Source organism: Sporosarcina sp. So3-204, from assembly GCF_058068165.1.
This window is the reverse complement of sequence record NZ_CM176485.1, coordinates 1,845,486-1,903,156: the sequence shown is the minus strand read 5'-3', so window position 1 is coordinate 1,903,156 and position 57,671 is coordinate 1,845,486. Positions and strand designations below refer to the sequence as shown.

The 57,671-nt window shown below is 35.3% G+C and carries 56 protein-coding genes and 4 pseudogenes (1 of these 60 only partly in view); 14 read left to right on the top strand and 46 right to left on the bottom strand.

Annotated elements, in window-relative coordinates; all coding sequences use genetic code 11:
* The 3 genes from AC3RV6_RS09240 to AC3RV6_RS09230 form a co-directional block, all read right to left on the bottom strand.
* Positions 1–258: the 5' portion of an ABC1 kinase family protein gene (locus AC3RV6_RS09240; RefSeq protein ID WP_489745752.1), read on the bottom strand. 1,662 nt of this gene lie to the left of the window's left edge; the window shows 258 of its 1,920 coding nt (coding positions 1–258); it begins with the start codon at positions 256–258; its stop codon lies beyond the left edge, outside the window.
* A 66-nt stretch (positions 259–324) separates the two neighbouring features.
* Positions 325–2,430, bottom strand: coding sequence for an MMPL family transporter (locus AC3RV6_RS09235; RefSeq protein ID WP_489745751.1), 2,106 nt, complete (start codon positions 2,428–2,430; stop codon positions 325–327).
* A 2-nt stretch (positions 2,431–2,432) separates the two neighbouring features.
* Positions 2,433–2,828 carry a hypothetical protein gene (locus tag AC3RV6_RS09230; protein WP_489745750.1) on the bottom strand — a complete coding sequence of 132 codons (396 nt, stop codon included), beginning with the start codon at positions 2,826–2,828 and terminating at the stop codon, positions 2,433–2,435.
* 542 nt (positions 2,829–3,370) lie between these two features.
* Between AC3RV6_RS09230 and AC3RV6_RS09225 the strand changes: the two genes are divergently transcribed.
* From AC3RV6_RS09225 to AC3RV6_RS09215, 3 genes are all read left to right on the top strand, one after another.
* Positions 3,371–4,405: an ABC transporter permease gene (locus AC3RV6_RS09225; RefSeq protein WP_489745749.1), complete on the top strand. Its 1,035-nt coding sequence runs from the start codon at positions 3,371–3,373 to the stop codon at positions 4,403–4,405.
* 1 nt (position 4,406) lies between these two features.
* A complete protein-coding gene (locus tag AC3RV6_RS09220; protein WP_489745748.1) occupies positions 4,407–5,081 on the top strand; it encodes an ABC transporter ATP-binding protein in 675 nt (224 codons plus the stop codon).
* 93 nt (positions 5,082–5,174) lie between these two features.
* A protein-coding gene (locus AC3RV6_RS09215) for an IS3 family transposase (RefSeq protein ID WP_489745747.1) occupies positions 5,175–6,748 on the top strand; the annotation gives its coding sequence in 2 pieces (ribosomal slippage) (positions 5,175–5,817 and positions 5,817–6,748; 1,575 coding nt in all).
* A gap of 183 nt (positions 6,749–6,931) precedes the next feature.
* Here the strand turns inward: AC3RV6_RS09215 and AC3RV6_RS09210 are convergent.
* The 3 genes from AC3RV6_RS09210 to AC3RV6_RS09200 all read right to left on the bottom strand — a co-directional run bounded on the left by AC3RV6_RS09210 (position 6,932) and on the right by AC3RV6_RS09200 (position 9,567).
* Positions 6,932–7,366 carry a hypothetical protein gene (locus AC3RV6_RS09210; protein ID WP_489745746.1) on the bottom strand — a complete coding sequence of 145 codons (435 nt, stop codon included), beginning with the start codon at positions 7,364–7,366 and terminating at the stop codon, positions 6,932–6,934.
* A 145-nt stretch (positions 7,367–7,511) separates the two neighbouring features.
* Positions 7,512–7,913, bottom strand: a complete 402-nt coding sequence (locus AC3RV6_RS09205) for a DUF4362 domain-containing protein (protein WP_489745745.1) — start codon at positions 7,911–7,913, stop codon at positions 7,512–7,514.
* 451 nt (positions 7,914–8,364) lie between these two features.
* The gene (locus AC3RV6_RS09200; RefSeq protein ID WP_489749136.1) at positions 8,365–9,567 is read right to left on the bottom strand and encodes a Bcr/CflA family multidrug efflux MFS transporter; all 1,203 of its coding nucleotides are present in this window, start codon (positions 9,565–9,567) and stop codon (positions 8,365–8,367) included.
* Between the two features lie 256 nt (positions 9,568–9,823).
* Here AC3RV6_RS09200 and AC3RV6_RS09195 point away from each other — a divergent pair, with 256 nt between their 5' ends.
* A complete protein-coding gene (locus AC3RV6_RS09195) occupies positions 9,824–9,979 on the top strand; it encodes a YfhE family protein (protein ID WP_489749135.1) in 156 nt (51 codons plus the stop codon).
* Between the two features lie 131 nt (positions 9,980–10,110).
* Here AC3RV6_RS09195 and AC3RV6_RS09190 read toward each other — a convergent pair whose 3' ends face one another.
* The gene (locus AC3RV6_RS09190) at positions 10,111–10,914 is read right to left on the bottom strand and encodes an alpha/beta hydrolase family protein (protein WP_489749134.1); all 804 of its coding nucleotides are present in this window, start codon (positions 10,912–10,914) and stop codon (positions 10,111–10,113) included.
* A gap of 315 nt (positions 10,915–11,229) precedes the next feature.
* On the opposite strand from AC3RV6_RS09190, the gene AC3RV6_RS09185 reads away from it, so the two are divergent.
* The 9 genes from AC3RV6_RS09185 (at position 11,230) to AC3RV6_RS09145 (ending at position 19,827) form a co-directional block, all read left to right on the top strand.
* On the top strand, positions 11,230–11,835 hold the full coding sequence (locus AC3RV6_RS09185) for a C40 family peptidase (protein ID WP_489749133.1): 606 nt from the start codon (positions 11,230–11,232) through the stop codon (positions 11,833–11,835).
* A 202-nt stretch (positions 11,836–12,037) separates the two neighbouring features.
* Positions 12,038–12,919, top strand: a complete 882-nt coding sequence (locus AC3RV6_RS09180) for a hypothetical protein (RefSeq protein WP_489749132.1) — start codon at positions 12,038–12,040, stop codon at positions 12,917–12,919.
* Between the two features lie 260 nt (positions 12,920–13,179).
* The gene (locus AC3RV6_RS09175) at positions 13,180–13,902 is read left to right on the top strand and encodes a cytochrome c biogenesis CcdA family protein (protein ID WP_489749131.1); all 723 of its coding nucleotides are present in this window, start codon (positions 13,180–13,182) and stop codon (positions 13,900–13,902) included.
* A 15-nt stretch (positions 13,903–13,917) separates the two neighbouring features.
* Complete coding sequence (locus AC3RV6_RS09170) at positions 13,918–14,421, top strand: redoxin family protein (RefSeq protein WP_489749130.1); 504 nt, start codon at positions 13,918–13,920, stop codon at positions 14,419–14,421.
* A gap of 28 nt (positions 14,422–14,449) precedes the next feature.
* A complete protein-coding gene (msrB, locus tag AC3RV6_RS09165; protein WP_489749129.1) occupies positions 14,450–15,574 on the top strand; it encodes a peptide-methionine (R)-S-oxide reductase MsrB in 1,125 nt (374 codons plus the stop codon).
* Between the two features lie 108 nt (positions 15,575–15,682).
* Entirely contained in the window at positions 15,683–16,450 is a 768-nt protein-coding gene (locus AC3RV6_RS09160) for a response regulator transcription factor (RefSeq protein WP_489749128.1), read from the top strand.
* Positions 16,447–18,162, top strand: coding sequence for a sensor histidine kinase (locus tag AC3RV6_RS09155; protein WP_489749127.1), 1,716 nt, complete (start codon positions 16,447–16,449; stop codon positions 18,160–18,162). The genes AC3RV6_RS09160 and AC3RV6_RS09155 overlap by 4 nt, the downstream gene beginning before the upstream one ends.
* Before the next feature lie 212 nt (positions 18,163–18,374).
* Complete coding sequence (locus AC3RV6_RS09150; RefSeq protein ID WP_489749126.1) at positions 18,375–19,199, top strand: squalene/phytoene synthase family protein; 825 nt, start codon at positions 18,375–18,377, stop codon at positions 19,197–19,199.
* Between the two features lie 238 nt (positions 19,200–19,437).
* Entirely contained in the window at positions 19,438–19,827 is a 390-nt protein-coding gene (locus AC3RV6_RS09145; protein WP_489749125.1) for an SLAP domain-containing protein, read from the top strand.
* Here the strand turns inward: AC3RV6_RS09145 and AC3RV6_RS09140 are convergent.
* The 26 genes and pseudogenes from AC3RV6_RS09140 to AC3RV6_RS09015 all read right to left on the bottom strand — a co-directional run bounded on the left by AC3RV6_RS09140 (position 19,824) and on the right by AC3RV6_RS09015 (position 37,718).
* A complete protein-coding gene (locus AC3RV6_RS09140; protein WP_489749124.1) occupies positions 19,824–20,810 on the bottom strand; it encodes a YecA family protein in 987 nt (328 codons plus the stop codon). The genes AC3RV6_RS09145 and AC3RV6_RS09140 overlap by 4 nt on opposite strands.
* Positions 20,811–20,918: 108 nt before the next feature.
* Positions 20,919–21,371: an SMI1/KNR4 family protein gene (locus AC3RV6_RS09135; RefSeq protein WP_489749123.1), complete on the bottom strand. Its 453-nt coding sequence runs from the start codon at positions 21,369–21,371 to the stop codon at positions 20,919–20,921.
* Between the two features lie 180 nt (positions 21,372–21,551).
* The gene (locus tag AC3RV6_RS09130) at positions 21,552–21,779 is read right to left on the bottom strand and encodes a hypothetical protein (protein WP_489749122.1); all 228 of its coding nucleotides are present in this window, start codon (positions 21,777–21,779) and stop codon (positions 21,552–21,554) included.
* 87 nt (positions 21,780–21,866) lie between these two features.
* Positions 21,867–22,406, bottom strand: a complete 540-nt coding sequence (locus tag AC3RV6_RS09125) for an ankyrin repeat domain-containing protein (RefSeq protein ID WP_489749121.1) — start codon at positions 22,404–22,406, stop codon at positions 21,867–21,869.
* 143 nt (positions 22,407–22,549) lie between these two features.
* The gene (locus tag AC3RV6_RS09120; RefSeq protein WP_489749120.1) at positions 22,550–23,176 is read right to left on the bottom strand and encodes a T6SS immunity protein Tdi1 domain-containing protein; all 627 of its coding nucleotides are present in this window, start codon (positions 23,174–23,176) and stop codon (positions 22,550–22,552) included.
* A gap of 19 nt (positions 23,177–23,195) precedes the next feature.
* Positions 23,196–23,513, bottom strand: a complete 318-nt coding sequence (locus AC3RV6_RS09115; RefSeq protein ID WP_489749119.1) for a DUF6572 domain-containing protein — start codon at positions 23,511–23,513, stop codon at positions 23,196–23,198.
* 141 nt (positions 23,514–23,654) lie between these two features.
* Positions 23,655–24,287 (bottom strand): annotated as a pseudogene (locus AC3RV6_RS09110) (SMI1/KNR4 family protein); the annotation flags it as partial.
* A gap of 54 nt (positions 24,288–24,341) precedes the next feature.
* Positions 24,342–24,854: a CbrC family protein gene (locus tag AC3RV6_RS09105; RefSeq protein WP_489749118.1), complete on the bottom strand. Its 513-nt coding sequence runs from the start codon at positions 24,852–24,854 to the stop codon at positions 24,342–24,344.
* 172 nt (positions 24,855–25,026) lie between these two features.
* A complete protein-coding gene (locus AC3RV6_RS09100; protein ID WP_489749117.1) occupies positions 25,027–25,209 on the bottom strand; it encodes a hypothetical protein in 183 nt (60 codons plus the stop codon).
* A gap of 311 nt (positions 25,210–25,520) precedes the next feature.
* Complete coding sequence (locus AC3RV6_RS09095; RefSeq protein ID WP_489749116.1) at positions 25,521–26,234, bottom strand: PoNi-like cognate immunity protein; 714 nt, start codon at positions 26,232–26,234, stop codon at positions 25,521–25,523.
* A gap of 52 nt (positions 26,235–26,286) precedes the next feature.
* Positions 26,287–27,210 (bottom strand): hypothetical protein, encoded by a 924-nt coding sequence (locus AC3RV6_RS09090; protein WP_489749115.1) that lies wholly within the window; start codon positions 27,208–27,210, stop codon positions 26,287–26,289.
* Positions 27,211–27,222: 12 nt separating this feature from the next.
* A pseudogene (locus AC3RV6_RS09085) lies at positions 27,223–27,462 on the bottom strand (hypothetical protein); the annotation flags it as partial.
* Between the two features lie 282 nt (positions 27,463–27,744).
* Positions 27,745–28,191: pseudogene (locus AC3RV6_RS09080) on the bottom strand (DUF6630 family protein); the annotation flags it as partial.
* A 153-nt stretch (positions 28,192–28,344) separates the two neighbouring features.
* Positions 28,345–28,722 carry a hypothetical protein gene (locus tag AC3RV6_RS09075; RefSeq protein ID WP_489749114.1) on the bottom strand — a complete coding sequence of 126 codons (378 nt, stop codon included), beginning with the start codon at positions 28,720–28,722 and terminating at the stop codon, positions 28,345–28,347.
* A 499-nt stretch (positions 28,723–29,221) separates the two neighbouring features.
* Positions 29,222–29,674: a hypothetical protein gene (locus tag AC3RV6_RS09070; protein WP_489749113.1), complete on the bottom strand. Its 453-nt coding sequence runs from the start codon at positions 29,672–29,674 to the stop codon at positions 29,222–29,224.
* Between the two features lie 25 nt (positions 29,675–29,699).
* Entirely contained in the window at positions 29,700–30,365 is a 666-nt protein-coding gene (locus tag AC3RV6_RS09065; protein ID WP_489749112.1) for a polymorphic toxin type 24 domain-containing protein, read from the bottom strand.
* 9 nt (positions 30,366–30,374) lie between these two features.
* Complete coding sequence (locus AC3RV6_RS09060) at positions 30,375–31,199, bottom strand: ribonuclease YeeF family protein (RefSeq protein WP_489749111.1); 825 nt, start codon at positions 31,197–31,199, stop codon at positions 30,375–30,377.
* A gap of 170 nt (positions 31,200–31,369) precedes the next feature.
* Positions 31,370–31,945 (bottom strand): hypothetical protein, encoded by a 576-nt coding sequence (locus AC3RV6_RS09055; RefSeq protein ID WP_489749110.1) that lies wholly within the window; start codon positions 31,943–31,945, stop codon positions 31,370–31,372.
* A 34-nt stretch (positions 31,946–31,979) separates the two neighbouring features.
* Positions 31,980–32,729 carry an ABC transporter ATPase gene (locus AC3RV6_RS09050; RefSeq protein WP_489749109.1) on the bottom strand — a complete coding sequence of 250 codons (750 nt, stop codon included), beginning with the start codon at positions 32,727–32,729 and terminating at the stop codon, positions 31,980–31,982.
* The gene (locus tag AC3RV6_RS09045) at positions 32,726–33,172 is read right to left on the bottom strand and encodes a DUF5085 family protein (RefSeq protein WP_489749108.1); all 447 of its coding nucleotides are present in this window, start codon (positions 33,170–33,172) and stop codon (positions 32,726–32,728) included. The genes AC3RV6_RS09050 and AC3RV6_RS09045 overlap by 4 nt, the downstream gene beginning before the upstream one ends.
* A 2-nt stretch (positions 33,173–33,174) precedes the next feature.
* Positions 33,175–33,510 (bottom strand): hypothetical protein, encoded by a 336-nt coding sequence (locus AC3RV6_RS09040; RefSeq protein WP_489749107.1) that lies wholly within the window; start codon positions 33,508–33,510, stop codon positions 33,175–33,177.
* Positions 33,511–33,608: 98 nt separating this feature from the next.
* The gene (locus tag AC3RV6_RS09035; protein ID WP_489749106.1) at positions 33,609–35,069 is read right to left on the bottom strand and encodes an IS1182 family transposase; all 1,461 of its coding nucleotides are present in this window, start codon (positions 35,067–35,069) and stop codon (positions 33,609–33,611) included.
* 255 nt (positions 35,070–35,324) lie between these two features.
* A complete protein-coding gene (locus AC3RV6_RS09030) occupies positions 35,325–35,498 on the bottom strand; it encodes a hypothetical protein (RefSeq protein WP_489749105.1) in 174 nt (57 codons plus the stop codon).
* A 21-nt stretch (positions 35,499–35,519) separates the two neighbouring features.
* Positions 35,520–36,260, bottom strand: coding sequence for an ABC transporter ATPase (locus tag AC3RV6_RS09025; RefSeq protein ID WP_489749104.1), 741 nt, complete (start codon positions 36,258–36,260; stop codon positions 35,520–35,522).
* 99 nt (positions 36,261–36,359) lie between these two features.
* Positions 36,360–37,046: a hypothetical protein gene (locus AC3RV6_RS09020; RefSeq protein WP_489749103.1), complete on the bottom strand. Its 687-nt coding sequence runs from the start codon at positions 37,044–37,046 to the stop codon at positions 36,360–36,362.
* 42 nt (positions 37,047–37,088) lie between these two features.
* Positions 37,089–37,718 (bottom strand): T7SS effector LXG polymorphic toxin, encoded by a 630-nt coding sequence (locus tag AC3RV6_RS09015; protein ID WP_489749226.1) that lies wholly within the window; start codon positions 37,716–37,718, stop codon positions 37,089–37,091.
* A 115-nt stretch (positions 37,719–37,833) separates the two neighbouring features.
* On the opposite strand from AC3RV6_RS09015, the gene AC3RV6_RS09010 reads away from it, so the two are divergent.
* A complete protein-coding gene (locus tag AC3RV6_RS09010; RefSeq protein WP_489749102.1) occupies positions 37,834–39,018 on the top strand; it encodes an IS256 family transposase in 1,185 nt (394 codons plus the stop codon).
* A gap of 117 nt (positions 39,019–39,135) precedes the next feature.
* Here AC3RV6_RS09010 and AC3RV6_RS09005 read toward each other — a convergent pair whose 3' ends face one another.
* From AC3RV6_RS09005 to AC3RV6_RS08945, 13 genes and pseudogenes are all read right to left on the bottom strand, one after another.
* Positions 39,136–39,312 (bottom strand): T7SS effector LXG polymorphic toxin, encoded by a 177-nt coding sequence (locus tag AC3RV6_RS09005; protein WP_489749101.1) that lies wholly within the window; start codon positions 39,310–39,312, stop codon positions 39,136–39,138.
* Positions 39,309–39,611, bottom strand: a complete 303-nt coding sequence (locus AC3RV6_RS09000; RefSeq protein ID WP_489749100.1) for a YwqI/YxiC family protein — start codon at positions 39,609–39,611, stop codon at positions 39,309–39,311. The genes AC3RV6_RS09005 and AC3RV6_RS09000 overlap by 4 nt, the downstream gene beginning before the upstream one ends.
* Before the next feature lie 19 nt (positions 39,612–39,630).
* Positions 39,631–39,990, bottom strand: a complete 360-nt coding sequence (locus AC3RV6_RS08995) for a YwqH-like family protein (protein WP_489749099.1) — start codon at positions 39,988–39,990, stop codon at positions 39,631–39,633.
* A 13-nt stretch (positions 39,991–40,003) separates the two neighbouring features.
* Positions 40,004–40,519, bottom strand: a complete 516-nt coding sequence (locus AC3RV6_RS08990) for a type VII secretion EssA family protein (RefSeq protein ID WP_489749098.1) — start codon at positions 40,517–40,519, stop codon at positions 40,004–40,006.
* Entirely contained in the window at positions 40,509–43,355 is a 2,847-nt protein-coding gene (gene esaA / locus AC3RV6_RS08985) for a type VII secretion protein EsaA (RefSeq protein WP_489749097.1), read from the bottom strand. The genes AC3RV6_RS08990 and esaA overlap by 11 nt, the downstream gene beginning before the upstream one ends.
* A complete protein-coding gene (gene essC / locus AC3RV6_RS08980) occupies positions 43,352–47,833 on the bottom strand; it encodes a type VII secretion protein EssC (RefSeq protein WP_489749225.1) in 4,482 nt (1,493 codons plus the stop codon). Before essC ends, esaA begins: the two co-directional genes overlap by 4 nt.
* Before the next feature lie 42 nt (positions 47,834–47,875).
* Positions 47,876–49,210, bottom strand: coding sequence for a type VII secretion protein EssB (gene essB, locus AC3RV6_RS08975; protein WP_489749096.1), 1,335 nt, complete (start codon positions 49,208–49,210; stop codon positions 47,876–47,878).
* A 13-nt stretch (positions 49,211–49,223) separates the two neighbouring features.
* On the bottom strand, positions 49,224–49,463 hold the full coding sequence (yukD, locus tag AC3RV6_RS08970) for an ESX secretion system protein YukD (RefSeq protein WP_489749095.1): 240 nt from the start codon (positions 49,461–49,463) through the stop codon (positions 49,224–49,226).
* 68 nt (positions 49,464–49,531) lie between these two features.
* The gene (locus tag AC3RV6_RS08965) at positions 49,532–49,825 is read right to left on the bottom strand and encodes a WXG100 family type VII secretion target (protein WP_489749094.1); all 294 of its coding nucleotides are present in this window, start codon (positions 49,823–49,825) and stop codon (positions 49,532–49,534) included.
* A gap of 666 nt (positions 49,826–50,491) precedes the next feature.
* A pseudogene (locus AC3RV6_RS08960) lies at positions 50,492–51,844 on the bottom strand (transposase).
* Between the two features lie 195 nt (positions 51,845–52,039).
* The gene (locus tag AC3RV6_RS08955; RefSeq protein ID WP_489749093.1) at positions 52,040–52,384 is read right to left on the bottom strand and encodes a DUF378 domain-containing protein; all 345 of its coding nucleotides are present in this window, start codon (positions 52,382–52,384) and stop codon (positions 52,040–52,042) included.
* Between the two features lie 251 nt (positions 52,385–52,635).
* Positions 52,636–56,070 carry a methionine synthase gene (gene metH, locus AC3RV6_RS08950; RefSeq protein ID WP_489749092.1) on the bottom strand — a complete coding sequence of 1,145 codons (3,435 nt, stop codon included), beginning with the start codon at positions 56,068–56,070 and terminating at the stop codon, positions 52,636–52,638.
* A gap of 367 nt (positions 56,071–56,437) precedes the next feature.
* Entirely contained in the window at positions 56,438–57,622 is a 1,185-nt protein-coding gene (locus AC3RV6_RS08945) for an IS256 family transposase (RefSeq protein ID WP_489746041.1), read from the bottom strand.
* Positions 57,623–57,671 lie beyond the last annotated feature (49 nt).

Genomic DNA, 57,671 nt, shown 5'->3' with positions numbered 1-57,671 from the left:
ATCTTTCATCATTTCCAGCAGTAATGTGAATCCCATAGCAACAACGATTAATGTTAAAAAGTATAAAAACGTAAAGTGATCAAATTGAATAAAATTATGATTTAGGCTATCTTTCAAATGAAATACATAATAAATTGCACTTGAAAAAAGAAAGGAGAGTAATGAAGATAAAAATGCATTGCTTTTTGATGAATCGCTTCCAATCAACCTGTAACTTATAAAGCTAAATAGTATAAATAATAGTACTGCATAAATCATACGTTCTCCTCCTATAGGGTATAAAACGCCACTCCTTACAAACCGAGTGGCGTTTTATTGTAGTAGTTATAGTTTCTTCGGCCAAAAACTCCATTTTCCAAGGACTATCAAAATCGCTGGAATTAGAAGCGGACGAACGATAAATGTGTCAATCAAAATCCCGATTGCCATAATGATTCCGAACAACTTCAATTCATAAATAGGCATTGTTGCCAGAACCAAGAAAGTCGCAGCCAAGATTAGACCGGCAGAACTGATGACGCCACCTGTCTTTTCAACTCCACGGCGTACCGCTTCATCAAAAGGTAAAACTTTCATCTCTTCCCGTATTCGCGCAATCAGCATAATCGAATAATCGACCCCTAGGGCGACAAGGAATACGAATGCGTACAACGGAATTCGATAACTTAGGGTATCCAAATCTAAAAACAAGCTAAACAAAACCATAGACAAACCAAGCGTCGCAGCATAGGACAGCAAAATCGTACCCATCATATAAATAGGTGCAATAATGGAACGTGTCTGCAGACCTAACATAATCGTAATCAGAACAGTCATTGCAATCATCACAAGCCATGTATCACGGGTGTTAATATCTCGTAGATCTGCATTCTTTGCACTTTCACCTGCAATAAACAACTGTGTATCCGCTATGCCAGCTTCACTTAACATTAAATCGCTTTCATTACGAAGTTCAAGTACGGTGTCGAATGCTTTTACACTATATGGATTTCCAGCAAACGTCACGGAGAACTTTGCATTCTTTCCATCTTCCGTAATTGGATTACTTTGAACGGTGACTTTATCGATACCCGACTTGCTTTCAATCTTTTCGACAACTGTCGTTAGCTTTTCCATGTCAAGCTTTTCATCAGAAACAAATAACAGTGTCCCTGGTGCTAGGCTTCCTTGAGAGAAAGATTCTCCTAGATGCTCATAACCGATACGAGACGAGAGGTCTTCTGGGAAGGATTCAATCATATCATACGACTCGTCAATGTTTGTAACATTCCATGCACCTAATAGTAGCAGAAGCATTATCGGAATCATGAACAACAATGGTTTTTTCGTTACGATATTTGCTACTTTACCCCATATCGTTTTCTTTTCAACCGTCTCCTCGCCGAACTTAGGAACTAGTGGCCAAAATGCTTTTCGACCAATTAACGCAAAGAGTGCTGGTAACAACGTTAGTCCCGCAATCAGCATTACTCCAGCTGCAATTGCAAACACAGGCGCGAAGTTACGATAAGGCTCGTAAATTGAGAAGAATAACGTTGCCATACCAAGAACGATTGTACTTCCACTAAAGAATATTGGTTCGCGAACGTGCCGCATTGTTTCTCGCATTGCCTCGTTGACGGACTCATGCCTTTTCAATTCTTCACGATAACGTGAAAAGATGAGTAACGAATAATCTGTCACGACTGCAAATAACAAGATTGTCATGATGGACAGCGCTTGACTTTCTGCTGTAAACAATCCTGAAGATGCTGATAAGCCAATCACTCTATCCACAACTGCGTATACAATTGCAGCACCAATGAGAGGGATAAGTGTTAGTAAAGGTGATCTATAGATAATCAGTAACAAGACCAAAATTAATCCGATTGTTGACAATAATAATACGATGTCAGCCTGACTGAACAATTCAATTGCGTCTGATGCAATTCCCGCTGGTCCAGTCCATGATACTTCGACATCACTGTCAATCTTTTTAGCTACCTCTCTTTTGATAGACACAACGAGCTCGTGTAAGTCTTTTCCTTCCAGCCCTTTTGGCAATGTAATTGGAACGAAAAATGTTTTTTCATTTTCGGCTAAAAAAGATGCACGTTGCTCAGGTTTCAGTTCAGTCAATGGAATGACATCGACTATCCCATAAGACGATTCCGTTTCAAGCGATTCAAGCGCTTCTGCGTAGGATAGGACATCTTCTTCCGTCAATCCATCTTCATTATGAAACACTGCAAATAAAGGCATACCGCCCTCAGAAGGGAAATATTTCTCTAACTGTCGATCTGCAATAATTGATTCAGCATCTGCAGGAAGCCCTGCATCTTTATTAGCCTGAACGAACTCCTTTGCTCCAGGCGCACCCCCCGATAGTATTACCATTAATGCTATCCAAATACTTACTGACAACCACCATATACGTTTTCCTTTTGCCATCATCATTTCCCACCCTTTTCAGTTAAAAATGTAATAAGAACGAATAATGCAAAATTAACAAGTAAAATTGTTCCTCCTACGATATAGAAGATGAGTGCCAATGTATCATTCACACCGAACGGTTTCATAAATTGCAGCCACATACCTGTTGTAAGTCCAATTGAACCGATAATTGCAGTCCAGCCGTGTGCTGCAATAAGCTTTTTCGCACGTACTTTATAGATTCGATAAAATACACCCCATGCGAACATCGACAGCCAACCGACTAATAAAATATGTGCGTGAATTGGACGGAATGCGTAAGAACCTGATCCCGCCATATGTGAACCTAATATTGTTCCAATCAAACCAAATATTGCTGCAATACGAATAAGCCGCAAACTCCATTTTTCTTGCATACAGTATTACCTCCTGTTTTCATGTGATACTCTTACCATATACATCCAACATGAACGGAGTATGAACGAAGGATTAAAAATTCGGTGATTTAGTTGTGCTATTTCATATGTATTCCCATTGTTCAACATATTTCAAAGAAACTATTGAATAATCTTTTTTTGATTAATTCCTTCAGTAATTATAGAGAGTAATCTGCTGAACACACGATCAATAGTAGCCAATTAAAATTTTTGTATTTTTTCACAAATGTAATAACAAAATTTACACCCTCAAAATTATCACACTTCCTTCTATTTTAAGGGGCATAAATAATTTGAGGATTTTATAGAGACTCGCTATCAAATGGATAATGATGTAACTATTATTTTCTGAATGTTTTTCTCTTGCTTAGGAAGTTGAAAAACCTCGAGTATATAGAGGACGCACCATTGTAACCTTTTTCTAGAATAAGATTGAATACCAATCCGTTTGTAATGTTATGTTAATGTAGCGTTCATGTTGAGGACTTACACTGAAGTTATTCAAAACGGAGGTGTTTCCCATGCAAATGGCGTGGAAAGAAGTTAAAAAAAGTAAAATGAAATTCCTGATACTCGGTTCGATCATCTTTTTGGTCAGTTTCTTGACTTTCATCATATCGGGGTTAGCAAATGGCCTGTCGGAAGACAATGCTGCCCTTATTAAAAATGTACCAAACGGTCAATTCTATTTGAATGAAGATGCGAAGCAAACGTATAATCTTTCAAAAATTGATATCGATCAACAAGAAAAATTGCTGACGGACTATAAAGGTGCCACAGCAATGTCCATTCAAATGGGCTTTGTCAATGATGCAGAAGACAAACAGCACAGTGTTGCGTTTGTAACATCTACTGAAAGTAAACTATTTCCAAACGTCAAAGAAAATGAAGTCGTGTTAGATGCTTCGCTGAAAGACGATGGCATCAAAGTCGGAGACATTTTGACAAACAATCAATTTAGCGGCGAGTTCAAAGTTACTGGTTTCGTAGAGAAACAAAAATATAGCCATGCACCTGTTGCGTTCATTAGCATGACAAACTATCAAGAGATCTATCGGGTAAACGAAATGCAAACAGTATTTATCCCAGGATCAGATAGTCCCGACTCTATTAATGGACTCGAAGCATTTAGTAATAAAGAGTTTTTAGGTACAATTCCAAGTTATGGAGCAGAGCAGATGTCACTCAATATGATTATCTGGTTCCTTGTGGTCATCAGTGGTATGTTATTTGCGATTTTCTTCTATATGATGAACGTTCAGAAAATCGGATTGTATGGAATTTTGAAAGCGATTGGTGTTAAAACGAGCGCTTTATTCGCAATGATGTGGTACCAAATGATACTCATTACAGCTGTTTCTCTCGTTTTATCAGGTGCATTAAGCCAGCTATTCAGTATGATTGCGCCTGCAGGAATGCCATTCAGCCTACCAATTGAGACGACCTTGTTATTATCCGGTGTATTCTTAGTGATTGGCTTCATTGGAGCGACAATCTCAGGTTTCCAAATCAAAAAAGTGGAACCATTACAGGCAATCCAACAAGGAGAGATGTAAGATGGCGATTTTCACAATTGACGATGTAGAAAAAACGTTCAAAACGGGTGATGTTAGTGAAAAGATATTGAAAGGTATCGACTTAGAGTTGAACGAGGGCGAAATCACTGCTCTTGTTGGTCCTTCTGGTTCAGGTAAATCGACCATCCTCACAATTGCTGCAGGATTACAGAAAGCAAGTGATGGACAAGTACTTTTTAAAGGTCATGACATGACAAAAATGAGCCAAGAAGAAATCCGTAAAATTCGTTCAAGCGATTTTGGATTTATCTTTCAGTCCTCTCACCTTGTTCCCTTCTTAACAGCGGAAGATCAGTTGTTGCTTATGTTAGATGTGGCCGAAACAAAATTGAATAAAAAACAGCAAAAGCAAGAAGTAGCAAAAGTGTTAGATCTTGTTGGGATGTCTCACCGAAAAGATGCTTACCCGTCTTCCCTATCTGGTGGCGAAAAACAACGTGTTGCAATTGCACGTGCCATAATCCATCAACCGAAAATGCTTTTTGCGGACGAACCTACAGCAAGTCTAGATTCTAAACGTTCACAAGAAGTGATGGAAATCATCCGTAATCTAACTAAAACGTTAAAAATCACAACACTGATGGTTACGCATGACGAAGAAATGTTACCGTACGCAGACCGTATCGTTACGATGAAAGATGGCTTAATCGACTAGCATCAAAAACCTCTTACCCAGAACGTTGATATGCTCCCCATAAGGTAGACAGATTAAAAAATAAAATCTGTTGACCTAAGGGGAGTATTTTTTATGGCCAGAAGTAAACATTCCGTTGAAGTGAAACTACAAGTTCTTCAGCTGTTAAATGAAGGGGACTATTCTCAAAGAGAATTATGTGAAAAGTTCTCTGTCACTAAAAGCACGATTCATCGATGGAGGATGAAATTTGATCAAGATGGATTGGATGGGCTAATCGAGTCGACTACTTGGAAAAAATATTCGAAAGAATTGAAGATGTACGCAGTTGAAGACCTTCTATCCAATGACTTTACGCTTATTGAGGTTTTGGAAAAGTATAATATTAGCGATGGTTCTGTTTTAAGAGCATGGGTAAAAAAGTATACTAGTCATAGTGAGGTAAAAGATTCGGGTAAAGGAAGGAGCCGAACTATGACTAAGGGAAGAAAAACAACTCTTGAAGAACGTATCCAAATTGTTGATCATTGTTTAAGACATCAGAAAAATTATCAAGTAACATCCGAAACATACGGAGTTTCGTACCAACAGACTTACCAATGGGTAAAGAAATTTGAAGCCGTTGGTGAAGCTGGTTTACACGATCGCCGTGGACGTACCAAAGAAGTAATTGAGTTAACAGCGGAAGAAAAACTACAAGTAGAAATCAAACGAATTGGGCGTGAAAATGAACGATTACGCGGGGAAAATCTATTTTTAAAAAAGTTAGAGGAAATCGAAAGGAGGCATCGCTAAGTCAAATCCGATTACAACAGCGCTATCTAGCGATTCAAGAGCTGCATAAAGAAGCACGGCTGGCAATCAGTTTACTTTGCGAAATCGCGGATGTTTCGCGTGCTGCGTACTATAAATGGCTTCATCGAACAGCTCCAGCGAGGGAGCTGGAAAATGACCGTCTATGGGTCGGGATTCAATTACTTGCGCAACAAGTAAAAGGCATATATGGCTATCGTCGTGTGACGTTAACGATTAATCGTTATCGGGCATTGGCTAATCAACCCCTAATTAATGAGAAGCGCATTTACCGAATTATGTCTACACATAATTTACAGTCGGTGATTCGCCGAAAACGAAAAGGTTATCGTAAAACAAAGGCTGATCATGTCGCAGACAATCTATTGAATCGTGAATTTAAAGCAGACAAGCCAAACGAAAAATGGTGTACGGATGTGACGGAATTCAAATATGGCGTTGGGAAAAAGGCTTATTTGAGTGCGATTATTGATTTGTATGATGGATCAATCGTTAGCTATCGATTTGGTCGCTCGAATAATAATCCACTCGTGTTTGAGACGATAAAACCAGCCATTCAGGGACTGCCGTTTGGGGCACGTCCACTCATTCATAGCGATCGTGGTTATCAGTACACATCAAAAGGTTTTAAACGAACAACAGAAAAGGCAAATATGACCCATAGCATGTCACGTCCTGGTCGTTGTCTAGATAATGCGCCAATCGAAGGGTTTTGGGGTTCTTTGAAATGTGAAATGTATTATTTGAGCAAGTTTCATACTTACAGGGATTTGGAAGAGGCCATCGCCTTGTATATTCACTTCTATAATACAAGTCGTTACCAAAAACGATTAAACGGCTTAAGCCCTTTAGAATACAGAGCTCAAGCCGCTTAACGATTTTTTATTATTTCCACTGTCTACTTGACAGGGAGCAGTTCACGTTAGGGTAGGAGGTTTTTGAGTAGTATAGATAAAGGGAACACTCTAGTATGCCCTTCGCATCTTTATCTTTCCTTGATTATAAAATCGGTGCTATACAGCTGATTTACAACAAACGCACCTATTAGTTCAAAAGAGTTACTTACTTTTATTATGCAGTTCAAATGACTCTGCAAAGTCATCCCATTTTACATTTACTTTTATAACTTCATCTTCACGTACTTTTGCGACGCCTTTTCCACTACCTGAAGACGAAAATGTTTCTGTTGATGGAGGTTCCGTAAACTCTTCAGTGCCACTCCCATTACCACTATTGGTTTCATAGGAGTATTCAAGTTTTTGTAATGAAGACAACTCTTCTAAAGAACCTTTGTATATTAATATAAACCTAAAGTCATCTTCGTTCCAATAAGTTCTTTGCCCGTCTTTTTCTCCCCATTTTTCTGTTCCATTATAGGTGTATTCAGCTTCCCAATGCTCACTTTCCCCACTAAATATATAATCATTGTACGTAGTTTCTGAACAAGCTGTTAAAAGCATTAGTGTAAATAATAAAGTAATTATTTTCTTCAAATCAACTCTCCCCCTAATGAACATTGAATTGAATTATCTCCATAACACACTTCTAAAAATACCTCTTATTGAACTAACCTACTCAATTAAATGGCCCGTTAATGGCATAAAATTTATGCAACAATCGCACCCGATAATTGAACACTTACTCTGGAATTATAAAGTCGAAATACTTTCCGATTTCAGAAGAACATTCAGTTAGGTAGTATTTCTTTCCTTTTGCACTTTTTTCACTTTCTAGATTTTCGCAAGTTCCACTTTCTTTTCCTTTATCGGAACCTCCAAATTTATCCTGAGAATTATCATGCGTATACTTAATATTTTCTCCGTTATAATCTAGAGTATCAAAAATTGGATCGCCCTCTGTAGTTCTTCGTACAATACGTATTTTATCTTCTTTTCCATTTTCGACATTTTGAATAAACCCTTCAAGTTTATCCAAATTAGTTGTTATTTCCTCTTGCTTGAATACAATATCGCTATCCTTAACTGGGTTACAAGCACTCAAGACAACGGCAAATAAAATTAAAGATAATACTCTTCTCAATACCTTAAACCTCCTAAAATACGGAATAGATTTACTGTTCTTTTTCAATGATTTGGCCCGTTTGCGGAAGATACTTTTTACATAATACACTCCGTTGCTTGGAGTGTAGGCGTCGACTCCGAGAGGATTAGCGTGAGCCTTGAGACCCTGGACGGTGCGTAGCGAAGGAAGCGGCTCAAGCCACGCCCTCCGGAAAGCGTACGCCGGAACGTAAAGCAACAGTTTATCTCTGTCCGATCTGGCCGGTTTGTTGAACTGTGAGCCTAAGCTTACTCTATCATTAGTATAGCAGAATTTTTCCAATGGTCTGTTTAAACGTCAAAATGGCACCGTTAATTCCAATGCCATTTGATGTTCTAATTCGGTGTTAATTCGCTTGTTATTTCAGCTTTTGTACCACTCAACTGAACGGGTTACCATCTAAAAGGGGTAGCGTTTTTTTAATAGAAGATTAAATTTGCGTATTCGGACCTTTTCGAGATAGAAATATATAAGAAAGAATAGCAATAGCGCTACAAGAAAAGATAATCGCGCCCATTGGAACAGCGGTTTCTTCCCCAGCTATACCAACTAAAGGGGCTGTTATCGAACCTAAGATAAATGGTAATAGTCCTAGTAATGCAGATGCACTCCCGGCAACATGACCCTGCCCTTCCATTGCCAAAGCGAATGATGAAGTTGATATTATGCCGATTGAGCCAACAAAAAAGAATATAGGTATGACTAAAGTAAATAAAGGCCCTTTAAATAGAACTGCGATTAATAAAAACAAGCTCGACAAGCCCGAGATAGTTAAACCAACTTCCAAAAATCGACGTTCAGAAACATAGCCTACCAAACGACCGACAACTTGAGTACCTATAATAAGACCAATGCCATTCATCCCAAATAGAAGACTAAATACTTGTGGTGAAACGTTATAAATATTTTGGTAAACAAACGGTGTACCTGCAACATATGCAAAAATGCCAGCCATAATGAAACCTTGTGCAAGCGCAAAACCTAGAAATTGTTTATCTTTCAATATAAGAATAAAGTTCTTAATTGTATTTGATAAATTACTCGGAACACGCATTTCTTTCGGCAGTGTTTCATCTAATCTGTTATAAACGATGAGAAACAAAACCAACCCAATTATACTTAGCATAACAAAAACGATGTGCCAATTAAAAAAAGCTATAATTCCCCCACCGAACATAGGCGCAAGAATCGGAGCCAAATTACTCACCAACATAAGTAACGCAAAAATCTTTGTTAACTCTCGACCACTATATACATCGCGAACAATCGCACGTGAAAGAACGATGCCTGCAGAAGCTGCGAATCCTTGCATAAAACGAGCTATGATAAAAATACTAATCGATGGCGAAAATGCGCATATAGCTGAAGCAATTATGTACAAAACAAGTGAAACTAAAAGCGGTTTTTTTCGTCCTTGTACATCACTCATAGGACCTACTACGAGTTGACCAACACCAATGCCTAATAAGCAAGCTGTTAAACTTAATTGGACAAACGAAGCTGTTGTGTCAAAACTATCTACTATAGAAGGAAACGATGGTAAGTACATATCAATTGTCAGTGGACCCATAGCTGCTAATGTACCTAAAATTAGAGCAAATTTGAGCCGTTTGTTTCCTGTTAAATTCTCCAAATTACATAACAACCTTTCTACACAATTCAATACTTACCTAAGTAAGTGATGAATTGCCTTCACCCAATATAAATTAGTAGCGCATAAGTTTATTATTATAACATTAGTCAACGAAGGCTGTCATGTAAACTCTTTTATTCACAAAAGTTAATTAATAATAAATAGTAGAAAGGAAATTTCATAAAAAAACTTGGTTAAAAGGTTAACTAGATGCGCAAGCTAAATATCAATTTACAAATAGAGAGGAGAATTTAAAATGACTGAAAAAAAAGAGCCACACGAGCAAATGACCGAAAAACATAATGGACTTAGTTCTGCTCAAGAAGTATTATACGATAAAGAATTTAAAAAAGCAGACAATGCAACGAAGAATCCCAATTCAAAAACTGATCAACAAAGGGAAAGGACATAAATATTGATTTTCTAAAATAATACGTTCCAATATAGTCCACTTTTAAAAATCGAGCTTCCCCACTTTTCTGTGGGGAAGCTCGATTTTTCTATTAGTAATTATAATGGTAAGAGTTTTAGTTTTAAAAAGTGCTATCCAAGTTGCCTTGCTGATTCCATACACTGTTCAAGCCATTCAGCGGATTCAGAAAATAATTCATTCTCAAATTGATAACTCGAAAATGTGTGATCTGCCTCCTCGATATAATGTGCATTCACGCGAACCTGAATTGCCCTTTGTTGCAATGACTTTAAATAGCGTGCAGCATGTTCCTTCGGTATATCCTCATCTTCTTTCGCATGAATGATAAGCGCCGCATTTTCATATGACCGAATAGCTTCAAGTGGTTGATGGTTTTTCAAATCATTCAAAAATAGCTCGCTGACATAAAACCCGTTATAATCGACTATTCCATTTTTTTGAGCGACCTCTAAGGCGTGTTCACCTAAAATTTTTGTAATATCTTCATATGGCCTTCCAACTGGCGACCATAAAATAAGTTTTTGAATCCGACAATCTTGGGCGGCTGTTATCGAGGCGACAGTACCTCCGAGGCTGTGACCAATTAGTATAATATTATTTACATCAATTTCTTTTCTCAATGAAATGTGATTCAAAACAGCTTGAACTTCACCAAGCTGTTTCGTTACTGTGACATCCGCATAGTCTCCGTCACTTTCACCACAACCACTAAAATCAAAGCGGAAAACCGCATAGCCTCTTTTTGTAAAATATCGGGCCGCTTTAACAAATAACCGATGCTCACCAACTTTATTCCCCACAAATCCGTGAAGAAGTATAATTAATGGAACCTTTTTTTGCTTTATATTTTCTGGGAGATGCAGTGCACCTGAAAGTTGCAATTGATTTGTTAAAACAGAAATCGCTTGACTCATCTGAGCAAACGCCCTTTCATAAAATACTTTAAAGTTAATTAAACTTACCTGGTTACTAGGTATTATAATTGAAAAAAATGAGTAAGTCAATATAATGGAATAATTGTATAATAAGCACTTAACAATCTTGTAAACGCTTTTGGTATTGTTCATAATCCGACACTATATTCAACTAATCCCACTACTATTTTGAGTCTGTAATATAAATGTAATAGAATTATAGTTGCATCATTCCCCTTTCTTCATTAAACTTAGGACATGTTCATTGAAAAAGAGTTAAAAAATGGTTAATAGAAAAGGCGGAAAGAATATTTTATGAGAAAAATTATGTGTACAGTAATTTTAGCAGGAACTCTAGCACTTGGTATAACAACAAATAATGCAGAAGCTAGTACATATACTGTTAAGTCTGGTGAAACGTTATGGACGATTTCACAATCATCTAATGTGTCTATTACCAATTTAAAAAATTGGAATAGCTTAAAGTCAGATGTGCTCCACCCGAACCAAGTCTTACAAATATCTGGAATAGTAAGCGCTTCTGACAAAACAGCTACACAATCTACTCCTTCAAATAGCGTTGTTAACACAGCTATGAATTTAACAGGAATCCCTTACAGATTTGGTGGTACGACAAAAAACGGATTCGACTGTAGTGGTTTTGTTCAATACGCTTTTAAACAATCTGGAAAGACAGTCTCTCGCACGACGACGACTCAATTTGCACAATCAAAAAAAGTTGCAAATCCAAAGCCTGGTGATTTAGTTTTTTTCCATAATACATATAAAAGAGGCATTTCGCATGTTGGTATTTACATAGGAGATAATAAGTTCGTTCACGCAGGCGGCAATAAATCACAAGTTACGAGTTTAAATAATAGTTATTGGAAATCAAAATTCCATAGCTTTAAACGGTTATAAACAAACTTCCCTATCATTTAAAAGCGGATTGTCTATTTTCAGGACAATCTGCTTTTTGCAATCATTGTTTTGAAGAAACCTTAAAGTATCTCTATTAATAACTCAAAAAGGTACACAAACCCTTCAACATTCTATTTCTGTGGTACAGTAGATAATTATGACAGTTAGTAATTTAGTATATTTCAAAGGGGTGTTAAAATAATTGAATAAAATCTTAGGTTTGCTTTTATGTAGTGTATTGTTTGTGGGTTGTTCCCAGCCTAATGATCCACCAAAAAGTAATGTAGTAAAAGAAGCAAACGAGACAAAGAAAATAGAAAAAAATAAGCCTGATGAAAATGCTAATGAAGAGATTATTGAATTGGAAGGAGAGTCATCAGACATTAGTGATATTTACACGATCGAAACAACGGATATCGATTCTGTTTACGGGGAAGATGGAAACGTAAAGTTGAATCATACTGAGAAAGAAATTGTTCAAGATTTTATGGATGAGGACGGAAGAATTTACTTTTCTCTTGACGACCATCCGATTCGTAATATAACAAACGAAGATGGTACAATCAATAACATTACAAATTACGGAGATTCATTGATAGATGTAATTGAATCAAAATCTTATAATCTCCATACTGCAGAAGAGATTGAACAAGCATACACGCTATTCATTTCCAATCCGCCTAAGGAATTGGAAGGAAAAAATCCAGCAGATTATAGAAGTTGGGAACAAGCGACAAATTTAGAAAGAAGTATTATCCAAATTACTTATTTAATCATACCGTACCTGAATGAATTTGATTACTACATTCAAGAAGATAAATACGATGATGAAGGATTAATATATTTATTGGCAGAGTTTGAAAAGTTAGGATCACCTACTGTAAGCATACCCGCTCCTCAAACTCCATTAGACATGCAGCTATTTGAAAATATGTTAAGACTCCAAACATCATGGGGACAGCTTGGTCAATTTGAAAATCCACAAGAAAACAAAGAAGCTTTTCAGAAAATGTATCATGAAGTTAGGTCTGATATGAATAACCTACTTGTTAGAGTCAACTACACATTAAGTGAGAGTTTATAAGTAGCAAGTGCATATGGTTAAGTGATTTATATATCCCGCACCATTAATAAAAATATTCCAATGACACAAGAAACTCAGCCTATTTGTAAATAGCTGAGTTTCTTTTATTGTGATACATAAAGAATAATTTGATTTATTTCACAACCTATCTTGCAAAAATAGAATGAATTCTAAGATTTATGTGAATAGCGTCTATGTCTTTCATATACCTTTCGTTTTATAATATATATACAGACACGAAAGGTCGGGGGTCTAATACAATGATCAATGAACAAGTTCTAATAAGTACAGTATTCATTGCAGGCATGCTCTCTTTCTTATCGCCGTGTATTCTTCCTTTACTACCTGTATATGTATCCATTTTATCAACGGATGAAAGCGGAACAGACAATGGTCAAAACTTAATCAAACTAGGTAAATTTCAATTCAATCTTCGCTTAATAATTAAAACGATTGTTTTTGTTTTCGGTCTATCAACAAGCTTTATTATTTTAGGGTTTGGAGCAGGTGCACTTGGTTCATTCATAAATACGGAATGGTTTATCGTATTTTGTGGAGCTATCGTTGTTTTCCTAGGTTTACACCAAATTGGATTGTTCAATGTCTCCTTTTTAAATAGAGAAAGCAAGGTTGAACTTAAGCGAAGTGGTAAGAGAGATTTAGTTGGAACATATTTGCTTGGTTTTACATTTAGTTTTGGCTGGACGCCTTGTATTGGTCCAATCCTCGGAGCAGTTTTAGGGTTATCAGCTAGTGAAGGTCATGCAATTTACGGCGCTACTCTCATGATGTTTTATGCACTTGGTTTATTAATACCATTTTTATTACTCTCCATTTTTTCAAATATACTTTTAAGACAATTTAAGAAAATCAATAAGCATATGAGGAAAATACGTATTTTGGGCGGCTTGATCATTATTATTATGGGAATAATTTTAATGACTAATAATTTAAATCTGTTTGTATCTATTATTCCACAGTAAAGGGGGTTTAAATTCATGAAAAAAATGTTCATTCTTTTTGTGCTAATCTTTGTTTTAGCAGCTTGTTCTAATGAAAATAAGCAAACTACTTCTGAAGTAGTCAATGAAAATCAAGCGCCTACTTTTGAATTAAAAGATCTAGACGGAAACGTGAACAGTCTGGAAAGTTATGCAGGTAAAAATGTGTATATTAAATTTTGGGCTTCCTGGTGCCCGATTTGTTTATCAGGTCTAGAAGAAATAAATAATTTATCGTCCGAAGACCCTGATTTCGTCGTACTCACGATGGTTGCACCCGGATACAAGAATGAAAAGGAAAATAAAGATTTTATTAAATGGTTTAAAGGCGTAGACAATGTATCTAATATAAATGTTTTATTAGATGATGAAGGTGTTGTCGCTAAAAAGTATCAAATTGTAGGTTACCCTACTTCAGTTTTCATTAATAAAAAAGGCGAACTAATCAAAACGCAACCCGGACACTTAAGCAATGAACAAATTCGTGCACAGTTTAAATAAACCAAAAATCGGAAGGAGCTCGAATGAAATGAAATTAAAGATTATTGGCGGATTAGTAGGACTGCTACTTATACTCGCCGGCTGTTCTACTTCAAATGCAGATTCGAATAACAATTCAACTACTGACGATAAGACACTAGTAGCTGATTCTAAATATCCTGAAAACCCCAATTTGAATTTAACTTTTGATCCTAATAAATTGGAGGAAATATGGCTCGCTGGAGGCTGTTTCTGGGGTGTAGAAGCTTATATGGCACGCGTTTACGGCGTAGCGGATGTCACTTCAGGTTTCGCGAATGGCCAAACTGAAAATCCAACCTATGCGCAAGTTGTAAAAGGAAATACAGGACATGCGGAAACGGTGCATGTGCTTTACGACCCAGAACTTGTAGATTTAGAAAAGTTGTTATCACATTACTTTATGATTATTGATCCGACATTAAAAGATCAGCAAGGCAATGACCGCGGCGAACATTATCGTACTGGTATTTTTTATAGTAATCCAGACGAAAAAGTAGTCATTGAAAAAGTAGTTGAAAATGAGCAAAAGAGATATGATAAACCAATCGTTACAGAAGTTGAGCCATTAACTTCTTATACACTCGCGGAAGAATATCATCAAAATTATCTCGAGAAAAACCCTGACGGTTATTGTCATATCGAATTTGATACGTTGGAAGATCAAGAAATACCTCAACTAATTGATCCGGCGCTTTATCCTAAACCAAGCGATGCAGAATTAAAAAAGAATTTAACAGATGAACAATATGATGTGACGCAAGGTAATGGAACAGAAAGTGCTTTTTCAAATGAGTATTGGGATAGTTACGAGCCAGGTATTTATGTAGACATAGCTACAGGTGAACCCCTCTTCTCCTCTGCGGACAAATATGATTCCGCTTGTGGTTGGCCTAGCTTCACAAAACCAATAGAGCCTGATGTAGTTGTTGAGATTGAAGATAAGAGTTTTAATATGGTTAGAGTTGAAGTTAGAAGTCGTTCTGGTAATAGCCATTTAGGTCATGTTTTTGAAGATGGTCCAGTAGATCGTGGCGGATTGCGTTACTGTATTAATAGTGCAGCAATTAATTTTATTCCACAAGCAGATATGGAAAAAGAAGGCTACGGATATCTAGAAAACACTACAAAATAATTTCCAGTGATGTAAACTAAAAGTATCATTCTAGAAAGGTGGTTTTTCACACCTTTCTTTATTTAAATAAAAACAACGGAAAATCATTAACAACGAAAGGAGAATCCTATGTATAAATTACTATTAGTCGATGATGAACCGATTATTATTAAAGGCATTCGTACTTTTGTCGATTTTGATGCACTTTCAATTTCTGATATATATGAGGCATCCAACGGAGAAATGGCGCTTGAAAAATTTAAGATGCATTTACCTGATCTTGTTCTAGCAGATATTAATATGCCTAAGTTAAATGGACTTGATTTTGCCATTGCTGCGAAAGCAATCAAACCTGATGTAAAAATAGCACTTATTACAGGATATAATTATTTTGATTATGCTGTAACGGCATTAAAATCTGGTATTGATGATTATGTATTAAAGCCAGTCTCAAAAACTGATGTACAGGAAACTTTAGAAAAACTTATTGAGAAGCTTAAAGTTGAGCAAAGTAACTTAGAAGTATCGCGACTTGTCCAAGATATAATTAGTCAAGCAAATCCGACAGATAATACTGGCTATAAATCTAAAATTCAAAAGGAAATAGATTTAAATATTTCAAACACTGAATTTTCTTTAACGTATTTGGCAAAGCAATTGTCTTTAAGTATCCCCTATCTTAGCACCCTCTTTAAATCGCTTTACGGGACAACTTTTCAAGATCATATGTTATCTATAAGGCTTGACCGAGCCAAAATCTTGTTGTTAAGTACAGAAATGAAAATATATGAAATTGCCACAGCTGTTGGATTTGAAGATCCCAACTATTTCAGTGCTACTTTCAAGAGAAAATTTAGTTATTCTCCTAATCAATTTAAAGGTAAAGTGAAAGAATGAAGAAACTTCGTGTCCAAATTGCCCTTCATTATTTAACAGTTAGCGCGATTACCCTTTTTCTAATGGGATTTATCCTCTACAATAGTATATCTTCAATTGTTTTAAATGAAGCTGTTTCTACGACAGAGAAAGCCGTCGACAAAAGCGGTATGTACATAGACCTTTATATCGATCGGTTGACAGCAGTATCCAGTATACTAGCAGAAAATCCTCAACTCGTTAGTTATTTATCTACAAAAGAACGCGATTCGCAATCTAAAACTGACATCTACGCCTCCATTGACACGACGATTGCATCGGATTCGTTTATCAAATCCGTTATCATCGTCAGTAAAGATGGTGAAATACTTTCTAATGAAAGAAACTTAAACATGACCATGTCTAGTGACATGATGAAGGAAGATTGGTATACCTCTGCTGTACAAAGCGGAAGCATGCCTGTACTCACCTCTGCAAGAATGCAGAAGTTTTCAATGGACAAAAACAGCTGGGTCATTTCCATAAGTAGAGAAATCAAGAACGAACAAGACGAAAACATCGGTGTTTTACTAATTGATATTGAATATAAAGTAATCGAAGACTATCTCACCAATTTAGATTTAGGGAAAACTGGTTTTTCCTTTATCGTCAATAATAAATCTGAAGTTGTGTATCATATGGATCCTGCTTATTTTAAAAAAGGTGAAAAACAAGATGAGCTTAGAGATATCGTTGAAAATAAGGACAGCTATGATTCTAAACAAAATACACTCACACACACTTACCCATTGAAAAATGCGGATTGGGTACTTGTAGGTGTTTCCTCTCAAGATGGTCTACTTGCTATAAAGAAACAACTTTTGGAAATCTTTTTACTTGTGGGTATTGTTCTTCAGGTAATTGCGGCTTTAAGTGTCGCTTTATTTGCAGGTAAAATCACTGCACCCTTTCAAAAATTAGAAAAGGCGATGCAAGAAATTGAAAGTGGTTTATCAGAAGTCGAAATAGATGAAAAAGGTTGTTATGAAGCGCAGAGCTTAGCAAAGCATTTTAATATTATGATTCATAAAATTGATAAGCTTATGCAAGAAGTTACTGAAAAAGAAAAACATCTAAGAGCTTCGGAAATCAGTACATTGCATAGCCAAATAAATCCTCACTTCCTTTACAATACGCTTGATACGATTGTGTGGATGGCGGAGTTTAATGATAGTAAAAAAGTGATTGAAATTACGAAAGCACTTGCAACATTTTTCCGCCTCTCACTTAGTGGCGGCAACGAACTTACGACTGTGGAAAATGAGCTTGAACATGTGCGTCAGTATCTATTTATTCAAAAAGAACGTTATGGAGATCAACTCGCCTACCAAGTCGTTTGTGATGACTCTATCAAACAAATTACAATTCCCAAAATCATATTGCAGCCGATTGTGGAAAATGCCTTATATCATGGTATCCGCGGCCTTGATAACCAGGGGCTTATTGAAATAAGTGCTGAAAAATACGGAGATGGTATCCTCTTTATTATTAAAGACAACGGTGAAGGCTTTGAGTTATCTCAATTGGAAGCAGGTATTTCAAACAAAACAGCTAAACTGGGCGGCGTTGGTATTAAAAATGTAGATCAGCGTATTAAACTTTACTACGGGGAAACTTATGGCTTGTCTATCGATTCAGTTATTGGAATCGGAACAACCGTAACCATTATGATTTCCCAAAGTATTAGTAAGTAATTACGACTAACAATAAAACTGGAAGCGGCTTTCGTATGAAAAGACGTTTCCTTTTTTATATTAATATAAGAATAATAGTTAAATCATTGCAATAGTTAAGTAGTTAATTTAAAACCGAAAAATGTATTTCTCCTTTATTAATTTTATCTTTGCCTTGAGACATGTATAATAGAAAGAACTTACGAAATGCATGATGAAAGGGGCAAAAATCATTGAGCCAAGAAGCAATATTACAAAAAGATGCAATGCATATATTAAAGCTTACAAGTAGAACTTTTTACATTCCAATTAAATTATTAAATCCAACACTTAGAATGACAGTAGGATCTGCTTATTTATGTATGCGGGCAATTGATGAAATTGAAGACCATGAAAACTTATCTTCTGAAACAAAGCAACATCTACTTAGGGAGACAAGTCAATTATTGAAAACAGATTTTGACCAAATAGCATATGACAACCTACTAAAACCTTATACACACGTTTTACCTGAGGTTACACGAAGACTCGGTGATTGGATTAAGGTTTGCCCGGCTGGTATTATCGATAAAATAAAAGAATCGACGAGTATTATGGCTGATGGCATGGCACTTTGGGTCGAAAAGGACTGGGTAGTTAAAACGCGAGAAGATTTAGATGAGTACACTTATTATGTAGCAGGTTTGGTTGGCGTTATGCTGGCTGATATTTGGGAGGCATATGATGGTACAAAAACTGATCGAGAATTAGCTATCGGGTATGGACGAGGCTTACAAGCTGTCAATATGCTTAGAAATCAAGAAGAAGATGCAGACCGCGGCGTACAGTTTATGCCTGATGGTTGGAAGCGTGCCGATATGTTCGCTTACGCAGATGAGAATTTGAATAAAGGGGATTTATATATCGAATCGATACAGACAAAAAACATCCTTTTATTCTGCAAAATTCCGCTTGCACTTGCAAAAAGAACGCTTAAAGCACTTAAGAGTGGAAAAGAAAAGATGGACCGTGCTGAAGTTGAATCAACAGTAGACGAAATAATTAGCAGTAATGCTTAATTATTAGAAAAGAAAAAAGCAGCATAGAGCTGCTTTTTTCTTTCCCGAAAACCTTCTACTTATTATAGTCGAATACTTTTATTTTAATTCTGGACAGAATAAGTCTGTTAGGAAAAATCTGAAATAGCCTACGAAGGACTTGTATAATACTTCACGAGCTGTTTGCAGATAGCTTTTTACTTTTAATATGATAAAAGGCTCATTATATAATAGATAGTCATGAAAGCGAGGCATATAAATGAACTTTAAAATAGCATATCACCCCATGTGGGAACAAACTTTAACAGCACCAGAAAGAGAAAAATACGAGCAATTGCTAAGTCATTATAATACTGAAGATACGTCCATTTCTACTAGCACAATAGTAGTGAAAAAAAAGAGAAATGGCGGTATTGTCGCCACAGTTTTTATTTGTAATGGATTAGAAACAGAACTCCTTCTCCAAGAAACGACTGTCAAAGTTATAGGACCAGAAAAAAGTTTATACGCAAATGCACGCTTTACAGTTAACCTGACAATACCACCCCATAAAGCTATGCCCTGGTCATTCGTCTTCAAACCGGAACATGTAAACAATAATCTGACGACTGATATTAGTACAGAAGTTCAAGTTTATCCCATTAATTAAGCTCTTGCACTAGCGTATTCCATCAATTCTTTATAATATTTATTCATAGAAGAAGTTGAAACGCCAAAACCTTCTGCTATTTCTTTAAGCGTTAAATCGAGTGCGTTAAAGTATTCATTTTCCTGCCCAAAGCGTATAGCACCTGCGGCAATGGCAACTTCTTTCCTCGCGTTCGGTTGTAGCTCAACTAAATAATCTTCTACGATTTCAACTAACTCCGTAGATTCTCGCTTATGTGTGGACATGAAATCTAGCATATGTTCCAGAACGCCAACTTCAAACTCAGTAAACTCAGCACCCACATAACCGTCTTCCCCAAGATTCTGCCAAAATCTAATGCTGTTCTCTTTCCAAAATGTATCAATTGATTTCTCTGCTTCTTGTTTATATTGTTTTGCAAAATCTTTAAATACCGCTTGATGGTCAACCGGGAAGAAAATTAAACTTGATACAGCCGAATAATGATTCCGGACGGATGTTCCATCGGGTAAAATGAAGCAATACAAATATGCACCCAAAGAAACTGGCTTGTCGCTTTCACGTCGTAATTCAACTGTTTCGTTTGTAAATATTGATGTAACGGATAAGTATTGTGGATTAACCTGAACAACTTCTCCTATTAATATACGCGGATTTCGCCATGATTCCAGCACATTTATAATTGAAGCACGATTTTGTTTTTTATATACTTTATCCAAATAAGTAGTCCATATATCTGTTCTATAATGGAAGAAGAATTCGTCAAGTACAATTGCTTCAATCATCTCTTCATTTAAAGCTCGCAATGAACTCTTCCACTTATTCGCTAATTCTATATACTCTGGAACGTCTTTTTGTTGTGGATATACTTCATAAAAACTTTGCAAAATACGCTCCACTTCTTCTAAATGCATATCTTTTACTTCAACTACTAATTTTGATTCACAACATTTTTTATACTTCTTCCCACTACCACAAGGACAGGGATCATTACGTCCAACCATTAAAAACACTTCCTTCTGAAATATGAAACACTATCTAGTCTACCATAATCTACGTTATTCAGCGCAAAATTAAAATAATTACTTTCTTAAACCTAAAGAAGAAAATAGTTATAGCTCGGCTTCTTCTTCTTCAAGTTGCTCTTTGAAATACTCTTTATAAGTTAACCATTCGTAAGGCTTTATCGTAAATTCCTTTTCATCTAGTCTTGAAATCTCAACAGCATCAAACCAAATAATCGAAGGACTTTCCTTCGTATCCATAACGATCAGGCTCTCAGGCGGTTCAGCTAGTACAATAAATTTCTCTGGTAAATTGACAGCCTCTCTTAGCCTAAGCGTTTCATTAATGATGTTTGTGCTGCTGTCCATGTCTGTAAATGAATAATTACTTATGCCACCAAGATAACCCCCACTAAAGAATGTTGCTATTTCACGAAAACTTGTTGGTAACTTTAACGCTAATGCTTTCTCTATATTAACTAACTGCTTATTATTTATCCCATCATTGGTATACAGTGATTCGTATCTCTTTTTTAAATTAAATATATTTTCTTCTGACATATCAAACCTTTCCTTTCAAATATTGATTTACTATATGTCACTATTATAAACGCTGAATTCTTGTGAATTAAACGATATATACGTTCCATTTTCAAATGGTTTTCCTTGGTTCTCTAAAATTAAAATGCTATTCCCAATACGCACTGCGCAAACTCCATCTTCACTAGCAGACTCTAATTTTCAAACAAAATGAGTAATCTTATCTTTAATTGAAATACAATATTTGTTAGATCCGTCTCGTTTAATATCTTTATTCCAAATTAGTATTTCTGGTATCTCTAGCTCTGCATCATAATATAAATTACGGTCAGGCGCAGTACCCTTCCAAAACGCAATACTTTTACCATAATCTGAAGACAAAGCAACTGTATTTTCTTCAATATTAGTATCTTCTATTAGTACCTTCAAAATATCACCCCATTGTAATAGAACACTAACGACAACATTCATGACATCTTTATTGATCCGTACGACTAAGATCTATATTCACTATTGTCAATATTCATTTTCAAACACCTTTACAATTTCTAATAGATTATTTCTCCAAGAGTATTCTTCCATATAATCAATACATGACTTCCCAAATAGATCTTTCTTTTTATAGTCGGCATCATGCTCTAACAAATATAAATAGACTTGCTTTATTTCTTCAGTGGGAACTTTAGTAATTGTAATAGCATATTTTAGTGGAACAGCATCATATTTATCCACTGCATTTATATCAATACCATTCTCAATTAACAATTTTGTAACGAGTAACATATATTCTGGCGATGGCCTTAAAACATTAAAGTAGAAAATATGCATAGCATTTCTCTTATACTTTGCATCTACAAAATTAATATCTATTCCCTCTGTTATCAAAAAGTGTATAATTTTAATTTTTTCTTCTTCATTTTCATCATTTACAAGTGCAAGTCCTAATAAATTCAAATCTAAATTTTTATCAATCTCATTAGCATTTCCTTTATAGAAATGAATAAATTCCTCATACGTTCCATCCCTAACTGAATCAAAAACATTCGTTATTTTCATAATATCTTCCCTTCGCATCTATTTAAAAATGAAGTTTTCAGTCACTTTTTTTGATTTGTATTGGAATTCTTATAAATTAATAACATTACTGAAATTGTGTAGATTTCACTACTTACATAATAGTTCGATTACCGTTATCTGAGTTATTTATTGAACTTTATTTTCGTTCCTTCAGAAACATCCCTAACTTTCTCTATTACATTGATCATAATTTCCCAATAAACATCCATATTACATAATTCCATATTTTCCAATGCATCATCTCCGCCCAGAAAAAGAGGAACCTTATATCCAACGCACTCTTCATGAGATAGAGTGGAATTTTTTTTGTTTTTCCATTTATCGAAAAATTTGGATGCTAAACAGGCATCATGGTAATTAACGATTTCTTTATTATGAAATTCCATGAAACTACATGGAATCTCTAATACTTCGGCAGTTCCAGGTTCAAACATCAGTACTTCATACATTCCATTTTCCAATTGCTTTTGCTTAAGAGCAAATTGTCTACCTAACCAATCGTACCCAAAACAATAAATTTTATTTTTATATTCCGGAAACGCCCTACTAATCATCTTGTTCCAATAATCCAAATCAGTCATTTTATGAAGTCTATAAAGACCTTCACCAAAAGATTTACCAGCATACAAACTAAACATCTCAAGAAAACCATATGCATGCTTATTAATTTCTTGTAATTGCTCGTTTTTCTGATTATAGGTATTCATATTTTCCTGTTGATTAAAAAAAGCTATAAACTCGTTAAACATTTTATCACCTACCACTTTATTATTCTTTTATTATAACTTGAATATTATGCTCTTTTAACTGAGTATTGGTCACTTCAAAAAGCTTCAAATAATTCTCGGTTGCTTCAAATTTAATCCTTACTTCAATAACATAATACTCAAATACTACATCCGGATAAGTCTCTTCATACTGTTCTGATTCAATAAAACCTAAATACGCATTAATTTTGTCTTGTAATAGGATTAAATGTTCTTCTTCATTTTCCCAATCTAAGTGGTCTGCGAGCATCAGAATCAAGCCTGTTCTATCCCTGCTTATCCCCATAGCATCTATTTTCTCAGTTTCTATAATAGACATAGGAGTCTCCCTTCTAAATCAGTTATTTAAAAAAATCACACCAATTTCCTCAAATGAAATTTTACTTTCGGTCAAACCTTCTGACTCAGTATCTCCAATCATATCTACCTCTGACTTTGTAAGAGTAATGATATCTTCAGGAAGCAATTGTAACACTGAGCCTGTGGAACCCAACTTTCCAATTAGTTTCTTAGCTTTACCATGCGGAAAACTCTTCTCTAATATAGCTGGAAGACTTTTGGAAGATTTTAATAAATCTGCTGTTGAAATATCAATTCCGAGCACACTTTTTATTTTCACTAAATCTTTCAATCCTCCCTCAGGCGTTTTCATTAATACTATGGTACAAGTATCGAAAGAGACTGTATGATTCACCTTTTCTGTCTTAATTAAACACCCATGATTAATCCATTCAGTAAAGTTCGTTGAAATTACAACCGCATTATTTGGATTTAACTCCCCAGAATCAACAATTAACACAGTTTCTTCTAACTCTCTCTTTAACATTAAAAAAACATTACCCCCGCCATCATCACCTATAGAAATGTAGCCCTTTGCGTATTCATCTACTTCCCAAGTTTGGTTTCTCTCAACAATATCTTCGGTTCCATAAATTGCCAAATCACCACCTATTGAAAAACCGTTTGAGTGCTTCAATAATATTTTATATGCATGAGGTAGTTTAATTTCCAACAATTTTTCTGTTTTATCTATATCAATATCAGTAGCTGGTATACTTTTTATTAAATTGGGAACTTTAGATAAATCTATCAATTTACAAACCCTCCTAAACTATCAAAATATTTATATGCGTCTCCTATTATTATTTTAATAGCTTTGAGGCACTGCTATTTTCTTTGAACTGTGTAAACATTCAAAAACGAATATTGCGGTATTTCTATCTATATCTTCCCAGAATAATTCGTTGTTTTCAATTTTTTCTGTTGAGGATGGTTCCAAAATACTCAGTAAGTAAGTTATTCCATCGTCAGAATACTTTTCAAAGTCTTCTCTGTTCCATTCTCCAAGATATTTTGTATAATCATCACAACAAACTGGCCAATCATTATACTGTATCCACGGAACAGGAGGCGTTCTTTCAAGTTCGGCTATTTTACTTTCTTTTTCTATACCTGTTATTCTGTCTTTGATATAGTTGGGGATATCATCTTTTATTTCACCTCTTTTAAGGCAGTCAAGGCAAACTGATATTACTTCTTCATCATGATCAAAATATTCTCCTTCAAGGCGATGTTTATTTAAACCACATGATTGGCATTCTTCCTCTGTAAATTCAGCGTTTTTCAATACATCTTCATAATACTTAAAATTATATGTCATTTTATTCCCCCTCATATATTAGTAAAAGATTTGCAACCCTAAACGTTTAATTATCCCAACGATCATTCTCCCATTCACTTTTCCAATAATTTCTTCTGTCTTTTCTCCATTGCTTCCTATCGATTTGGGATGGCTCACCTTTATTTGGATGGTTGAGTTTATCATTTTTTCCTTACCTATGATCAGAAGGGTGCATCTCGTGGAAAGGACCATTTGGATCTACTAGCGCCTTAATATCATTTAGAATGAGAAAATCGGCGGCTCCTTTAATGAATCCTAAAACGTTGTTCTTCTTCTTTTTCTTCGTAGGCTTTTCCACTTGAACTTTTGCTGTAGAAGTTACTCGTCCTAGCACACTTTCACTCAAAGAATAAAATTAGTCATACCAATAAGTCCTGCCATTATGTGGGGGTGATTGATTAATGATGTTTGGTCACACCGGCACCACTTTGAGAGTTTTCAATATAGTGTCTTTTTCATTTCGCACACAAGGATACTAGTGATAGTATCCCACATCGGATTGCTATACAGAAAACCCTTCAACCATTTGCTTGATTGAAGGGTCATATTCTTTTATGCACCATGAGTTGTCGGAGTAGCGTCCGAGTTGTGTGGGCACCCACTGTCTTTCTCTCTACCACCATTTATAATATAATTACACTTAGCTTAATACTTTTGAGATTCTTTATAATGTACCATATCATAAGGATAGTAAGGCGTGTCTTTTAAACTACTATCATCCAACTGCAATATTTTCGCAATCGCACCACTTTCGAAACTCCAATAACCATAATATAGTTTTTGCTGTTGTTTATGATTATCAAACCATCCAGTATCATTATGTCCTCGGTACCATTCATTACTCAAATACTCTTTCAGGTTGCTAGTTGCTTGCTCGTCATCTCCATTGATAACATCCAAAAGATGTTTATATGGCGTTTTAAACATAAAGTCTTTTTCAGATAAACTAATCGAACTGTTTCTTGATTGCAACAAATAACTGATTAAATAGTCGTTCCAACCAGATTCATTCGTTAATTTAGCAAGCACATCAAGCGTCTCATCATCTATTTCTAACATGATTCCTATCGATGTCATCCACAACATATCTATATATCCGAAAGCAGGATCCCAAAACGTTTCCATATCTGCTACAAGCTTTTTATAATGATTCACTAGATTCTCTACAGGTTCACCCATAGAATATTCTGCTATCAAAATTTGAAAACAGAGTGAGTCTATTTTTTCCTGAACTACAAAGACTCTATCGAGCGCAACTTCATCCTTATCTAGTTTGTTTTGAAAGTTATTTATCCTTTGCTTTTGTTGAACAATATATTCACTGAAATATTGTTCATCTTTTATCTGATCTCTTATCATTTTTTCATCCTCTATCCACCATCATAATGTTTATTTAACAACATTTCCGCTGCTATTTATTTTGACAGTATTTACTGAACCTTTTGGAGATATGCGTTAACACCCAATCATACCCTTCTAGTAACATCTCATCTGCTTTATCAATTCCTACAGCAGACTCTAATCTGGTATTCGATTTCCCTCCAATTATCCAACCATCACTCATTTGTTTTCCATCTTTTGTTTTACCTAATCGACCCGTATTATATTTAGCTTCTCCTATTACAAACTTACGAGGAGGACCTGTCTTCTCATAAACGCCGTCAATTCCTTTAACAATCTTATCATCTAAGCTGGTGACACGATCCTTGCTAATTCTACTATACCCTTGGTTTTCGAAATGAACATCCATTTTCATTTCACCATAGTTCCCTTTGCGTTTGTTGTTTTTAAGTTTTACACTGCCATTTTCCACTGATTTTATGACTGACCGTTGTTTGTGTTTTGCTAAATCTACAGCACTATCAACTTTCTTAACAATAGCCTTCCCAAACGGTGATTTCTTCACAAGTTTAAATCCCAAATTTGCAGCTTTCAATCCTTTACCTGCAGGTGTCACTGAAAAAATAGCAAAGCCTTTTGATAACAGTGAAGCATTCGGATCTACTACTGTCTTCACATCATCAAGTATGAGGAAATCGGCGACTCCTTTAAGGAATCCTAAAACTCTGTTCTTCTTCTTTTTCTTCGTAGGCTTTTCCACTTGAACTTTTGCTGTTGACGTTATTTGCCCTGTCAACTTTTCACTTCGGGAAGCGGTCAAGGCACTTCCTGCAGAGATAGATACGCCACTCACTCTAGAATCATGGAAAGGTCTAGCTTGGGTTCCCATGCCTGCTAGTGAGTACGCCTCCATTCCGTAAAGACTTCCTGGTTCATCACCGAAGCTTTGTCTCTGGCTGAGTGAATTGCCATCCATTATATCTGTGCCAAGCATCACTCCTGGATTTCAATCTCCATCTGTCATCCCAGTAAGTCCAGCCATTGTCTGAGATTGATGCATTAATGATGTTTGGATGATGTTTCTTGCGGTCGAAGTGACCCATTTATCCATCGTAAAGGTAATAACCGTAACGCCTTCTGTAAACAAACTTTCAATATCTGAAACCCATGTTGTCATTGTCGTTAAATCTGTTCCAACTGGCGATAAGGCAGTCGTCTGACTCGAATCGAATTCATGCAGTTGCGTAACGGTATTATTTCATTTAACACCCGCATATTGAAACATTTACTATCGCTAAACTTCTATCAAATTTTCTTAAAATCACTTCTACATAAGAAAAACACCCTCTTGCTTAATCAGTTTAGTAAAAACTAATTTCAGAATAGAAGGTGTTTTGTATTGTCTAAATTATTTAGATTAATGCACATTCCTAGATAAAATCAAGAAAGCATTCACTCGAAAGATCACTAAAAATTTCCTTTAACTTATCACAAGTAAGACCTGAATCAGTATCAGTCAAAATGACGTTCAAACAAATTCATCAACAATTGTAAAATCTGCTTGCTGAGCTAACTCTTTTAACTTTTTAATTTCTTCTTTTCTAACAGTGATTAATACGTATGAGTCCCTATCAATATCTAAGTATGCAAAGGAAATAGCATTTTTTTGTAATTCTGATGCCAATACTTCTAAAGCTTCTTCTGCGTACAATTCACTATATTTAGTACTCAATTTTGCCCATTCAAGTGGTAATAAATTTTTATTTCTAAGTAAATGATCTACTACTTCACAAATCGACGCAAACGAATCTTTTCAATCGATTTCGTCAGCTAATTCCTTGTCAATCAACTCATCTACCAATGCAATCCACGGTAACTCTTTTGATATCCCTGTAATATTTCTTTCTACCAGCCGATCCTCGAATCTTTTAAAATACTGCTTAGGATTTTGGCAAGCAAGTTTTACATTATTGTATTTATTTTTGGATAATTTCTGGTTTTGTGATAACTAAATAAAAAGCCTTGAAGGCATTATGCACTTCAAGGTAAAATAATTATGATTACTCGTCAATAAAAAAATAGCTTGTCTCAAGTTCAATTCAGATTTAAAACAAATTATGAAACTAAATTACAAATCACTATTATATAAGATTACCCTTTGTGAATTAAAGGATACATACATTCCATCTTCAAATGGTTTTCCTTGGGTCTCTATAAGTACAACGCTATCCCCAATACGCAATGCGCAAACTCCATCTACACCAGAAGACTCTAATTTTCCGACAAAATGAGGAATAGTATCTATACCCTTAATACAACACTTGTCAGAATCGTCTCTTTTAATATCTTTATCCCATATTAATATTTCTTGAATCTCTAGCTCTACATCATAATATAAACCTCGTTCAGGTGCAGAACTCTCCCAAAATACAGTACTTTTGCCATATTCTGAAGAGAAAGTAACTGTGTTTTTTTCAATATTATAATCTTCTATTAGTACCTTCAAAATATCACCTCTTTTGTAATGGGACTCTAACGACTACATTGTCAACATTCATAACATCTTTTATTGGAATGTAAGTCCATGATTCTTTATGATAATGATGTTTAGTTGGTTTTCATTCCATCTGAGGATATTATTCAAAAATACTACTTCTCTTATAAATATGTGTTTTATTTTAAATGTCATTTGTCATGGTAAAAAACAAAATGAGTTTGAATTTAGATGAAAGTGAATTATTTACATAAGAGCCATTAAACTACTTACCTATCATTTATTTCAACAAAACATATAAACTTATTATAAAAGTTTATATAAAGAATGCTACATCTAGTTGATTGAAGTGGAAAGCGGCGACTCCAGCGGGGAAAAGCGTGTCCAAGTGGGACCTAGGATCACGGACCGCCCGCGGAAAGCGTCCGTTTGTAACGGAAATCAACGGTTTTAAAAAGCTAGATTCATTAATTCAACAAATATATCCATTTTTCTAACAATAAAAAGTTAATTATTGTTTTTCATATATAGTAATAAAGATTTCATCATCTTCTTCTTTGAATACTTCTACAAATATTTCACGATTTGGGAATTTATCTTTCAAACAAAGTGACCATAATTTTTTAATAATTTTACTCAAAGCCATAATTTGGTCATCTAAATCTTCACTTTCCTCTATATTTATATGGAAAAAGTCTCTGACTTGATATAAGTTCATCATTTTTTCAATACAAGTTTTGTCGTTATTACACTCTACTTTCCATAATTCAAATTTCTCTTTTGAATAATTATCCTTTAACAATAAACATCCGTCTATCTCAAGAAAATCTGGATAATAGAATTTCGCAAAGCCTATTGCGGTATTTAAATCTGATTTTACATTTATATAATTCCACCAAGTAAAATCGCCATTATTTGCTTGTTTATATTCCATATATTCTTTATTTACCTCATCGTTAAACACTAGAAATTCACCTCATGCCCGTGGTTTACGGAATATTTTTAGGTACTTCGGATGGATTAGTTGGTCGAACTTGGTAGCCGTTATGAAATTTCTCTCCTGTTTTTGGATTGATATTATATTTTGGTTCTTTAACATTTGGACGTGGTATATTACCATGATCTTTTCCTGTGATGCGAACTTCTTTCAGTAATTTACCATCCGCATCATAAGTAGAATATTTTATTATCTTCCCTTCTTTATTTCTTACTATATCCTTAGAATTAGGAGTACTTTGTTCTTTTGGTTTATTTCGACTTTTACTAGAGCCTTTTCCCGTAACCTTATCAACTTTCTTAACAATAGCCTTCCCAAACGGTAATTTTCTCACAAGTTTAAATCCTAAATTTGCAGCTTTCAATCCTTTACCTGCGGGTGTAACTGAAAAAATAGCAAAGCCTTTTGATAACAGTGAAGCATTCGGATCTACTACTGTCTTCACGTCATCAAGAATGAGGAAATCGGCGGCTCCTTTAAGGAATCCTAAAACTTTATTCTTCTTCTTATTCTTCGTAGGCTTTTCCACTTGAACCTTTGCTGTTGACGTTATTTGCCCTGTCAACTTTTCACTTCGGGAAGCGGTCAAGGCACTTCCTGCAGAGATAGATACGCCGCTCACTCTATTGTCATGGAGAGGTCTAGCTTGGATTCCCATGCCTGCTAGTTAGTACGCCCCCATTCCGTATAGACCTCCTGGTTCATCACCGAAGCTTTGTCTTTGGCTGAGTGAATTGCCTCCCTTTATATCAGTGCCATGCAACGCTGTTGGATGCCCATTCACATCAGTCATGCCAGTAAGTCCTCCCATTGTTTGGGATTGATGCATCAATGAGGTTTGGATGGTGTTTCTTGCGGTCGATGTGACCCATTTATCCATTGGAAAAGTAATATCTGTAACGCCTTCTGTAAACAAACTTTCAATATCTGAAACCCATGTTGTCATTGTCGATAAATCAGTTTCAACTGGCGATAAAGCAGTTGCTTGGCTCGAATCGAATTCATGCAATTGCGTAACTGTATCGTCTCTTTTTATCTTACCACCACGTACGCCTTCGTGCACATCACTATCATCCAGATTTGGTAGAGCGACGATATCCGCAACTTGATTCATAATATTGTTCGCTTCATTTGTTAGGCTTTCTGTTAATTGTGCAATTTCGTTTAAGCCTTGTTCTATTTCTCCTTCTAAAAAACTTTCACGAATAAATCCAGATGAATTTGGCTCTAGCGCATCAAGGGCTCTCTCCATTTGTTCCAATATCGTTTTATATTGGTTTTGGAACGTTTGATAGAATTGTAAAAATGGGACATGACATTCCGCGTAAAATGAACGAATGGCATTTCCACCTTGCCCTTTTAATGAATCCTCTAACATTACGAGTTCTTCAACCGTGCTTTCAATTGATTTCATCTCGGTTTCAAGTCTAAAAAGCATAACTAGATTTTGACGAAGTCCATCATGAAAAGGAGTGACATCTAAGACCTTCATGTAAACACCTTCTTCGAATCTATTTCATAACCATTTAATACAATAGAGATAATCAGTTCAATTTGGGCTAACCTCACCTTACATTTACTAAACATGGGACCCTCCTATAGCTATAACTACCATTCATTGCATACAATTATTGAAATTTTATTTTAGTATTTGGTATTTACTCATTCAGCAGATTCGAAAGAGAAATTTTCAATTTTAACAACCTGATTATCTTGATTCAAAGACTCTAATACTTCTTCCTGCTCAGGTGTAATGGCAAGTGTAAACGGAATTGCATGATTTGGTTTAATTACACCAGCCTGTTCTTCCGATAGTGTAACTTCAGCACCATCCCATACAAAATCACCGTTTTCATGTCCTAGTGTGTAGTTAAAAGATACGTTTTTTATTGATTCGTCTAAACGGTTTATCCCGACAAATAATAGTGAAGCGTCTTCTGTTCCACTATCAACAATGTCTACAACAAAAACACTAAAATCATTATCTACACCAATATCTGGCGTTTTAGTTATAATACGATTTAATTCTGAGTAAACAGCGCTATTTTCAATAGTTACACCTGAATCTATATCTTCTTTTAAAAGTTGTAATGAAATAGGTGCTTTTTCACTTGTTTGCTGTTCCATTGGTTCTTCCATTTCTTTCACATCTCCTCTTGTTCTTTCATTGGTTGATTTATTACAACCAGTTAAAGCAACTACAAATATTACCATCAAAATTATGACCATTTTTTTCATTGTATTTTCCCCTAACGATTTCAAAAATAATTTGTTAATCCCTTTTTAAAAATCCTTTTTTATCAAAATTAAAGCTTTTATAACGGCATTTGCAATACAGAATAACTAGCTGTTCGGGTAAAATAAAGATCATTGTGTAAAAAAGAACAAAACCTAAAATGATCAGATAATAATTATATATATCAAAAAAACTTACCTTGCGAATAATGTACTGTATAGCATATAACAATCCTGTGCCTCCAATAATAGCAACTGGTAAATAAGATAGTACTTCCACCTTATCCGTCATTTTTTCCTTATTGGTGCCTTCACGATATAATCCTTTTTTTAATAAGATATACATTCGAATAAACTTTGATATAAAAAGAGCTAAAGCGAATAAAAGAGAAGTTGTTGTGAAAGATACCAGTGAATCAACAGTGTTATTTCTCCATTCTCCGATCAAAAATAGAGAACTCAAATAACAAAATGCTGCTCCGATGTTTTGAATTGATAATATTGATAATAGATATTGTATTTTTTGGCTATTTTGATAAACAATTGGTATCGAGTATAAAAGGGAGAGAATAACTAAGATAGCTGTAATCCAAAAGTGAATCGATTGTATTTGCTCTATATTAGGATATATTGTATACGCTGCTGCAACGTAATAAGTCAAGTAATAGAATAAGGATTGTAAAAATGCTGACAGGATTAATGCAAAACTAATTGAGCTAGGGCTCTGCATACCCGACTTCAATGGTTCTCTTAATATTTCAAAATCCTTGACGCTCAATTTACTCATAAAATTCCAATACTTATCTCGGCATAATCTAGTCCATTGTTGCTTCTTTTAAATTCCATAAACATTGGTGTTTTCTTAATGAACTTTTTTTCTTTAATATAATCCATTAGTTCCCAATACTTTATTTGTGAAGCAGTTTCAATGTCTTCCACGACCCTTGTCATTACCATTTTATTAATAGAAAAGTAACTATTAAAACGAATATTTTCATTCCTAGGTACCTTAAATTGATTTTCTACAATTGGTAAGAAGATTTCGGCTGTCATTACCTCGTCCGTTGGTTCACTAATTAGTGAAAGAAAGATAATGCCGTTTGTGTTAAACCCATAATTATTTAAAATCATATCAAAGTCCTTTATGGCACCATCAATTTCCTTTGGTAAGAAATTATAATACTTAGACGCTACATTTCTATAGGAAATTTGATTATTTTCAACAATCATTATTATCGCCCCGTTCCTTTTAACGGTACATATAAGTCAATAATATATTTATTGTATACTTCGAGTAATACACAATAGTACGTATCTTCCAACGCTATTTTTTCCTTCGCTGCATATGATTTTATTTTTTTACATGCCGTGGTGAAATCTAACTCTTCATCTGCTTGACGCAACACTAATGCTCGCTCGATTTGAAAACTTTTAAGGAAATGAAAATCTGTTTCATCCAATAACTTCACAGTCTCATTAATCGGCAAATAATAAGTAAATTCACCCATTGTCGGGTTGTTTTGATCATCTGTTACGGAAAAAAACACAGGACCATTTTTGGAGGCCACTGAAAAACTTACGTTTTTAAATTTGTAGTAAATCTCATAGAAAAAAGAGCCGATTCGTTCGATTTTGAACGAATTAGCTCTTTTTTCTTTGCTGTTTCTTACTCTGTATCTTTCATTAACGTTATAATCCGTTTAAGATTGACCGCAAAAATGGTCATGGCACCTTGCATTCGCATGCCAAATAGACCCGCTGATTTGGCTACATCATACCCGTGTCTATGTTTTAATTCACTATTCTTCGCTTCGATTTTATAACGAGATTTGGCTTTGACTTTAAATTCATCGCTATTTTGAAACGCTTCTTGATCTTTATGTTCTGTCGATTTAATCGTTACCGAGTAAGTTTTACTTTTCGCACCTTCTTTATAACAACCTTGACGAAACGGGCAGCTTTTACATTTATTAATATCAAAATAATAGGTTTGACATTGATTTCTCACTACATTTTTCTTTTGAGTACGCGCTTTTCTAATCGCCATGTGACCGGCCTTACAAACATACATCCCTGCATCTTTATTAAATTCAAATTCCTCTTCCTTCGTACGACTCCCTTGTGTAATTTGAGGGTGTAATTTTGACACCAGTTCAAGTTCATTTTCCTTGGCATAAAGAATATTATCTTTTCCAGAATAAGCTGTATCCCCAAGCACTGCTTCAATTTCCATGCCTGTTTCCTGACTTTTTTCAATTAAATCTTGAAGGTATTTCCCATCACTTTTTTCTCCAGTTGTCACAATCGCAGCTGTAATCAATCGTTCATCATTTATTGCAATATGTGTTTTGTAGCCAAAGAAAGAGGAGTCTGCTGTTTTATGACCTACGCGTGCATCTGGATCCGTTGAGAAATCGAGCCGTTCTGTATAATCTTCTACAACTTCCTTTAATACATTTAACTTCTCTTTGACGGCTGGAATGTTTACAAGGTGAACCTCTTTTTCAATTACTGAAATCACTTTTTCACAATAAGCCAATTCATCTTCAACTTCGTTAGAAGTTGTTTTCGTTGGGAACTTTTCTTTCATGGTTTCATCGAATTGATACACAGTTTTACGTACATTTTTGGATTTTTCCATTAAAAATTCTTTCGGTGATTTTTGGTTATATCGCGCTTTTGTATGCGTGGCGTCTACAATAATCGATTTACTTTTGATAAGCTCTTTTTCAAGTGCAATTTCAACTGTCTTTTGAATGAGTAAGTCTAATAAATCCAAGTCATTTAGACGTAGCTTGCGAAATTTCGTTAAGGAACTGGGATCAATGACTGAAGCCTCTGGTGCCATATCAAGAAAGTATTTGAAAGACATATCGTACTTAGAGCGTTCGACAACATCAACATCTGATAAATCAAAGATTGATTTAAGTAATAAATATTTAAACATGCGAATCGGCGGGACTGCATTGCGACCGTTATCGTGACAATATTTACTTTTCAATTCCTCTAAAACAAAGGAGTAATCTACAAGTTCATTGATTTGACGCAGCATATTATCTTTTGGTACAACGATATCGTAGATGGCTATATATGGGCTAAGATTGAAGGTTTCTTGAGTAGGGATCATGGGACCACCGCCTGGAATTAGTCCTTTTATCATACAATAAAACAGCGATTCATTTTCGATTTAATCGAAAATGAATCGCTGTTTAGTGTTTTATAGTCTGGTTTTTAGCATACTCCGTTGATTGTAGCGGAAGATGGCGACTCCTACGGGATGAAGCGGGACAGGCGAGACCCCACAGGAGCGCGGTTTTCGCGACGAGGAGGCTCACCGCCCGCCCCGTGGAAAGCGTCCATCTGTAGCGGAAATCAACAAATTCTAGAAAACCTCAGGTGAAGAGGACTTTTTCAGTGACCTCCCATTTTTGTAAATGTCTTCATTTAGTGTAAAACCTTCCATCATAAAAAAACCTTCTTGCCAATCTTCTTTTGATTGTACTTTTGAATGTACTAATAAATTATCAAAACTTAGTGAACGTATTTCCATCCCCATACCCAAGCACCTTCTTCCGGTTTAATCGTTCAGCATAAAACCTTTTTTATCAAAGTTAAAACTTTTAAAGCGAAATTTACAATACAAAATAACCAACTGTTCTGGCACCATAAATATCATTACATAAAAAATCGTGAAAAATATTACAATTACGACCGCTCCATATATATCATCCAAATTTGCAGTTCGAACAACGTATTGTATGATGAACAATAAGCCTGTTCCTCCAATTATAGCTAGAGGAATATATGATTTAGTTTCAAACTTCTCTCTTAATTCGTCATTTTTTGATCCTTTTCGATAAAATCCATTTTGAAGCAATATGTAGAATCGAATGAAAGTTGCCCCTAAAAGAAGTAAAGCTAATATTAAGGTAATCATTGTAAAAGTTAATAGTGATTCTTCAGTACTTTTTGCTCCTTCACCAATTAAAAACATCGCACATAAATAACAAAAGGAAGCAACTCCATTTAGCGATGTTAAGATTAATAAAAAATACTGCACTTTTTGGCTGCGATAATAGATAGTAGGAATCGCATACAGAAGCGAAATCGCAACTAATATAGCTGTAATCCATAAGTGTGTCGATTGTATTCTATCAACATTTGGATAGATCGTAGAAGCTGCAGCTACGTTGTAAGTTAAGTAATAAAACAAAACTTGTATAAATACGGATATCAGTAATGCAAAACCTATGGAGCTAGGACTTTGTCTACCTGACCCTAATGGCTTTTTTAATACTTCAAAATCTTCTTCATTCAACTTATTTAATAAAATGGTATTTCCCCCTATTCAACTGAAACAATCTTCAAGTACAATAGAAAACCAGGTTTAGCAGATTAATAGTCATACATTAATCTGCTAACGGAACCAACCTTTAACATGATCCATTGCTGATTTATCTTGATTTCCATCTTTATCTTTACTTCTTTTATTTAAGAGGTAATTTAATCCGATTCCAAGCCCAACACCAAGTGCTGTCCCCACTCCTGGAACAGGGACGAGTACAGTTAACAAGGCTATACTTCCCGCTTGAACCGCGGCGCCTACACCAGTATCTATTACAGTATCTACTGTTGCTCTTCCAGCAGCTTGACCATCACTAAGACCAGATCCTTTAGCTTCGTCAAAGTTATTGTAGTAATTAAGGCCAGCTCCAACAGGACCTAATGCTTTTACAGAGCCTTTTAATATTCCACTATTTTTTATTCCTTTAATGTCAACGATATCAGTGAAGCCGCTTTGGGTACCTTTTAACGTAGATTTCCCAAAGTTTGTTGCTTTCTCTTTGATTGATGCACTATTACTCCAATATTCAAGTTGAGGATGATTATTTAAAACACCTTGCGCTGGATTACTAAACCATTGCGAAGATCCTGAGTGTTTACTAGCTGCTTTCAGTAAAAAGTCTTTATTACTTCCATTCGTTGTCTCAACACCTAAATACTTTAAACCTCTATCGTTTACATAGACACGGTACGAGTTATTTCCGTTTCTTAAATCAGGAAAACCACCTACTGATCTTAACCCACCTTTTTTATATGCCATAAACATTGCAAAACTTGAATAGCCATTTGGAATTGTTGCTCCCTATAATTTTACGCCGTCACCTAATTGTTGCATTGGTTTAGTAGACGTTGAATCTAAATTCCCTATATTATCTTCATCCGCGCCATCTGTTACAGTTGATAAGTCGCTCTCTTCTGCTTCTAGTGCTGTTGAAAGAGGGCTTGAATTTGTATATTCCATCCAGGCATCTATCGGGAAATTGATATCTGTTAAGCCTTCAGTAAACAAACTTTCAATATCAGCCACCCATGTTTTCAAAACGGCTAAATCATTTTCAATTTCATTTAATTTAAGTGTTTGTGTCGAATCAAATTCATTCAAATCAGTAACAGTAGTGTCGCGTTTGGTCTTCGCTTTTTTAACACCTATTTGAACGTCACTATCGTTGAGATTTGGAAGTGATACGATATCACTCACTGAACTAATTGTTGCATTCGATTCATTTGTTAACGTTTCCGTACTTTTGCTGATTTTGATAAGACCTGTTTCAAGTTCATTTTCAAGAAAACTTTGATTTATATAACCATTGGAATTAGGTTCAAGACTCGAAAGAGCTGCATTCATCCCGTCAAGGATTGTCGTATACTTCGTATTAAAAGTTTTATAAAACTGTAAGAATGGTAGGTGACATTCATTGTAAAAAGCTCTTATTGCGTCACCGCCGAGAGTGTAAAATATCTTGTGTAAATGAATAAATACAAAAAGGAAGACCTTTTATTGGTAGAATTAAGTCACCACAACCAATCCTACAAAAGAGGCCTTCCCAATGACTCAGTTTACAACAGATATTGTTCAAGCACTAGTACAAAAACAAGATATTACCGAGGTTTTTCGTTCACATTTAGAAACAGCTGTAAATACCTTACTTACTACGGAGCTAACAGCGTTTTTAGATTATGAAAAATATGACCGTATCGGCTTTAATTCGGGGAATTCACGTAATGGTTCATATGACCGAACGCTGCACACTGAATATGGTGACCTTCAGGTCACGATTCCTCGTGATCGCAACGGTGAGTTTAAACAACAGACAGTCGCGCCTTATAAGCGATCAAACGATACACTCGAATCATTTGTCATCCACATGTTTCAAAAAGGCGTAACGATGTCAGAAATCGCTGATTTAATCGAGAAAATGTATGGCCATCATTACACACGTCAAACAATATCTAATATGACACAAGTAGTGGGTGAACAGGTAGAAGCCTTTAATAAAAGGAAGCTCAGTACGCGCTATGCATGTGTTTATTTAGACGCAACTTATATTTCAGTTCGACGTGAAACAGTTTCCAAAGAAGCTGTTTATATAGCCGTCGGCATTCGTGAAGATGGCTCAAAAGAAGTGATTGCTTACACAATCGCTCCAACAGAATCAGCCTTCAATTGGAAAGAGCTCCTCCTAGAAATAAAAGAACGTGGCGTAGAAGAAGTCCTTCTCTTCCTCTCAGATGGCTTAACAGGCATGGTGGACACAATTACAAGTGCATTTCCTAAAGCTCAATTCCAAACATTTCTAGTGCATGTGGCACGTACTATTTCTCATAAAGTACGAGTTGAAGATCGAGCTGAGATTTGCGAGGATTTCAAAACGGTTTACCGAGCTGATGATCAGGAAGTTGGCCAAGTCGCACTAGATAACTTCTGTTCAAAATGGCGTAAGTCGTATCCGAAGGTTACGAAATCACTCGCTACAAATGATTATCTACTTACCTTCTACAGTTTCCCTAAATCAATTTGGCGCAGCATATACTCAACGAATTTAATCGAGTCATTCAACAAGCAAATTAAGAAATACACAAAGCGTAAAGTGCAGTTTCCGAATGAAGAATCACTTGAGCGCTTCCTCGTTTCCCAGTTCGAAGATTATAACCAACGCTTCATCACACGATGTCATATTGGTTTCGATCAAGCACGTGCAGAGCTGGCTAATATGTTTGAAGCAAAAGAATAATAGTTAGTCTGCTTAACACAGAATTTGGTTTAGAAAAAAAGCTAATCTTAATACTAAGTTCTACTCACAAGTTATAAAAAAGCAATAAGTGATATTCACGATGAAAAGGTCGGATTGTCATTTACACATAAATATTGACACTCCCTCACCGCCTTCACCTTTTAAGGAATCATCCATTTTAACAAGCATTTCTATAGTAGTTTTTATATCTTGAATCTCAGTTTCTAATTTGCTGAACATTTGAAGATTCCTATTCAATCCTTCATGAAATGGGTTTACATCTAGTATCTTCAATTTACCACCTTCATCGGTCCAGTGCATGTTGTGGCAATTGCTTTGGAAATTGTTTCATCAGATGTACGCATAAACTGGACTGAGCTTTCCGTTGTTTTAATATTATTAAGTAATACTTTTTGATAGCTCGTTAATAATGTTTCAAGTTGAGTAGAAAGATCTGTTAATTTCGTTACGACATCCAATGTATTTCCAATAATTGGAGGCACGGCTTTTGGATTTAGTGATTCAGCGCGACCTTTCATATCACTTAATTGTGCTTCTACATCCGCATATAATATTTTCACTTCTGAAGACATTCTATTCCCTCCTCGAGATTTACTTCGTAGACTTTGCTTTTTCCGCGGCTTCCTCAGCTAACAAATGATTGATGGTTTGTTGTATCTGTTCAATTTCTATATTTAAAGCTGCAATTTTTGTAGTGATTGCTTCGTATACTTTACTAAATTGTGCGCCTGCTATTTCTAAGTAAGGTGTGTGAATACCAGATTCACGTATTTCATCAAAACTAGTGGCATGCTTACCTTGCCATGTCTTCGCTGTAAGTTCAGGTTCTAAACATTCATTTTCATGATTATTAAATTCCCCTTGTTTGACTACCAATTTCCCTTGGCAATCATTCAACCGCTGAACATCCTTAACTTTTTTTGCTTTTAAAGCATAATAATAAGATAACAAGAAAATCCCTCCCTTATTTTCTACTTACTTTGCTACCTTTATCACTAGTTTCCACTAAAATCTTTGGAATAAAATAGATGAACATTAATAGTAAACTAATAGAAATTAATGTGATGTAAATAATTGTTCTGAATCCATTGCCCTTAGGTTGTTCCGCAAATGGATTAAATTGTGGACTTATTTTCTGATGTTCTTCATTTTGAGTAAATAGGCCAATCTCGGATGTTCTTGCTGCGACCGTACTATTTACACCTCGTTCAGCTTCACGGAAAAGATATGAAGGATCCTGCTTTGACGGCAGTTTTCTACTGCCGTCAAAAAGGATTTCAAACTGCTTGACTGGGATGGTATTCTTCATTTCAATTTTCTTTTCATCATGTAAATAATCTGTATTTTTATTAAATTTTAATTTCTCATAGACAAATGGTTCAACATTGTCAATCGATTCTGGCTGATCAACTAATGAACTTGTAGCTACAGAAGAAATTGCGATAAACAGAAATACTGGAAAAATGGAGTTAACTTTCATACGTTTCATCTACTGAAGCAGTTTCAGTTTTTATTTTTCTATTTTGAAAGAATGACAATGAAAGGACAATTATTGTGAAAGTTATTACGATAGCTGTACTCCATCCAAATAGTGTCTCAGGTTCATACTTAAAGGACATATACACATTTGATAGTAAGTCTGGTATTGTAAGTTCGGGAACACCTAAGATGAGAAGTGGTGTAATGTAAATGCACATTAGAATTAAGCCCGCAAGCCATCCGGTTGTTTGACCATAACCCAATGCTAACCATATAAAGGAAGCACCTGCTAATAATAATAAAATAGTGAATATGGTCCATTCAATTGCCCGTTCATCTCTCAATACATACATATTGACACTATAAAAACTAATTAGTAAACCTGTAACGATAGCTAACATTGATAATAATCCGAGTCGTAATTTGAATGTTCCCACCTGTAATCTATAAGAAAAGAAACCGATTAATAAACTGCTAATAAGCAATATGATGAAAAGAATTACTGGTGGGACTTTTTTAAGTTCATCCAACGCAGTTGCTTCTCCTTTTACTTGTAATGGATTTACTAAGTGATTAAATACATAGCCATTTTCCTGTCCGTCAATATACGTGTTTGAAAGAAAATCTTTAATGTCTTGATTAAAGTCACCCATAGCACTCACATTAATATCCCATTTATTACTGAATGAAGCTGATGTATCTTTTATGTTATTAGCTTTACCATTTAAATCTTTTGCATACGAAACGATTCCATCTTGTTTTTGTGACATAGAATTCATGAGGCTACTTAAATTGACGAGCTGCGTTCCAACATTTTGCTGCTCGGACATTACCGCACCTTCATTTACTGTTTGAACAGGCTCTCCTGATGGAATATATGTCGATGGTGTATTAATTTGTGAAAGCAAAACATTTCCTTGTTCAGTAATGGCTGCTAAATCACCTGTTAAGGCCGCATGTTGTTCTTCCATCGACTCTTCAAAGCCTGACATAATGGCTGCAAAAGTGGAGTTTAACTTGATAAATCCAAGCTGTGTTCCAGGAATTTCATCCTCAAGTGAAGCCCATCCATTTTGTTCTTCTTCATCAATCTCCACTACGCTTTTTAATAACGCCTTGAAGATTTCATCTTTTAATAATTCATCTTTATGTGTTCCGCTTCCTTGTTCATCTAAAGTTAAACCAAATTGTTGAAGTGTAGCAAAATACGCAAGTAATGATTTTATATCACTTTCCACGTTACCCGTATTAAAGATTTCTTCTAATTGAATTTTCTTTTCATTTGTCAGTGAATCATGTTCTAATAAGGAGTTTTCTTTATCTTTTATTTCCATAAATAGTCTTGCTGTATCAGCAGGATATGAATTTAAGATTTGTTGAACAGTTTGGTACTCCTCATTTAATTTATTATAATAACCTAGTAACTCATCGTATGCAGCAGATGCATTTGAATAATCAGTTGCATCGTCCTTTTCTGTTTTACTTAACAAACTTTCTTGGATAGCGAGTTCGTTCGTCACAGTCATTAATTCTGTTTCTAGTCGAGTAAGTTCCGCTATCATTGTTGATTCAGGATCTTTTTTCTGAACGTTTTCTTTTAACGTTGCAAGTGAAGATATAATTTCTTTGGCTTTTTCCTGTTCTGCCAGAAGTCCTGTAAAAGTACGGTTAGATTTTGTGACTGCTTCTTCTGCTATTTGCTTATTCTTTGATAATAAATCTTCTGTGGATGGTAAACCTGCTATGCTTCCTGCTGGAACGATAGAATTACTTTTGTCTGCTTTAATTTGTTTTTCAAGCTTATTTAAAATAGTCGTATTATAACGGTCAATTGCTTTACCTTGTACAACGAGCAAATCATCCATCTGACGATTAACTTGTTCTTTTCGGAGTTCAGATAATTTATTAAACTTGTTTTTATTTTCATCAATTTTTTCATTCATTTTATTAACTTCATCATTTACTTTGCTTGTACTGTTTTCTAATGAAAGCACTGATTTATTATATTGACTAATTTGCTTCGTAGCCGCTGCTTGAACTTTAGCCAAGCTATCGCCTTGTATTTGTACTAATATGTCTTTTTGCTGATCCTGAAATCCCTTGTATTTATCCACATAAGTTATGAACTCAGAAAACTGCTGACTAAAGGAATCTACATTTTGAACGCGGTCATCATGAGCTTGATTTGCCTCACCCATAGTTGAACGTAAAGCTTCTACCTGCTCCTTTTGTTTCGTCATTTCTTCAGCAAGTTCTGCAGAACCTGGTTTGTAATAGGAAGACATCGCCGTTAAAAATTCTGTTTCTTTATCTAATATTGTCGCGAATTCCTTTTTAATATAATCCATTTCTAATGCAACATAACTCCAATATAAAGTAGATACTTTTTGGTTCACTCTATTTGTAGCAGCTTCAATCTCATGTAAGACTTTCTCTTTATTTGTACCTGTTTTCTGACGCTGAACTTGATAGGAAAACTCTGCTTTCCTCGGATTATCTTCTTCATATGACATTATATTTTCTGAAAAGTCAGAAGGTATATATACTATAGCTTCATACTGATTTGCTTTTAGTCCGTTAACTGCAGAACCACGGCCCATCGCTTTCCATTCATAGGGGGATTCGTCAGCTAATATGGATATAACATCTTTCCCCATCTCAATTGTTTCTTGGTCCTTTGCATCACCCAAGTCTTCATTGACAATTGCAATGACGCGTTTTTGAGGGCCATTCATTTCAAGGAGACTTCCTCCTAAGAATTGAAAAAACAGTATTGGGACAGCTAATATGAGTAGTACAGCAGCACCCAATTTTATTGCTCTTTTCCTATTGTTCATTGATGTAACTTCCTTTCAATCTTGCAAATCGGTGTTTGGATTTTTAAATCACTACCGTTCAATATATAATGGGCGTAGCCTATCGGAAGATCCTGTTCCTTACGTTCGTATGCAACGGTATACAACGTTTGTTCTGACTTTTTCATAAAGAGCAATGCTTGGCGTACTAGTTTTAATTCATTGGTGAATACATCATAGCCTTTCGTAATTTCTGCATTCGTTCCAGTGACAATGACATTAAATCCTAAATGCGAATACTTCTTCATTAGTTTTACCAAACGATCTTGAATCCCTATATCTACAACTTGTAAAAACCTCGCATATTCATCGATAATGAAAAAGGATGGTACTAATTCCTTGTTTACTTGTTGAGAATCAATTCGAGATAAGTAATCCTTTTCTACTTCAATGTAATTTTGCTCTACTCCAGTTAACCAATCAGATATTTGTTCTTTTGTATTTAAATAGTTCACATCTTTATCAAATGCGAATGATGATAATCCTCGATCGAATGAATCAAAAATTGCTATAAAACCATTTTGTTGATCCAACAACGTATGAATCATTACTTTTAACATATTCGTTTTTCCTCGTCGTCCTTGTCCTATTAACAAGCAATGTCGATTTCTTTTGAAGTCAATCAAAACTGGTTCTACTCTATCTTCATCTAGACCAATAGCGACACAGCCTGACTTAATGACTTCATTCTCAACATATGTCGACAGAGTAGTTGTAGATAGTTCAAACGGTAACATCGGAATCGGTTTTGGTTGCCCAAAATTGATATAAAATTCTTTTAAATCGGCTACTTTTTCTTTTACCTTTTCTAACACATCAAAATCATTACTACCTTTTGCAGGCATATAAAGTTGTGTAAAATAAGAGGCTTCTTTTTTTAGTACTGCCCTTCCTGGAAAAGGTTCTAACTCAAACGGAAGCCGTCCTACAATGGTAAATGCTTCTGAAGAATCCATTAAATAATGGACAACTTTTGTTTTCAAGTTATTCATAAGGGACTGACGAACTGCTTGTGCCCTCGTTGCAGAGATAAAAAGATATACACCAAGCGATTGTCCATCTCTACCAAATTGATTTAACTGTGCTTCTAGATCTTCCATTTCTTCACGCACAATATCGTAATTATCTACTATTATATAAACAAGTGGTAAAGGTATCTCAGATAATCTGTTAAACATATTGATATTATTGACCTCTGATAGTTGAAAGGCAATTTTTCTAGAACTAATTTCTTTCTTAATGAAAGAAATTAATTTATCTCTTTTTAATTCTTCTTCAAGCGTAAAGTAATCTGCAGTATGTGGAAGTTGGCGCAATGGTAAGAGTGAGCCATTCCCATAATCTAAAATATAAAAGACAACTTCTTCAGATGAGTAATTTTCGGCGATTCCTAATAGAGTTGTCAATAGTGTATACGATTTCCCGTATCCTGAAGAGCCGAATACGCCTAAATTCCCATCAATCATTGGCTGATAATGCATCGTAGTTTGACTTTGCTTTTCAGGTTCATCAATTAAACCAATTGCAATTAATGAAGAATCTTCTATGTTTTCGTTTTTTCTCTCTATTCTTAACGGAAGTGGTGGAAGCCATGGACTTGCCAATTTCTGAATACCCATATTAGTTTGAGTAGCGGCGATTTCGGCTGTCACTGCTTCAATTTCAGTTATATTACTTTTCTTATTTCCTATGTTTAATGCAATTTCTGAAAGTGGATTTAAACCTAAATCGGTAACAATCGCAATTTCGTCTTCGCCCTCAAAGCTTTCTTCTTGATACGGTGAACCACTCCAAGCAGATTGAAACAATTCGTATACTTCATTGTTTCCTACCTGTAAATAGCCACGACCTGTCACTGTAATTGAAGCAGCATCGCTATTTTTCAAGATTTCTTTACTATCTGTTGCATCCTGTACTTTCAATGCAACACGAAAACGAGCGTTACTCCATATCTGTTGATCAATGATGCCTCCTGGTTTTTGTGTTGCTAAAATTAGATGCACACCTAAACTACGTCCAATTCTTGCTGTACTGACAAGTTCTCGAATAAATTCAGGTTCTTCACTTTTTAATTCAGCAAACTCATCAGATATAAGGAATAAATGCGGCAATGGTTCCTCTGCTTTTTCTTCCTTAACGAGACTCGTATAATCATCGATATGACTCACAGTATGTTGATCAAAAAGACGTTGTCGTCGTTTTAATTCACTATTAATAGAAGCAAGTGCGCGCATACTAAAGTTTTTACTACCTTCAATATTTGTAATTGTTCCCAATAAATGTGGAATGTTTTTGAAAGGTTGAGCCATTCCACCACCTTTGTAGTCAATCAATAAGAAAGCGACTTCATGAGGATGGAAATTTACAGCAAGCGACAAAATATAAGTCTGTAGGAATTCGCTTTTACCCGAACCTGTTGTACCAGCTAAAAGTCCATGTGGTCCATGTGCTTTTTCATGTAAGTTTAGTTCAACGAGATCTTCTTTACCTTTAAAGCCAACAGGTACTGCAAGTGATTTGGCAGATTCATTTTCCAACCAATTATTTTCAATTGCTAGATTTTTAACATCTTTAACACCGAACATTTCTAGAAAACTTACGGTGTTCGGTATTGAATTTTTGACACCTACTTGATGGTTTAAATTCCTTAACAACCTAGCATAACTTTCATTTGTTAAGCTAGAATAGCTATCTATCATGAAAGGAATCTCTACTGCTCTTTTTTCATTGATAATAATGTCCCCTTCACGCGCATTTACATAGCGCACAAGTGTATGAACATTTTCCGTAATTCTCTCTTTAGCAGAGGCAGTGAATATAACGGATATTCCTAGCTCTTCATGACTTTTCCCCTCTAGAAATTCTAAGATTACATGTTCTGAAATAAGTAAATAATCAGAAACTATAAATATTAAATGTGGGGTGAAATTCACTTCACCTTTATTTTCATCAACATCACGTTCTCTAATCATTTCGTAGATAGATGATAAGAGCTGATCCCTTGTTACTTCATTATAAATTAAAGATTTTGCATGCATATCTGGCAACGAAAAATGTGGAAGCCACTTCATCCATTCCATTTGTGCATAATCCTTGTGGTTAAAAATATGAATGAATCGAACATCTAGATAACTATGGAAGAAAGCAAGTTGACCAATTATTTGAGAAAGTTCTTTTTGAAGAATAGACTCTTTACCTACAAGGCCTAAAATACCTTTCGATAGTGCAGCAGTTATAGGCGCATTGGATACTTTCTTAAAGACTTTTTCCATCTGTTGTGATTGTTTTAATAAGTCGTCAATTTCTCTATTTGCTAGATCACTAGACGATAAGCTTATGGTATAACTCGAAGGTACATCCCCGGTTCCCAATCGAATATCCAGGAAATCGTGACTTTCTAAAGACCGTTCCCATATTCTTCCTGAAACGTTTTTAGTCATCATCTTCATTTGCTCAAACGAAGGATAATGGTGTACTAAAACTTCTTTTTGCTTGTTAGATAAAGTATAAAGCTCCTCTCGCATATTTTTCAAATATGCCGTATACACGCGAATTCTTTTGGCTTCATTTATTTTTTTTCTTTTCTTGTCTTTAAAATATTGAAATGTCGAAGTAACCAAAGTCATCATAAACATTGAAATGGATATAATTATAAAAATACCGCGCGGAATTAACAAAGCTACTAATCCCATTACGACGAGCATAACAAGTGGAGGAGCAATAATGAGCCATAATCCACGTCCAGTATCCTCACTTTCTTGAGAAGGAAATGTTAGTGTAACTTTGTCGTCGGGTACCTCATATATCATTCTTGGTGTACGTCTATAATTAGGAAACATTTTAGCCATCTCAGATTGCGGTAGTTCCACAATTGGTAATTCTGATTTTAAATTGGCTACAGATGAAACGTGTATAATATCTTCTTTCTGTAACTGGATTTCCATGAAAGCCCATAGAATTAAATCCCCAATTTGTATTTGAAAATTACCTATACGCTCCATCCCATTCACATAAAGTTTACATGTTGGAGGTATATCAATTTGCCAGCCATGTATAGTTTTTAATAATGTAAAACCATCACTGTGATAGTCAATTTGATTCGAATCATATTTAATAGAAGCTTGTTGTGTATTAGAACCAAAAGAAATTTCCTTTTCATAACCTAGATAGTATGTTTTCAGCCTTCTTTGAGAAGGTGTAAGGACTAATTTTAACTCTCTTCCTTTTCTAGGAACGACGACTGAATTTGTTTTAGTCAGAAAACCAAGTTCTTTTCCTCCTTCTAAAACGAAAAAACCATCTTCTCCTTTTTCTAAACTCATTGGTCCATGAGGGAAAGGAAAAGATTGTATGGTTACATCATAGCTAATATCCGAACCAAACATCATTTTTGTGAAATCATATTCGTTAAATTCCACGCATTGGTAATGACGGTCATAAAATAACCAAAGTAGTAAAATATTCAGCACTTCCTTCTTTACTTCTTTTCTAATATAAATTATTTATGGTGTAGGACTTTCTGTTTTTGTTTCCTCTTTTTCTTGTTCTAATTCTTTTTTTCTTTTAAGTTCTTCTTGTTTTTCAAGTTCTTCCTGATCTGCTGCTTTTTTTTGCTGAGCTTGTTCTTTTTCTTTTTCCTTTTCTAGTACTTCTTCATTTTCCAATTCTTTTAGTTGTTCTCTTTCATCCATTAATTTTTCATATTCCTTCACTTCATCATCAATTTCCCTTAATAACTCTTCCTTTTTTTCTCCGGTAAGATCTTTCTCAGATTGAATTTCATCGCGTCTTTTTAATAAACCATATGTGATAAGTTCCCCGTCTTCCATTAATCTAGCTAAATCAATGGCTTTTTCCGCTTCTCCACGACCTATGTAAATCCAATACTTTAAGTACTCCTCATCTGTAAGCAAAGTTAAATTATTAAGTACATTTCGCTTCTGTTCCTCATCTAAACGTTCATTAACGACAGAAGAATGCGCTAACTCGTAGAGTACGACATAAGGCATCGGTTTTATCCTTTGTGACTCAAGAATCGTAACGACTTCACTATATTTGTTCATTAAGTATGCTTCATGGCCGTTTAAATAAGCTTCATTTCTAGGTTTTTCATATATAAATGTATAAATAATAAATATAAATGCAGGAATAATTAATATGCTAATAATACTTGTCAGGATCTTAAACGACTTCCATCTCTTAAGTGGTATCTTTTCAAAGCTTTTCTCTTTTTTCTCAACTTGCTCAATTTGTTCTTTTATATAATTCTTTAGAGAATGACTATCCTCCATCGACATTATCGATGAAGTAGTGACTTTCAAATCCAAAGCTTCAAAATACTTTACATATTCTTCAAAGGTTTTAGTATTGTCTAACACTGCAGCAATAACAGCTTTAGTTTCAAGCCATACCCTTTCACCATCTTCCACGAATGGGGGGAGACTGTCGCGTACACCAAGATGAATGTAGAAAGGTGTCATACCAGTATCAAATACTAAATTTTCTGGGCAAACAACTTGCGTTAACCGCCCATTAGGAAAACTATTTGTCATATCAACTAGTTGATAAGCAAAAATCCATTTTGATTTTTCATCTTGCTTCCTAATTTCTTCAAAGCGCATAAATAATTTCGGCATTTCGGTACTAATTATTACTTCATCATCAGTAATGCTAATGTCTTTTTTAAATCTCAATTCTTCGTTCAATAAGAAATCAATTTCAGCACGATTCTTTAATCCAATTCTTTCTTTTTGAAAAATAAATGTCGACTTATTTTCTTCAACATTAATATCTGCATCCAATAACCGCTGTAGATAACTACTCTCTTTTTCGGACATCATGATATCCCCTTTATATTATTTCAAGTCGATCGCCGGACAAAATGCAACATTCTTCTAATGTTAAGTGACCAGGAAATAATTTATTTTTATTAATCACCCGAATCCAATGTCCTTCACGCTGTTTCTCTGAAATAGATTGTGCTTGCCACGCAATGTCTATTAATTTCTTAATTGTGAGGTAGTTTGATAGACGAAGATCAAAAACAACTCCATTATATTTTTCTAAATCAACTGTTATTTCTATGTACATATTTATTCACCTCATCAAATATGGAGCGTCTTAAATATTGAAAGACGCCCCAACTAGTAAATTATCAATTATCCACGGATTTGACTAGCAATTTGCTGATCTGCGTCTTGTAACGATTCACCAGCACGGTTAAGTTGAATTCCAACTTCGCTTAATAATTCACGCATTTCATTAAAGTGTGGCTTTAGGCGTTCGTATTGTTCAGCAAATGCAGCACTAGAGGCACCTTCCCACATTGATTGTAATTCACCAATCATGCCATCTAAACGTCCAATTTGAGAAGCTACTTCCCCTGATTCGTGTGTATAACGAGTTGACATAGCTGAAAGTTCAGCAGGTGTTACGCGAATAATTCCTGACATAAAAACATCCCCTTAATATTATCGAGTTTTTGTTCTAATGAAACATTAGAAATTGCAGCTAATATAATTTTGAAGAGTCTTTAAAAAAACTCGCTTTCTAATGTTTACCCACAATTTACCAAACCAAACTTAATTGCACCACTTCTCTATTTACCATGTATGTTACTTTACTACTTCTTATAAATACCAAACTTAATATACTTTGTCAAAGTTAACCATATAACATGATTTATACATAGGTTAATTGACACCACTCATATAGTCCTTATATGAATTCAAAACAAATATATTGCTTCCAAGTCAGTCTCATAGCTATAATAAATTCAGTTACTATAGTACATTAGTTACCTAGTTGGAAGTTACTTTGCTCACTTTATTAAAAAGAGTTACAAATCGCTACTATTGATAGATTTTTATATACTTAACTAGAAGGTGTATGGCTTGAATTTGAGATAAATACTGTATTTATATTTAAAAACAGAATATTTCCTCTCTTATTTAAAATAATATACTTTGAAGCTTTTGTAGAATTCTGTATTTAATGTTTAAAACTCTAAATATTTCTGAAAGTTACTATGTGAATCAATTTCATAATGCGTACTTTTAAAAAATCATATAGAAACAGAATTAAAAATGATTTCTTAAAAAAACGAATGAAGTAGCTGATTATGCTGTTTCAGATAATTGAAGTTGAAGGAGTCGATCAACAGCAAGTTTACTAGCGTTGTACGCGATTTGAACTAAATCAAAATGAACCTTGGCTTTTTCACCAGTACAATGATAAATCTGTTCTAATAGAAAATATCCTTTGAGGTATGCATTTACACGTTCAACGGAACTTCGTTCCTTTTAAATTTCATCCCATTTTACTGAGCCACGTGCTGGCGCAGTGTAACGTCTCAGGTCATCAGTGATTTTCTTTTTATAAACCTTCTGACATAAAGTATCAGTAGCGAGTGGACAATTCTTACATTCCAATGGACGTGTGTATTTCAGTGTTTGATACTTACTGTCGAAGCTATCATAACGATACGAATGTTCTCGAACACATGTCGGTGTGAAATATTTATCAAAGCCTATAGGCTCAGGTTCATTCTTCTTATTATAAGCAATGATAGATTGCGATCCGTTACGATAAATTTGTTCGTAAATTGGGTTGTAATCGTAACCTGCATCCATTGTTACGTAGTTTATTTTTAATAAAGGTAGACGTTCTTTAGTACCTTTTAATAATGAGATTGCAGCTTTTCCATCATTAAGACTGCCTGAAGAAAATAGAGATTGAAGAATATATTGACTTTTCGTCCCAACCGCTAGATGACATTTAAATCCATACCAAAAGATGTTCTTCCCTTCACTGTTTTTCTTTATTCCCCATTTGGGTTCAATAGGCACAGAGGAACGAAGTTCCAATAGGGATGCATCAAGTTGATTTTCAATTTTCTTTTCATAGAGCGGAAGGTTCGCTTCCTTTTCAGCTTTTTCAACTAGCCATTGTTCATGTTCTTCTTTCTTTTTTCGGCCACGCTTTTTGGGTTCTTTTTTAACTTTATCCGATTTAAATGGAGCACGATCACGCGCTTCAACATGTGTTGCATCAATAGCTATCGTTTCATCTGATACGAAACCTTCTGTTATCGCTTGGAGAAGAAGACGTTCTTGAACGATTTCTAAAGTATCAGATTCGCTAATGGATGCAATCATACGGGAATAGGAAGCTTCCGATGGAATCTCATCAGATACTAAGAATCCACAATCAACCTTAAACCGTAAATCTGTAGTGAGACGCTTTACAAGGTCCTTAATAAATGGAATGCGTTCGGTGATTCGAATAACCAACGAATAGATCATAGCAGAATAATTAAGTGATTGTTTAGGTCCAAAACGAGACTTTTTCATCACCACGTCAAGGATGGGATGTATGTCAATAACCGACAAAATCGAATTAAATCGATGGGTAGGTTCCAAGTCGAATAAAACTTGCATGTCAAACAGGCTTTCTTGTCGTATAATAGGCATAGAGCATTTCTCCAGTCTGTTAATGTGTGTGTGGTAACTCTCATTATACAGGATTTGGGGAGGTGCTCTATTTTTTTGTGATTTAACACCTAGAGCCCCAAGGGCTCAGAAATATGAAATTGATTCATGTATAAATTACAAATAAAAACTCCCTCCCATGTCATTTTAAGGCGACATAGAAAGGAATTTATTTAATTACTTTTTCTTTTTTGGTTGGTTTTGACCTTTATTGCTTGCACTCCTTTCTTTAAAATCAGTAGGCTTTTTAAAGTCTGGTTCTTTTCCGAACTCGGTATTATAATTGACATTATTAAATTTTCTTTGATTTAAATCTTTTTCCACTTCCTCACTCGGCTCAAACAACATTCCTAAGCAAGCCAGTCCACTTAATCCAACTAATGCATAAATTACTCTAGACATGAATGCAGTTTGCCCACCAAATATCGAGGCTACCAGATCATATTTAAAAAATCCGATTAGACCCCAATTAATTGCGCCAATTATCACAAGTGCTAAAGCAATCCTTCTCATCGCTCCCATAAATAAACACCTCCTCAAAATTTATTGAAAATCAGGAAATAAATAATTAAATATTGACCATAAAAACAGGTAGACAAAACCAATTCTGTTGTAGTAATACATTTTTGTGTAAGCCTTTAGAATTGGTTAACATTAAACTCCTTCCCACTTTCATTATTATCTTTTGCCAAATTAGCTTTTTCATACATAAAAAAATTTAATTAAAAAATATACCACCAACAAATTGAGAGTCTGTTGGTGGTATATATAAATTAATTAACTATAAAATATCTTGCATCTGGATGTGCAAATACCATGGCAGATACTGATGCTTCTGGTTCCATCATAAATTCTTCTGTTAACTGGACATCAATATCTTTAGGTCTTATCAAACCGAATAATTTTGCTTGATCATCCAAATTTGGGCAAGCTGGATAACCAAAAGAAAAACGTTGCCCTTGATATTTAGCTGCAAAACGGTCTCGCATTGTAAAGTCTGTTGCATCAGGGAATCCCCATTGATCACGTATTTCTTGGTGAATCCTTTCAGCAAATCCTTCAGCTAACTCAAGTGCAGTTGCCTGAAGTGCATGACTTTCCAAAAACTTTCCTTGTTCTTTTAATATATTCGCTTCAGCACGCACACCATGTCCTGCTGTTACTTGCATGAAAGATACATAATCCATTTCGCCGCTTTCCACTGTTTTAAGGTAATCAGCTAGACATAAAAACGGTTCCACAGATTGGCGTGGGAAAGTAAAGCGTTCAATCTCTGTTTTAGCATCCGCAGGATCATATATAATGACATCATCCCCATTTGCTTGTGCCGGGAAAAATTGATACATACCTTGTGGCTTTAATACCCCAGAACGTAAAAATCCAGTTACGAGCTCATGAAGTTCTGTAGCGCGTTTATCTCCACGTTCTAACAATTTATCACTGTAACCTTTCAGACCCAAATGATGGCCAATCAAAGTTCTCATATTGACATAAGGATGAAGATGAGCAACTGAATAATCTTTCAACACATGTCGACGAAGATCTTTCGGCTTGTACACTTGTACATCTTCACGGACCGTTTTCACAGGTCTTTCCAGAACGGCAACAGGTTTAGAGGCACGTACTTCTTCTGCAATCTTACGTTTTTCTTGCTGAATCCCAAGCTCCTCGAGTAAAACTACTTTATCGCCCGCATTCTGCAAACGATTTGCCAAATCAAGACCTGACATCGCATCTTTCGCATATAACACAGGACCATCATATTCTGCAGAAATTTTTGTTTCTGTAAATCGACGAGATAATGCCGCTCCGCCAACAAGTATTGGAACATCAATACCAACTTCTTTAAAATCTTGTGCTGTAATAACCATTTGTTTCGCAGATTTAACAAGTAGACCAGATAACCCGATGATATCAGGCTTTTCTTTACGAATTACATCAATCAATGTTGCAGGTGTCACTTTAATACCGACATCAATCACTTTATAACCATTATTACTTAAGATGATTTCAACCAAGTTTTTTCCGATATCATGAACATCACCTTTTACAGTAGCTAAAACGATTTTACCTTTACCGGAATCATCTTCTTTTTTCTCCATAAAGTTTTCTAAATAAGTTACAGATGCTTTCATCACACCCGCACTTTGAAGAACTTCTGCAACGATAAGTTTGTTATCATTGAATAAGCGCCCTACTTCTGCCATTCCCTTCATCAGCGGTCCGTTTATCACATCCAGAGGTGTTTCATACATCTCAAGAGCTGCATCTAAATCAGGAATTAAGCCTTCTTTCGTACCTTCAACGATGTAATAAGCGAGACGTTCTGGAACTGTTTTAGGAATATCATCTTCTGTCTTTTCTTTCTTCTTGTCACGGTAAAAGGCTGTAAAATCAGCAAGTGTTTTATCAGTAGTTGTAAATAAAAGTTCATTGGCCATCGCAATTTCCGTTTCAGGAATTGAAGCAAATCGTTCAAGTTTCTCAGCATTTACAATTGCATAATCAAGACCTGCTAGCGTGCAATGGTATAAATATACAGCATTCAGTACTTCACGCCCGACTAAAGGAAGTCCGAATGACACATTACTTACACCTAAAGTCGTTAAACTACGTGGTAACTTTTCCTTAATTAAACGAATGCCTTCAATGGTTTCTACCGCAGATCCAATATATTGCTGATCACCCGTACCGACCGGGAAAACAAGCGGATCAAAAATAATATCTTCTGGCGCAAGTCCCCATTTATTCACTAACAATTCATAGGACCTTTCAGCAATTTCAAGCTTCCGTTCACGAGTAACCGCCATTCCGACCTCATCAATGGTTCCGACTACAACAGCTGCCCCATACTTTTTCACAAGCGGCATTACCGCGTCAAATCGTTCATCTCCGTCTTCAAGGTTAATGGAATTAATAATTGCTTTTCCCTGTGAATACTTTAAAGCCTCTTCAATTACTATTTCATCCGTGGAATCAATTACGAGTGGGACCTTTACTTTGTTTACTACTTCTTTCATGAATTGGACTATATCCTCTACTTCATCCCGGTCTGGATTCGCTAGACAAATATCAATAACATGTGCCCCGCCCTTAACTTGCGCTCGCGCAATTTCAGATGCTTCTTCAAACTTTCCTTCTATAATAAGCCGTTTAAATTTTCTAGAACCAATTACATTTGTACGTTCTCCAATTAATAACGGACGCATGGATTCATCGTATTCAAGCGGCTCAATGCCAGATAAAACGTGGCCATGTCTAGTTTCTGACGGTTTGCGTGGCGCTTGGTCTTTTACTGCTTCACGAATTGCCTTTATATGTTCAGGTGTCGTACCACAGCAGCCACCAACAACATTCAGCCATCCTTTTTCTGCAAAACCTTTCAATTTCTTGGAAAGTGACTCAGGTGACTCATGATAATGTCCGTCTTCATCAGGCAAGCCTGCGTTTGGATAACAACTAACAAAGCCTCCGGATAACTCTGAAAGTGAACGGAGATGATCTGTCATGAATTCAGGACCTGTTGCGCAATTTAGACCAACTGAAAGCGGCTTAACATGCTCAATAGAAATGTAAAAAGCTTCTATTGATTGTCCAGCTAAAGTTGTGCCCATTGGTTCAATCGTACCTGAAATCATAATTGGAAGTTCTTTTCCAACTTCTTCAAATGCTTGTTTAATACCAATTGTCGCTGCTTTCACATTTAACATATCTTGGCTTGTTTCCAGTAAAATTAAGTCACTTCCACCTTCAACTAACGCTTTAGCTTGTATATAAAAGTCATGCATTAATTCATCAAATGTAATTCCGCCTGTTACAGATAGTGTTTTTGTCGTTGGTCCCATTGCACCCGCCACAAAACGCGGCCATTCTGAAGTAGAAAATTCTGTCGCACACTTTTTTGCAAACTTCGCAGCCTGATAGTTAATCTCATGCGCTTGGTCGCCTAAATCATAATCATTCAACACGACTGGCGTACCCCCAAAAGTATTTGTACAAATAATATCGGCACCTGCAGCTAGATACTCACGATGAATTCTTTCGATGATCTTAGGATTGACGATATTTAAATATTCATTACATCCATCATATTCTTCTCCGCCAAAATCATCTGGTGATAAATCAGCGTTTTGTATCATTGTACCCATTGCGCCATCAATGATAAGAATTCTTTTTTCTAATTCATTTTTAATTAATTCACTTGACACTAAATCATCTCTCTCTACTGTTAAATTTATTGTAATTCATTAGATATGTATAAAGATCAATGGTTTGTAGGCACTGAAACTTTTTGTAAACAGCATTATTTACCGGGATTAAAGGAAATAAGTTTGAATGTAGCGTAAATTTAAATACTATTTCATTGTATCGCCTTACTTGTCAATATATCTATATCATAATTATACAGTTTATTTTGACTTGGGAGTGTCAATATTTATGTGTAAATGACAATCCAACCTTTTCATAGTTACTGTCACTTTTATTTTTTTACAACTTCTAAACCATACGATTTTCTCTTGATGAACAGGATATACTTTCTTGGAAATCACCTTTTATTCTGAAATAAACTATCTATTATTCTTTTGTTTCAAACATATTAGCCAGCTCAGCGCGCGCTTGATCGAAACCGATATGGCATCGTGTGAGGAAGCGTTGGTTGTAATCTTCGAACTGGGAAACGAGGAAACGTTCAAGTGATTCTTCGTTGGGAAACTGTTCTTTTCGCTTTGTATATTTCTTAATTTGCTTGTTAAATGACTCGATTAAATTCGTTGAGTATATGCTGCGCCAAATGGGTTTCGGAAAGCTGTAGAAGGTAAGTAAATGGTCATTTGCAGCGAGTGATTTCGTCACCTTGGGGTACGATTTTTTCCATTTTGAACAGAACTTGTCTAATGCAACTTGACCGGCTTCTTTATTATCAGCCCGATAAACCATTTTGAAATCCTCACAAATTTCAGCTCGATCTTCAACCCGCACTTTATGTGAAATCGTACGTGCTACATGCACTAAACATGTTTGGAATTCAGCTTTAGGAAATGCAGTCGCAATTGTGTCCACCATGCCTGTTAAGCCGTCTGAAAGAAAGAGCAGAACTTCTTCTACGCCACGCTCCTTTATTTCTAGTAGGAGCTCTTTCCAATTGAAAGCTGATTCTGTCGGCGCGATTGTGTAGGCAATCACTTCTTTTGAGCCGTCTTCACGAATGCCCACAGCTATATAAACAGCTTCTTTAGAAACAGTTTCACGTCGAACAGAAATATAAGTTGCATCTAAATAAACACAGGCATAGCGCGCACTTAGCTTCCTTCTATTAAAGGCTTCTACTTGTTCACCTACTACTTGTGTCATATTCGATATTGTTTGACGTGTGTAATGATGACCGTACATTTTCTCAATTAAATCTGCGATTTCTGACATAGTCACGCCTTTTTGAAACATGTGAATGACAAAAGATTCAAGTGTATCGTTTGAGCGTTTATAAGGCGCGACTGTCTGTTGTTTGAACTCGCCGTTACGATCACGAGGAATCTTGACCTGAAGGTCACCATATTCAGTATGGAGCGTTCGGTCATATGATCCATTGCGGGAATTTCCTGAATTGAAGCCGATACGGTCATATTTTTCATAATCTAAAAATGCCGTCAGCTCAGTTGTGAGTAAAGTATTTATCGCTGTTTCTAGATGTGAACGAAAAACCTCGGTAATATCTTGTTTTTGTACTAGTGCTTGAACAATATCTGTTGTAAACTGAGTCATAGGGAAGGCCTCTTTTCTAGGATTGGTTGTGGTGACTTAATTCTACCAA

Bases quoted from the DNA above. Each gene is read 5' to 3' on its own strand.
- AC3RV6_RS09090 (WP_489749115.1), bottom strand. From the start codon at position 27,210: ATGCTTGGCACAGATATAATGGATGGCAATTCACTCAGCCAGAGACAA.
- yukD (WP_489749095.1), bottom strand. From the start codon at position 49,463: ATGTACATAGAAATAACAGTTGATTTAGAAAAATATAATGGAGTTGTT.
- AC3RV6_RS09045 (WP_489749108.1), bottom strand. From the start codon at position 33,172: ATGATTGTTGAAAATAATCAAATTTCCTATAGAAATGTAGCGTCTAAG.
- AC3RV6_RS09020 (WP_489749103.1), bottom strand. From the start codon at position 37,046: ATGGCATATAAAAAAGGTGGGTTAAGATCAGTAGGTGGTTTTCCTGAT.
- AC3RV6_RS09095 (WP_489749116.1), bottom strand. From the start codon at position 26,234: ATGATAAGAGATCAGATAAAAGATGAACAATATTTCAGTGAATATATT.
- AC3RV6_RS09115 (WP_489749119.1), bottom strand. From the start codon at position 23,513: ATGTCTATTATAGAAACTGAGAAAATAGATGCTATGGGGATAAGCAGG.
- AC3RV6_RS09230 (WP_489745750.1), bottom strand. From the start codon at position 2,828: ATGCAAGAAAAATGGAGTTTGCGGCTTATTCGTATTGCAGCAATATTT.
- AC3RV6_RS09065 (WP_489749112.1), bottom strand. From the start codon at position 30,365: ATGGGAATCCAAGCTAGACCTCTCCATGACAATAGAGTGAGCGGCGTA.
- esaA (WP_489749097.1), bottom strand. From the start codon at position 43,355: ATGAACAATAGGAAAAGAGCAATAAAATTGGGTGCTGCTGTACTACTC.
- AC3RV6_RS09060 (WP_489749111.1), bottom strand. From the start codon at position 31,199: ATGAAGGTCTTAGATGTCACTCCTTTTCATGATGGACTTCGTCAAAAT.
- AC3RV6_RS09225 (WP_489745749.1), top strand. From the start codon at position 3,371: ATGCAAATGGCGTGGAAAGAAGTTAAAAAAAGTAAAATGAAATTCCTG.
- essB (WP_489749096.1), bottom strand. From the start codon at position 49,210: ATGTCCGAAAAAGAGAGTAGTTATCTACAGCGGTTATTGGATGCAGAT.
- AC3RV6_RS09135 (WP_489749123.1), bottom strand. From the start codon at position 21,371: ATGTCAGAAGAAAATATATTTAATTTAAAAAAGAGATACGAATCACTG.
- AC3RV6_RS09170 (WP_489749130.1), top strand. From the start codon at position 13,918: ATGAAAAAAATGTTCATTCTTTTTGTGCTAATCTTTGTTTTAGCAGCT.
- AC3RV6_RS09010 (WP_489749102.1), top strand. From the start codon at position 37,834: ATGACTCAGTTTACAACAGATATTGTTCAAGCACTAGTACAAAAACAA.
- AC3RV6_RS09160 (WP_489749128.1), top strand. From the start codon at position 15,683: ATGTATAAATTACTATTAGTCGATGATGAACCGATTATTATTAAAGGC.
- AC3RV6_RS09125 (WP_489749121.1), bottom strand. From the start codon at position 22,406: ATGAAAATAACGAATGTTTTTGATTCAGTTAGGGATGGAACGTATGAG.
- AC3RV6_RS09055 (WP_489749110.1), bottom strand. From the start codon at position 31,945: ATGAAAAAAATGGTCATAATTTTGATGGTAATATTTGTAGTTGCTTTA.
- AC3RV6_RS09140 (WP_489749124.1), bottom strand. From the start codon at position 20,810: ATGGTTGGACGTAATGATCCCTGTCCTTGTGGTAGTGGGAAGAAGTAT.
- AC3RV6_RS09220 (WP_489745748.1), top strand. From the start codon at position 4,407: ATGGCGATTTTCACAATTGACGATGTAGAAAAAACGTTCAAAACGGGT.
- AC3RV6_RS09120 (WP_489749120.1), bottom strand. From the start codon at position 23,176: ATGTTTAACGAGTTTATAGCTTTTTTTAATCAACAGGAAAATATGAAT.
- AC3RV6_RS09155 (WP_489749127.1), top strand. From the start codon at position 16,447: ATGAAGAAACTTCGTGTCCAAATTGCCCTTCATTATTTAACAGTTAGC.
- AC3RV6_RS09000 (WP_489749100.1), bottom strand. From the start codon at position 39,611: ATGTCTTCAGAAGTGAAAATATTATATGCGGATGTAGAAGCACAATTA.
- AC3RV6_RS08990 (WP_489749098.1), bottom strand. From the start codon at position 40,519: ATGAAAGTTAACTCCATTTTTCCAGTATTTCTGTTTATCGCAATTTCT.
- AC3RV6_RS09145 (WP_489749125.1), top strand. From the start codon at position 19,438: ATGAACTTTAAAATAGCATATCACCCCATGTGGGAACAAACTTTAACA.
- AC3RV6_RS09175 (WP_489749131.1), top strand. From the start codon at position 13,180: ATGATCAATGAACAAGTTCTAATAAGTACAGTATTCATTGCAGGCATG.
- msrB (WP_489749129.1), top strand. From the start codon at position 14,450: ATGAAATTAAAGATTATTGGCGGATTAGTAGGACTGCTACTTATACTC.
- AC3RV6_RS08945 (WP_489746041.1), bottom strand. From the start codon at position 57,622: ATGACTCAGTTTACAACAGATATTGTTCAAGCACTAGTACAAAAACAA.
- AC3RV6_RS09050 (WP_489749109.1), bottom strand. From the start codon at position 32,729: ATGAGTAAATTGAGCGTCAAGGATTTTGAAATATTAAGAGAACCATTG.
- AC3RV6_RS09235 (WP_489745751.1), bottom strand. From the start codon at position 2,430: ATGGCAAAAGGAAAACGTATATGGTGGTTGTCAGTAAGTATTTGGATA.
- AC3RV6_RS09185 (WP_489749133.1), top strand. From the start codon at position 11,230: ATGAGAAAAATTATGTGTACAGTAATTTTAGCAGGAACTCTAGCACTT.
- AC3RV6_RS09035 (WP_489749106.1), bottom strand. From the start codon at position 35,069: ATGATCCCTACTCAAGAAACCTTCAATCTTAGCCCATATATAGCCATC.
- AC3RV6_RS09190 (WP_489749134.1), bottom strand. From the start codon at position 10,914: ATGAGTCAAGCGATTTCTGTTTTAACAAATCAATTGCAACTTTCAGGT.
- AC3RV6_RS09030 (WP_489749105.1), bottom strand. From the start codon at position 35,498: ATGGGGATGGAAATACGTTCACTAAGTTTTGATAATTTATTAGTACAT.
- AC3RV6_RS09195 (WP_489749135.1), top strand. From the start codon at position 9,824: ATGACTGAAAAAAAAGAGCCACACGAGCAAATGACCGAAAAACATAAT.
- AC3RV6_RS08955 (WP_489749093.1), bottom strand. From the start codon at position 52,384: ATGGGAGCGATGAGAAGGATTGCTTTAGCACTTGTGATAATTGGCGCA.
- AC3RV6_RS08965 (WP_489749094.1), bottom strand. From the start codon at position 49,825: ATGTCAGGAATTATTCGCGTAACACCTGCTGAACTTTCAGCTATGTCA.
- AC3RV6_RS09105 (WP_489749118.1), bottom strand. From the start codon at position 24,854: ATGACATATAATTTTAAGTATTATGAAGATGTATTGAAAAACGCTGAA.